At 71.0% G+C, this 55,669-nt stretch carries 53 protein-coding genes and 1 tRNA gene (2 of these 54 cut by a window edge); 22 read left to right on the top strand and 32 right to left on the bottom strand.

Annotated features, from left to right (window positions below):
- Positions 1–4 carry the 3' end of a LacI family DNA-binding transcriptional regulator gene (locus ACIPVB_RS10605; protein WP_400368769.1) on the top strand. 1,010 nt of this gene lie to the left of the window's left edge, so 4 of the gene's 1,014 nt are visible here — the last part of the coding sequence; the start codon falls outside the window, past its left edge; its stop codon occupies positions 2–4.
- A gap of 61 nt (positions 5–65) precedes the next feature.
- Here the strand turns inward: ACIPVB_RS10605 and ACIPVB_RS10610 are convergent, their stop codons facing one another.
- From ACIPVB_RS10610 to ACIPVB_RS10625, 4 genes are all read right to left on the bottom strand, one after another.
- The gene (locus ACIPVB_RS10610; protein ID WP_400368770.1) at positions 66–4,787 is read right to left on the bottom strand and encodes an ExeM/NucH family extracellular endonuclease; all 4,722 of its coding nucleotides are present in this window, start codon (positions 4,785–4,787) and stop codon (positions 66–68) included.
- A 267-nt stretch (positions 4,788–5,054) separates the two neighbouring features.
- The gene (gene rplL / locus ACIPVB_RS10615) at positions 5,055–5,441 is read right to left on the bottom strand and encodes a 50S ribosomal protein L7/L12 (protein ID WP_108317207.1); all 387 of its coding nucleotides are present in this window, start codon (positions 5,439–5,441) and stop codon (positions 5,055–5,057) included.
- Between the two features lie 38 nt (positions 5,442–5,479).
- On the bottom strand, positions 5,480–5,995 hold the full coding sequence (rplJ, locus tag ACIPVB_RS10620) for a 50S ribosomal protein L10 (protein WP_400368773.1): 516 nt from the start codon (positions 5,993–5,995) through the stop codon (positions 5,480–5,482).
- A 488-nt stretch (positions 5,996–6,483) separates the two neighbouring features.
- Positions 6,484–6,885, bottom strand: a complete 402-nt coding sequence (locus ACIPVB_RS10625) for an SIP domain-containing protein (RefSeq protein ID WP_400368774.1) — start codon at positions 6,883–6,885, stop codon at positions 6,484–6,486.
- Between the two features lie 103 nt (positions 6,886–6,988).
- Here ACIPVB_RS10625 and ACIPVB_RS10630 point away from each other — a divergent pair, with 103 nt between their 5' ends.
- The 4 genes from ACIPVB_RS10630 (at position 6,989) to ACIPVB_RS10645 (ending at position 11,186) form a co-directional block, all read left to right on the top strand.
- Positions 6,989–7,663 carry a YqaJ viral recombinase family protein gene (locus ACIPVB_RS10630; protein ID WP_400368775.1) on the top strand — a complete coding sequence of 225 codons (675 nt, stop codon included), beginning with the start codon at positions 6,989–6,991 and terminating at the stop codon, positions 7,661–7,663.
- A 96-nt stretch (positions 7,664–7,759) separates the two neighbouring features.
- Positions 7,760–9,454 carry an MDR family MFS transporter gene (locus ACIPVB_RS10635; RefSeq protein WP_400368777.1) on the top strand — a complete coding sequence of 565 codons (1,695 nt, stop codon included), beginning with the start codon at positions 7,760–7,762 and terminating at the stop codon, positions 9,452–9,454.
- 1 nt (position 9,455) lies between these two features.
- On the top strand, positions 9,456–9,920 hold the full coding sequence (locus ACIPVB_RS10640) for a MarR family winged helix-turn-helix transcriptional regulator (protein WP_400368779.1): 465 nt from the start codon (positions 9,456–9,458) through the stop codon (positions 9,918–9,920).
- A 246-nt stretch (positions 9,921–10,166) separates the two neighbouring features.
- On the top strand, positions 10,167–11,186 hold the full coding sequence (locus ACIPVB_RS10645) for an NADP-dependent oxidoreductase (protein WP_400368780.1): 1,020 nt from the start codon (positions 10,167–10,169) through the stop codon (positions 11,184–11,186).
- Between the two features lie 2 nt (positions 11,187–11,188).
- On the opposite strand, the gene ACIPVB_RS10650 is transcribed toward ACIPVB_RS10645, so the two are convergent.
- Entirely contained in the window at positions 11,189–12,076 is an 888-nt protein-coding gene (locus ACIPVB_RS10650; RefSeq protein ID WP_400368782.1) for a LysR family transcriptional regulator ArgP, read from the bottom strand.
- A gap of 70 nt (positions 12,077–12,146) precedes the next feature.
- Here ACIPVB_RS10650 and ACIPVB_RS10655 point away from each other — a divergent pair, with 70 nt between their 5' ends.
- Both ACIPVB_RS10655 and ACIPVB_RS10660 read left to right on the top strand, forming a co-directional pair.
- Positions 12,147–12,788, top strand: coding sequence for a LysE/ArgO family amino acid transporter (locus tag ACIPVB_RS10655; RefSeq protein WP_400368783.1), 642 nt, complete (start codon positions 12,147–12,149; stop codon positions 12,786–12,788).
- 84 nt (positions 12,789–12,872) lie between these two features.
- A complete protein-coding gene (locus ACIPVB_RS10660; protein ID WP_400368785.1) occupies positions 12,873–13,148 on the top strand; it encodes an acylphosphatase in 276 nt (91 codons plus the stop codon).
- Here the strand turns inward: ACIPVB_RS10660 and ACIPVB_RS10665 are convergent.
- The 6 genes from ACIPVB_RS10665 to rplK all read right to left on the bottom strand — a co-directional run bounded on the left by ACIPVB_RS10665 (position 13,145) and on the right by rplK (position 17,896).
- Entirely contained in the window at positions 13,145–14,191 is a 1,047-nt protein-coding gene (locus ACIPVB_RS10665; RefSeq protein ID WP_400368979.1) for an NAD(P)H-dependent flavin oxidoreductase, read from the bottom strand. The two genes, ACIPVB_RS10660 and ACIPVB_RS10665, sit on opposite strands and share 4 nt — an antisense overlap.
- A gap of 2 nt (positions 14,192–14,193) precedes the next feature.
- On the bottom strand, positions 14,194–14,985 hold the full coding sequence (locus ACIPVB_RS10670; protein ID WP_400368786.1) for an amino acid ABC transporter ATP-binding protein: 792 nt from the start codon (positions 14,983–14,985) through the stop codon (positions 14,194–14,196).
- Positions 14,972–15,637, bottom strand: coding sequence for an amino acid ABC transporter permease (locus ACIPVB_RS10675; protein ID WP_400368788.1), 666 nt, complete (start codon positions 15,635–15,637; stop codon positions 14,972–14,974). The genes ACIPVB_RS10670 and ACIPVB_RS10675 overlap by 14 nt, the downstream gene beginning before the upstream one ends.
- 110 nt (positions 15,638–15,747) lie before the next feature.
- A complete protein-coding gene (locus ACIPVB_RS10680; RefSeq protein ID WP_400368790.1) occupies positions 15,748–16,554 on the bottom strand; it encodes an amino acid ABC transporter substrate-binding protein in 807 nt (268 codons plus the stop codon).
- 206 nt (positions 16,555–16,760) lie between these two features.
- Complete coding sequence (gene rplA, locus ACIPVB_RS10685) at positions 16,761–17,453, bottom strand: 50S ribosomal protein L1 (RefSeq protein WP_400368792.1); 693 nt, start codon at positions 17,451–17,453, stop codon at positions 16,761–16,763.
- An 11-nt stretch (positions 17,454–17,464) separates the two neighbouring features.
- A complete protein-coding gene (gene rplK / locus ACIPVB_RS10690) occupies positions 17,465–17,896 on the bottom strand; it encodes a 50S ribosomal protein L11 (RefSeq protein ID WP_058232721.1) in 432 nt (143 codons plus the stop codon).
- A 405-nt stretch (positions 17,897–18,301) separates the two neighbouring features.
- Between rplK and ACIPVB_RS10695 the strand changes: the two genes are divergently transcribed.
- A complete protein-coding gene (locus ACIPVB_RS10695) occupies positions 18,302–19,261 on the top strand; it encodes a hypothetical protein (protein WP_400368795.1) in 960 nt (319 codons plus the stop codon).
- Between the two features lie 565 nt (positions 19,262–19,826).
- On the opposite strand, the gene nusG is transcribed toward ACIPVB_RS10695, so the two are convergent.
- The 8 genes from nusG to gabT all read right to left on the bottom strand — a co-directional run bounded on the left by nusG (position 19,827) and on the right by gabT (position 28,270).
- Positions 19,827–20,939, bottom strand: coding sequence for a transcription termination/antitermination protein NusG (gene nusG / locus ACIPVB_RS10700; protein ID WP_400368797.1), 1,113 nt, complete (start codon positions 20,937–20,939; stop codon positions 19,827–19,829).
- Positions 20,940–20,998: 59 nt separating this feature from the next.
- Positions 20,999–21,274 carry a preprotein translocase subunit SecE gene (gene secE, locus ACIPVB_RS10705; RefSeq protein WP_108319121.1) on the bottom strand — a complete coding sequence of 92 codons (276 nt, stop codon included), beginning with the start codon at positions 21,272–21,274 and terminating at the stop codon, positions 20,999–21,001.
- Positions 21,275–21,316: 42 nt separating this feature from the next.
- Positions 21,317–21,389, bottom strand: a tRNA-Trp gene (locus ACIPVB_RS10710).
- A gap of 171 nt (positions 21,390–21,560) precedes the next feature.
- A complete protein-coding gene (locus tag ACIPVB_RS10715; RefSeq protein ID WP_400368799.1) occupies positions 21,561–22,922 on the bottom strand; it encodes an NAD-dependent succinate-semialdehyde dehydrogenase in 1,362 nt (453 codons plus the stop codon).
- A gap of 22 nt (positions 22,923–22,944) precedes the next feature.
- A complete protein-coding gene (locus ACIPVB_RS10720; RefSeq protein WP_400368802.1) occupies positions 22,945–24,504 on the bottom strand; it encodes an APC family permease in 1,560 nt (519 codons plus the stop codon).
- Complete coding sequence (locus ACIPVB_RS10725) at positions 24,501–25,373, bottom strand: universal stress protein (protein ID WP_400368804.1); 873 nt, start codon at positions 25,371–25,373, stop codon at positions 24,501–24,503. The genes ACIPVB_RS10720 and ACIPVB_RS10725 overlap by 4 nt, the downstream gene beginning before the upstream one ends.
- Positions 25,370–26,830: a flavin monoamine oxidase family protein gene (locus ACIPVB_RS10730; protein ID WP_400368806.1), complete on the bottom strand. Its 1,461-nt coding sequence runs from the start codon at positions 26,828–26,830 to the stop codon at positions 25,370–25,372. Before ACIPVB_RS10730 ends, ACIPVB_RS10725 begins: the two co-directional genes overlap by 4 nt.
- A gap of 90 nt (positions 26,831–26,920) precedes the next feature.
- Positions 26,921–28,270 carry a 4-aminobutyrate--2-oxoglutarate transaminase gene (gene gabT, locus ACIPVB_RS10735; protein ID WP_400368807.1) on the bottom strand — a complete coding sequence of 450 codons (1,350 nt, stop codon included), beginning with the start codon at positions 28,268–28,270 and terminating at the stop codon, positions 26,921–26,923.
- 92 nt (positions 28,271–28,362) lie between these two features.
- Here gabT and ACIPVB_RS10740 point away from each other — a divergent pair, with 92 nt between their 5' ends.
- Both ACIPVB_RS10740 and ACIPVB_RS10745 read left to right on the top strand, forming a co-directional pair.
- Positions 28,363–29,892 (top strand): PucR family transcriptional regulator, encoded by a 1,530-nt coding sequence (locus tag ACIPVB_RS10740; RefSeq protein ID WP_400368809.1) that lies wholly within the window; start codon positions 28,363–28,365, stop codon positions 29,890–29,892.
- A gap of 753 nt (positions 29,893–30,645) precedes the next feature.
- Entirely contained in the window at positions 30,646–31,287 is a 642-nt protein-coding gene (locus ACIPVB_RS10745) for an endonuclease domain-containing protein (RefSeq protein ID WP_400368812.1), read from the top strand.
- 664 nt (positions 31,288–31,951) lie between these two features.
- Here the strand turns inward: ACIPVB_RS10745 and ACIPVB_RS10750 are convergent.
- Positions 31,952–33,430 (bottom strand): helix-turn-helix domain-containing protein, encoded by a 1,479-nt coding sequence (locus ACIPVB_RS10750; protein WP_400368814.1) that lies wholly within the window; start codon positions 33,428–33,430, stop codon positions 31,952–31,954.
- 129 nt (positions 33,431–33,559) lie between these two features.
- Between ACIPVB_RS10750 and aceA the strand changes: the two genes are divergently transcribed.
- Positions 33,560–34,876 carry an isocitrate lyase gene (aceA, locus tag ACIPVB_RS10755; RefSeq protein ID WP_400368817.1) on the top strand — a complete coding sequence of 439 codons (1,317 nt, stop codon included), beginning with the start codon at positions 33,560–33,562 and terminating at the stop codon, positions 34,874–34,876.
- 200 nt (positions 34,877–35,076) lie between these two features.
- Positions 35,077–36,690: a malate synthase A gene (gene aceB, locus ACIPVB_RS10760; RefSeq protein WP_400368980.1), complete on the top strand. Its 1,614-nt coding sequence runs from the start codon at positions 35,077–35,079 to the stop codon at positions 36,688–36,690.
- Positions 36,691–36,859: 169 nt separating this feature from the next.
- Here aceB and ACIPVB_RS10765 read toward each other — a convergent pair whose 3' ends face one another.
- Complete coding sequence (locus tag ACIPVB_RS10765; protein WP_400368819.1) at positions 36,860–38,155, bottom strand: chloride channel protein; 1,296 nt, start codon at positions 38,153–38,155, stop codon at positions 36,860–36,862.
- Positions 38,156–38,211: 56 nt separating this feature from the next.
- On the opposite strand from ACIPVB_RS10765, the gene ACIPVB_RS10770 reads away from it, so the two are divergent.
- Together ACIPVB_RS10770 and ACIPVB_RS10775 are read left to right on the top strand one after the other, a co-directional pair.
- Positions 38,212–38,526, top strand: a complete 315-nt coding sequence (locus tag ACIPVB_RS10770; protein WP_400368820.1) for a hypothetical protein — start codon at positions 38,212–38,214, stop codon at positions 38,524–38,526.
- Positions 38,527–38,567: 41 nt separating this feature from the next.
- On the top strand, positions 38,568–39,767 hold the full coding sequence (locus tag ACIPVB_RS10775) for a pyridoxal phosphate-dependent aminotransferase (protein WP_400368821.1): 1,200 nt from the start codon (positions 38,568–38,570) through the stop codon (positions 39,765–39,767).
- Between the two features lie 428 nt (positions 39,768–40,195).
- Here ACIPVB_RS10775 and ACIPVB_RS10780 read toward each other — a convergent pair whose 3' ends face one another.
- The 4 genes from ACIPVB_RS10780 to ACIPVB_RS10795 all read right to left on the bottom strand — a co-directional run bounded on the left by ACIPVB_RS10780 (position 40,196) and on the right by ACIPVB_RS10795 (position 43,096).
- Entirely contained in the window at positions 40,196–41,332 is a 1,137-nt protein-coding gene (locus ACIPVB_RS10780) for a UDP-N-acetylmuramate dehydrogenase (protein ID WP_400368823.1), read from the bottom strand.
- Positions 41,332–41,736, bottom strand: coding sequence for a MaoC/PaaZ C-terminal domain-containing protein (locus ACIPVB_RS10785; RefSeq protein WP_400368824.1), 405 nt, complete (start codon positions 41,734–41,736; stop codon positions 41,332–41,334). The genes ACIPVB_RS10780 and ACIPVB_RS10785 overlap by 1 nt, the downstream gene beginning before the upstream one ends.
- The gene (locus ACIPVB_RS10790; RefSeq protein WP_400368825.1) at positions 41,733–42,182 is read right to left on the bottom strand and encodes a MaoC family dehydratase N-terminal domain-containing protein; all 450 of its coding nucleotides are present in this window, start codon (positions 42,180–42,182) and stop codon (positions 41,733–41,735) included. The genes ACIPVB_RS10785 and ACIPVB_RS10790 overlap by 4 nt, the downstream gene beginning before the upstream one ends.
- Positions 42,183–42,298: 116 nt before the next feature.
- On the bottom strand, positions 42,299–43,096 hold the full coding sequence (locus ACIPVB_RS10795; RefSeq protein WP_400368826.1) for a sulfite exporter TauE/SafE family protein: 798 nt from the start codon (positions 43,094–43,096) through the stop codon (positions 42,299–42,301).
- 348 nt (positions 43,097–43,444) lie between these two features.
- Here ACIPVB_RS10795 and ACIPVB_RS10800 point away from each other — a divergent pair, with 348 nt between their 5' ends.
- Positions 43,445–44,080, top strand: a complete 636-nt coding sequence (locus ACIPVB_RS10800) for an NADPH-dependent F420 reductase (RefSeq protein WP_400368828.1) — start codon at positions 43,445–43,447, stop codon at positions 44,078–44,080.
- 280 nt (positions 44,081–44,360) lie between these two features.
- Here ACIPVB_RS10800 and ACIPVB_RS10805 read toward each other — a convergent pair whose 3' ends face one another.
- From ACIPVB_RS10805 to ACIPVB_RS10830, 6 genes are all read right to left on the bottom strand, one after another.
- A complete protein-coding gene (locus ACIPVB_RS10805) occupies positions 44,361–45,521 on the bottom strand; it encodes a cystathionine gamma-synthase (RefSeq protein ID WP_400368829.1) in 1,161 nt (386 codons plus the stop codon).
- Positions 45,518–46,522, bottom strand: a complete 1,005-nt coding sequence (locus tag ACIPVB_RS10810) for a pyridoxal-phosphate dependent enzyme (protein WP_400368830.1) — start codon at positions 46,520–46,522, stop codon at positions 45,518–45,520. The genes ACIPVB_RS10805 and ACIPVB_RS10810 overlap by 4 nt, the downstream gene beginning before the upstream one ends.
- A 148-nt stretch (positions 46,523–46,670) precedes the next feature.
- Complete coding sequence (locus ACIPVB_RS10815) at positions 46,671–47,519, bottom strand: SDR family oxidoreductase (protein WP_400368831.1); 849 nt, start codon at positions 47,517–47,519, stop codon at positions 46,671–46,673.
- A 70-nt stretch (positions 47,520–47,589) separates the two neighbouring features.
- The gene (locus ACIPVB_RS10820) at positions 47,590–47,910 is read right to left on the bottom strand and encodes a hypothetical protein (RefSeq protein WP_400368832.1); all 321 of its coding nucleotides are present in this window, start codon (positions 47,908–47,910) and stop codon (positions 47,590–47,592) included.
- The gene (locus ACIPVB_RS10825) at positions 47,907–48,482 is read right to left on the bottom strand and encodes an Asp23/Gls24 family envelope stress response protein (RefSeq protein WP_400368982.1); all 576 of its coding nucleotides are present in this window, start codon (positions 48,480–48,482) and stop codon (positions 47,907–47,909) included. The genes ACIPVB_RS10820 and ACIPVB_RS10825 overlap by 4 nt, the downstream gene beginning before the upstream one ends.
- Positions 48,483–48,484: 2 nt before the next feature.
- Positions 48,485–49,027 (bottom strand): RNA polymerase sigma factor, encoded by a 543-nt coding sequence (locus ACIPVB_RS10830; protein ID WP_400368833.1) that lies wholly within the window; start codon positions 49,025–49,027, stop codon positions 48,485–48,487.
- Between the two features lie 121 nt (positions 49,028–49,148).
- Here ACIPVB_RS10830 and ACIPVB_RS10835 point away from each other — a divergent pair, with 121 nt between their 5' ends.
- The 5 genes from ACIPVB_RS10835 to ACIPVB_RS10855 all read left to right on the top strand — a co-directional run bounded on the left by ACIPVB_RS10835 (position 49,149) and on the right by ACIPVB_RS10855 (position 52,989).
- Positions 49,149–49,562 carry an Asp23/Gls24 family envelope stress response protein gene (locus ACIPVB_RS10835; protein WP_400368835.1) on the top strand — a complete coding sequence of 138 codons (414 nt, stop codon included), beginning with the start codon at positions 49,149–49,151 and terminating at the stop codon, positions 49,560–49,562.
- A gap of 132 nt (positions 49,563–49,694) precedes the next feature.
- Positions 49,695–50,537 carry an NAD-dependent epimerase/dehydratase family protein gene (locus ACIPVB_RS10840; RefSeq protein ID WP_400368837.1) on the top strand — a complete coding sequence of 281 codons (843 nt, stop codon included), beginning with the start codon at positions 49,695–49,697 and terminating at the stop codon, positions 50,535–50,537.
- Positions 50,538–50,571: 34 nt separating this feature from the next.
- A complete protein-coding gene (locus ACIPVB_RS10845; protein WP_400368839.1) occupies positions 50,572–50,862 on the top strand; it encodes a hypothetical protein in 291 nt (96 codons plus the stop codon).
- A gap of 75 nt (positions 50,863–50,937) precedes the next feature.
- On the top strand, positions 50,938–52,347 hold the full coding sequence (locus ACIPVB_RS10850; RefSeq protein WP_400368840.1) for a dihydrolipoyl dehydrogenase family protein: 1,410 nt from the start codon (positions 50,938–50,940) through the stop codon (positions 52,345–52,347).
- 12 nt (positions 52,348–52,359) lie between these two features.
- A complete protein-coding gene (locus ACIPVB_RS10855) occupies positions 52,360–52,989 on the top strand; it encodes a TetR/AcrR family transcriptional regulator (protein WP_400368841.1) in 630 nt (209 codons plus the stop codon).
- A gap of 201 nt (positions 52,990–53,190) precedes the next feature.
- Here ACIPVB_RS10855 and ACIPVB_RS10860 read toward each other — a convergent pair whose 3' ends face one another.
- Complete coding sequence (locus tag ACIPVB_RS10860; RefSeq protein ID WP_400368843.1) at positions 53,191–54,516, bottom strand: MFS transporter; 1,326 nt, start codon at positions 54,514–54,516, stop codon at positions 53,191–53,193.
- 119 nt (positions 54,517–54,635) lie between these two features.
- Here ACIPVB_RS10860 and ACIPVB_RS10865 point away from each other — a divergent pair, with 119 nt between their 5' ends.
- Complete coding sequence (locus tag ACIPVB_RS10865) at positions 54,636–55,028, top strand: PaaI family thioesterase (protein ID WP_400368845.1); 393 nt, start codon at positions 54,636–54,638, stop codon at positions 55,026–55,028.
- 306 nt (positions 55,029–55,334) lie between these two features.
- Positions 55,335–55,669: the 5' portion of an RNA polymerase sigma factor gene (locus ACIPVB_RS10870; protein ID WP_400368846.1), read on the top strand. Its footprint extends 178 nt past the window's final position; 335 of the gene's 513 nt are visible here — the first part of the coding sequence; its start codon is at positions 55,335–55,337; its stop codon lies off the right edge, out of view.

A 55,669-nucleotide genomic window follows, 5' to 3' on the forward strand; every position in this document is an offset into this window, starting at 1 on the left:
CTGAACCGCGCCGAAAAGGACACGACCCCGGATGCCATGGCATCCGGGGTCGTGTCATCGCGCGATCAGTCGACCTGGCGGGTGGCCCGTCGGCGAGCGACGAGACCGAGTCCTAGCAGGGCGAGGGCGGCGAGCACGCCCGCGCCCATCCACGCCGCGTCGGTGCCGGTGACGGCGAGCGCTCCGGAGCCCTGGGCGCTTCCACCCTGGCCGGTTCCCGCCTGGCCGGTTCCACCCTGGCCGGCGCCACCCTGGCCCGCTCCTGCGCCGGGCGTACCCGCGCCGTCGCCGGCGACCGCCACCTGGACGGGCACGGTCACGGTGGTTCCCGTGGGCTGAGCCGTCAGACGCAGCTGCACCGTCCCGACGGCGTCCGCGGGGACGCCTACGGTCAGGGTCGCCGATCCGTCGACGACGGGGACGCTGACGGCCGCCGCGGCGGCGAGCGCCGAGACGTTCGCGTCGGGAGCGGCCAGGTCGGCGACGCGGGTCGCGGCCACCGCCGCGCCGAACGACGCGTCGAGGGTGGTGTTCGCCGGTGCGCCGAGCGACGTGAGGTCGAGGTTCGACACCGTGACCGTCACGTCCGTGCCCGCCACGACGGGCTGCGCGACGCTCGACACCTGCACGCCCCGCGCCGTGAAGTCGGGGCTCAGCCCCGGCTCGGTGTTGGCGTCGAGGTAGGCGATCCACGCGTCCCGGTCGATGAGGCCGGAGTCACGCGTGTCGGTGCCCTGCGCGAAGACCGAGAAGCTGTCTCCGCCGCCGAGCAGGAAGTTGAACGAGCCGACGCGATACCCCTTGGCCGGGTCGACGGCGACACCGTCGATCCAGATGCCGGTGATGCGCTCTCCGGCCGCGCGCGACGCGTCGTACGTGAAGCGCACGTTCTCCGACACGCCGAGCGCGAGGTTCGCGGCATCCTTGCGCTGGGCGAAGTCGCCCCACTGCTGCTCGAGCACCTGACGAAGCTGATCCCCGGTGAGCGTCGTGGTCCACAGGTTGTTCAGGAACGGCAGCACCGCGTTCGCCTCGGCGAGCGTGATGACACCGTCGGCGCCGTAGAGCAGCTCCTCGCGCAGCCCGCCCGGGTTGACGAACGAGATCTCGGCGCCGCCGCGATCGGGATCGGCGAGAGCGTCGAGCAGCGCGTCGGCGACGAGGCCGCCGAGTGCGGACTGCTTGGTGCGGTCACCGCGGGTTCCGCCGGTGTAGACACCGTCGACGTAGGCGCCGCCGCTGAAGGCCGTCGTGATGTCGGCCGTCACCGCACCCACCGGCTGCTGACCGACGACGTCGGCCTGCTCACGGGCTTCCGCGACGATCTCCGAGACGTCTTTCACCCGCGGGTAGGTGTCGATGAGCTGGGTATCGAGCTGAGCGGCCGTCTGGTCGCCCGTCGGCGCGAGACGCGCCACGTTGCGAGCGGTGTAGTCCACGACGTCGCCGTCACGGTCGACGTCGAGCACGATCTGCCCCACGTTCTCGCCGTAGCTGCCGGTCTGCACGATCGGGCGGGTGCCCTCTCCTCCGGGGATCGGTGCATCCCACGCGTAGAGCTGATGCGTGTGGCCGGTGAAGATGGCATCCACCGCGGGCGACGTCTCGTTGACGATCTTCGCGAAGGGTCCTCCCGCTGCGATCGCCTGCTCGATGGTCGTGGTCTGCTGACCGGTGCCCGAGCCCTCGTGGTACTGCGCGACGATGACGTCGACCTGGCCGTCGATCTCGGCGACCACGCGGTTGACCTCGGCGACGGGCTCGCGGAACTCGATGCCCTCGATGCCGGAGGGTGTCACCAGCGTCGGGGTCGCGTCCGTGACGGCGCCGATGACGCCCACCCGCACGCCGTCCACCTCGAAGATCGCGTACTCCGGCAGCAGGGGCTCGCCGTCCCGGAAGACGTTCGCGGCGAGGTACGGGAAGTCGGCGAGCTCCGGGACGCGGTCGGTGAGATCGACCGCGCCCTGGTCGAACTCGTGGTTGCCGGCGGCCGAGGCGGCCAGCTCGAGCGCATTGAGCACGTCGATGGTCGGCTCGTCCTTGAAGTACGACGAGGCGAACACCGAGGCACCGATGTTGTCTCCATTGGAGAGGAAGAGCGAGTTGGCGTCGCCGTACTCGGCGCGCAGCTGCTCGACCGTGCCGGCGAACTTCACCGTGTTGGCGTCGATGCGACCGTGGAAGTCGTTGATGCCGACCAGGTTGACCGGCGTGACGGTGTCTCCCAGGTCGAGACCGACGATGACCGGGTCGTGGTCGCTCGAGCGGTAGGGCGTGGCCTCGTAGAAATTCGTCGCGTTGTAGTTGTAGCGGCTGTACTCCAGGGCGAGCGCCTCGACGGCGTTGATGTTCCAGATGTCGGTGCCGGTGACGAGCTCACGCGCCGAGGCGGAGGCGAGCACGTGATCGAGGGAGCCCGACTGACCGCTGAACGAGTACGAGTACTTGCCGGTCTCGGCCTCGAGCGTCTCGAAACCGTAGTCGCGCAGCTTCTCGATGGGGTCTTCCTGCGCGTACGCGTTGAAGTCGCCGAGCAGGAACACGTCCTCGGTGCCGACGGCCGCGGCGCGGTCCCTCGCGAACGTACCGAGGGCATCGGCCTGACGCACCCGGTCGCCGTTGAACGCACCCTGGATGCCGTTGGCGTTGTCGCCCGTGGCCTTGGGGGTGCTGTCGCCCTTGGACTTGAAGTGGTTCACGATCGCGAGGATCTTGGCATCCGGAGAATCGACCGGGGCGAAGGCCTGGGCGAGCGGCTGACGGGCGTTGCGGAACGCCGCGTCATCGAGGATCACGCTGTCACCGACGGGGGCGACCACGGCCTTCTTGTAGATGAACGCGGTGCGGATGACGTCCTCGCTGGCCGGGAGCACCGCCGGAGAGGGCACGAACGCCCACTGCTCGGAGCCGAGGGCGGCGTTCAGCGCGCCGACCAAGGTCGACAGCGCCTCGTCGCGGTCCTTTCCGAACCTCGCGGAGTTCTCGATCTCTTCGAGCGACACGACGTCGGCACCGAGACCGTTGACCGCGGCGACGATCTTGTCCTGCTGACGCTGCAGGTTGGCCGCATCGGCGGCGCCGCGCGGGCCCGGGGCGGGGCAGCTGTCGGCGGTGACGGGGTTTCCCGCACGATCCTTGTACGTCGACGTGCAGCCGACGCTCTCGGCGGTGGTGGTGAAGTAGTTCAGCACGTTGAAGCTCGAGATCTTCACGGATCCGCCCACGGGCTCGGGGGCCGCGGTGCGGGTGTTCTCGAAGGTCGCGGGCTGAACGCCCGCAGCGTTGTCGACGGTGAGCTGCTGGGTCGGCTGGAACTTCCACGCGTTGTTGCGGTAGTCCAGGACGACCGGCCGCGTGAAGGTGACCGGCGCACCGACGCGGACGGGGGCGGTCACCGACAGGTAGGGCAGCGGGATGCCCTGGTTCGCCTTGCTGAGGAAGTTGATCGACGCGCCGTCGTCGAGCACCACCGCGCGCGCGGTGTTGTCGGCGACCGCGGCGACGTACTGCGGCGAGTCGGGGCGCGCCACGTCGGTGGGCGTGCGCAGCGGCGTGGTGCCGGCGGCGAGACCGACCTCGGCGTACTGGTTGGTGGAGTAGCTGTTGGTGACGGTGAAGTCGCCCTGCGGCGCGAGGAGCATGCCCTCGAAGCGCTCGCGCTCGACGTCCGTCTTGGGCCACGACACCTGCGCGGGGGTCACGGCCGTCGCCTGCTCGGTCAGAATGCCGACACCGGCGGCATCCGCGGTGATCTGCGTCTGACCGGCGAACTCGCCGGCGGTGCCGGTCACTTCGACGTGCTGGCCGATCGCGACCTTCGCGGTCGCGGCGGAGCCGTACACGAAGACGGCGTCGGAGGCGAGGTGCGTCGCCGCGTCGAGCGCGCCGCCGGTGCCGGGGGTCTGAATGAAGAAGCCGTTGTACCCGCCCGTCGGGTAGGCCGCCGTCACGACGCCGCGCGTCGTGACGGTCTGACCCGCGAGGGGTGTCGTGGCGCCGGTGCCCTGGATGTCGCGAATCGGCGTGACGACGCCCGGGGTGGGAGCGGTCGTGGGCGAGGGGCTGGCGCTCTGCGTCGGCGACGGCGAGGCGCTGGGGCTCTGGGTCGGCGCGGGGGTGGATCCGCCGGAGCCCTGGGGGGTCACCGTGGTGGTGTTGGTGAAGTCGGCGGCGTTGTCGTTCGTGTCGGCGAACCCGGTCCGCACGAGCGCGTTCGGGTCGAAGTTCCCGCCGGTCACGCTGGCGGCCTTGGTCTCGAAGCTGGCGGCGGTGCCGTAGCCCAGGAAGTCGACGACACGACCGTCGGTGACGTTGCCGGCCGGCAGGGCGACGGGCTCGGCGACATTGGCGAGCAGGAGCTGCCCGTTGGTGCCGGACGGGTTCAGTCCGGCGCTGGTGACGTCGGCGGTCGGCAGCGTCGCACCGTTGCCCCCGTTGCTCGGCAGGGCGATCAGGTAGTAGTCACCGGGTGCGATCGATCCGGCGAGCTTCTGCGTGTTGCCCGCGGACGGCGCATCGAGTGTTCCGGCCGCACGGTACTGCAGCGACCATCCGCTCAGGTCCTGGGCGGTGTCGCCGGCGTTGTAGAGCTCGACGAACTTGTTCGTGAAGAACGCGTTCGCGCTTCCTCCCTTGAGGTAGGCCTCGTTGATCACCACCTGGGGGCCGGTCGCGGCCATGGCCGGGAGGGGGACGAGGGCGGAACCGAGCAGGGCGGCGCCGAGGGCGGCACTGAGCACGGTCGTGAGGCGGCGCGCGGGCACGCCGGACGTGGCGATGAGCATGAGTCTCCAGGTGCCGACGCACGAGAAATCGACGTCGGGTGGGGGGATCGACGGGGGTTCCCACCGAGAGTAAACGACTCCCATACCGTTTTCCCAGGCTCGGAAGTTTCGATCTGATGAACATCGATCCCCCATCGGGTGAGACCCGGTCCCACCCCTTCGCGGCCGGTACGCGCCCGGTGCCGCGAAACTCCGGAGAAAGACGAAGACCCGGATGCCGATGGCATCCGGGTCTCCGGTATCGCGAAAGCGACGGTGTGTCTGAAATTACTTCAGGGTCACCGAGGCGCCGGCCTCCTCGAGGGCAGCCTTGGCCTTCTCGGCGGTCTCCTTGTTCGCGCCCTCGAGCACGGCCTTGGGGGCACCGTCGACGACGGCCTTGGCCTCGCCGAGGCCGAGCGAGGTGAGCTCGCGGACGACCTTGATGACCTGGATCTTCTTGTCGCCGGCGGCCTCGAGGACGACGTCGAACGAGTCCTTCTCCTCGACCTCTTCGGCGGGGGCGCCACCGGCAGCGCCGGCTGCGGCCACGGCCACGGGGGCGGCGGCGGTGACGTCGAAGGTCTCCTCGAACGCCTTGACGAACTCGGACAGCTCGATGAGCGTGAGCTCCTTGAACGCGTCGAGCAGCTCTTCGGTGCTGAGCTTAGCCATGTTGTATCTCCTTGATCGGGTTAATCAGCCGGGCCGGGTCAGGCCGCGGTGTCCTGCTTCTCGCGCAGCGCGTCGACCGTGCGAACGGCCTTCGACGGAAGCGCCTGGAAGACGTATGCCGCCTTGGTCATCGTCGCCTTCATCGCACCGGCGAGCTTCGCCAGCAGGACTTCACGGCTCTCGAGATCGGCGAGCTTGTTGACCTCATCCGCGGTCAGGGGGGCGCCATCGAAGTAGCCACCCTTCACCACGAGCTGAGGGTTAGCCTTGGCGAAGGCACGCAGGCTCTTCGCGACGGCGACGGGGTCGCCGTGCACGAACGCGATGGCAGACGGGCCCTTGAGCTCGTCGTCCAGTCCCGTGACCCCCGCGTTTGCCGCGGCGATCTTGGTCAGCGTGTTCTTCACCACGGCGTAATCCGCGTCCTGACGGATGTCGTTGCGCAGCTGCTTGAGCTGGGCAACCGTCAGACCGCGGTACTCGGTCAGCAGAACGGCGGTCGAGCTCTCGAAGTTCTTCGTGAGCTCGGCGACCGATGCATCCTTCTGCGCCATGGCCACTCCTTGTGTGAACGAGGCGCTCCGCGGAGGCGGGGCGCCGGCCGAAGACACCGGGGTCCGGACAAAAAGAAGAGCTCCGGCGCAGGCGCACGGAGCTCGAGAGGAGTTTCGTTACCTGCGTAGGTCCTCTGCTTTTCAGCAGACGCTTCGATCGAAGTGCGAGCACTCCGATGACCGACGGTCTTTGGCTTGGCTCCCACTGTACCCGATCCCCCACCCCCCGCCAAACCGGCCGGCACGCCCGTCGCCGCCCCGCCGCCCCACGCCGCCGCCACGCCGCCGCCCCGCCGCCCCACGCCGCCGCCCCACGCCGCCCGCGCCGACCGGCCCGTCGCGCGGATCCCACGCCTGCCGGCGCCGCCCGCGCCGACCGGCCCGTCGTGCGGATCCCACGCTCACCGCGCCGCGTCACCGGCCTCTGCGGCGGCGTGCCCCGTCCAACTCCGCACGACGGCTCGCCCCGGACGCGCCGAACCCGGCCGTCAGGACACGCGTGGGTCCGGAAGCAGTGCACGGGTCATCCGCACGATGCGCGCCGGCGTCCGGGCCCCCAACCACACCGTGCAGGCGGGATCTTCGCCGCACGCCCACTCGGCGCACCAGGCGTGGATCGCCCTCGCCAGCCGTTCGCCACGGGGTCGCAGCCCACCGTCGACGGTGCGGTCCAGCCAGCTCACCCGACCCTCGCCCGCGTCGATGACGCCGATCCGGGCGGGCCCGCTGACCTCGACGACCACGGTCAGGTGCACCGTCGGCGGCAGCGCCGCCGCAATGCGCCGCATCTCGGGCACGTTGCGCTCGTCCCCACCCAGCAGAACGGCACCCTCGAGGTCGCGCCACCGGCCGCCGTCGGGCCGACGCCGTGCACCATCGTTCGAGGACATGCGACCCAACTTAGGTCGCCCTTACCTCGACGACAAGACCCCGGATGCCGACGCGCCGCGCCTCGCAGGAGCTCCACGGCGTCGCGGGGTTAGGGTCGTTCGCATGTCCCCCGAGCTCGTCGCGTCGCGCAGCGCCGACCTCGACGCCCGGATCGTCGCCGACTCGCGCGATCGCGTCGCCTGGATCCGCGCGCGTTCTCGCGGCATCACCGCGACCGACGTCGCCGCGCTGACCAGCGCGAATGCCATCTCCCGCGCCGCGGACGCCAAGCTCATGGGCTCGAGCTTCTCGGGCAACGCCTACACCGCGCACGGTCGGCGCCGCGAGCCCGAGATCGCCGCCTGGGTGGCGGCGACGCACGGCATCCGCCCCTCCTCCGCGCTGTACCACGCGGTCGTGGAGAAGAGGCACCTGGCCACCCCCGACGGCGTGGTCGTCGACGGCGAAGGGCGCATCGTCCTGGCCGAGATCAAGACCACGAACAAGGCCTGGCGCTCGATCCCCAAGACGTACATGCGCCAGATCTGGTGGCAGCAGCACGTCCTGGGCGCGGAGCGCACCCTCGTCGCCTGGGAGCAGCACGACGGGTTCGTGCCGATGCACGACGAGCCGCGCTGCCAGTGGATCGATCGGGACGAGCGCGAGATCGCCAAGCTCGTGAGTCTGGCCACGTCGCTGATCGACGAGCTGTATCGCCGCACGATGGCCGCGCGTGCGCCCGCACCGACCCGGCAGGACCCCTCGGAGAGGTATCGCGCCCTGGCGCTCCTCGACTGATGATTGACGCAAGTCAACCAATAGGCGTATCGTTGATGTCAGTCAACTAATCGCGCCATCGTCGTCGCGGCATCCGTCCCCTCCGTGGAGTTCCGCATGACAACCCCTTCTCCTGAGACCGCCGCCCCGCGGCGCGTCCTCCCCGCCCTCATCGGGCTGCTGCTCGGCACCTTCGTGTCGATGCTGGCCTCGACCGTCGTCTCGACGTCGCTCCCGGTCATCGTCCACGACCTCTCCGGTGACCAGAACGCCTACACCTGGGTCATCACCGCGACCCTGCTCACCACCGCGATCTCCACCCCTGTCTGGGGCAAGCTCGCCGACCTGTTCGACCGCAAAGTGCTCATCCAGATCGCCATCGCGATCTTCGTCCTGGCCACCGCGGCCGCGGGCTTCTCGCAGAACACCGAGATGCTCATCGCCTTCCGCGCCGTGCAGGGCCTGGGCGCGGGCGGTCTCGCCGCCCTCAGCCAGGTCATCATGGCCGACATCATCAGCCCCCGCGAGCGCGGGCGGTACATGGGTCTCTTCGGCGCGGTGATGGCCGTCGCCACCGTGGGCGGCCCCCTGCTCGGCGGCGTCATCACCGATGCGTTCGGGTGGCGGTGGAACTTCTTCGTCGCCCTCCCCTTCGCCGTCGCGGCCCTGTTCATCCAGCAGCGCACCCTGCACCTGCCGGCCCGGGTCGAGCGCGCGGTCAAGATCGACTACCTCGGGATCGTCCTGCTGTCCGCCGCCGTCTCGCTGCTGCTGATCTGGGTCACCAACGCCGGCAAGACCTTCGACTGGGCCGGCGTGGAGACCCTCCTCATGGTCGGCGGGGCCGTGATCTCGGCCATCCTGTTCGTCGTGGTCGAGCTGCGCTCGTCCGAGCCGCTCGTGCCGCTCACCCTCTTCCGCGACGCCACGTTCACCCTCGCCACCATCGCCTCGATCGCCACGGGCCTGGCGATGTTCGGCACCTCGGTGTTCCTCAGCCAGTACATGCAGATGGCCCGGGGCGCCACGCCCACCGAGGCCGGCGTGATGACCATCCCGATGATCGGCGGACTGCTGGTGTCGTCGATCGTCGTCGGAGCCCTCATCTCGCGCTTCGGGAGGTGGAAGCCGTTCCTCATCGTCGGCGGCGTGCTGCTGATCGCCGGCTCGTTCCTGCTGTCGACCATCCACTACGACACCGACTTCACCCTCGTGTCGATCTACATGGCCCTCCTGGGCGCGGGTGTCGGCATGACCATGCAGAACCTCGTCCTCGTCGTGCAGAACACCGCGAACCCCGCGCAGATGGGTGCGGCCAGCTCGGGGGTGACGTTCTTCCGCAGCCTCGGCGGCACGATCGGCGTCTCAGTCATGGGCGCGGCGCTGGCGAGCACGGCCACCGGCCTCTTCACCGACCGCGCCGACGATCTGCGCACCGCCATCGTGGGCCTCGGCGCCAATGGGTCCGCGGTCGCCGAGAGCCTGCAATCCGGGACGATCCCGCAGGTGTCGCTGCTGCCCGAGAGCGTGCGGGTCATCGTGGAGGACATCTACGCCCAGTCCATCGCGCATTCGTTCCTGATCGCCGTACCCGTCGCCGTGGTGAGCCTCATCGCGATCCTGTTCCTGCCGAACCGCCCGCTCACCCGCATGACGACGAGCGAGCGGGTCGCGGCCAGCGAGGCCGACCTCGCCACGGTGTCGGTGCCCGAGGCCATGGCCACCCTCGCGGCCACCGGTGCGGTGCCGACCCAGGATGCCGGATCCCCGCGCCGTGCACATCGCGACGCCGGGATGGGAGAGGATGTCTGACGTGAAGAGCGACGTGGACGAGGATCGCCGTGAGGCCGTGCAGGCCCTGGAGTCGTCGTTCTCGGAGCTCATGACCGTGTTCCGCCGCTTCGTCGCCGAGGCGGCGGAACGGGTCAGCCCGGGGATGCTGCCGGCGACCTTCAAGGCCCTGTCGGTGGTGAGCCGTTTCGGCCCCCTGACGTTGTCGGGGCTGGCCGAACGCCTCGCCGCCGACAAGGGCTTCCTCAGCCGCGGCATCAGCGAGCTCGAAGACCTCGGCCTGGTCACGCGCACCCCCGACCCGAACGACCGCCGGTCCCGCCTGATCGCGGTGACCGAACTCGGACACTCGCGCCTCGCCGAGGCCCGTGCCCCGCACGAGAGCCGCCTGTACGACGCCATCGCGGACTGGTCGATCGACGATATCCGCCACCTCTCGACGCTGCTGCACGCGCTGGCCGTCGGCGAGGTACCGGTGCGCGACTGACCGCGACGCACCGACGGCCCGGAGTCGCACGCTCCCGGATGGCGGGAGCGCAGGGCTTTCGGCCGGCATCCGCGATGCGGAAGCGCTCGGCGTCCCACCCCGCAGCCCCCGCGCTCGTCGGACGGGGGCGACGGGTTTCGCGACACGGTGACGGAGCCGAAACACCGTCGAGACAATGGCGCGCTTAGCTGGGAGCACGCGCGGCGCAGTCGCCGTGCGGCGGACCCCGGCGAGAGAGAGCGCACGATGAGATTCCGATCGACGCGTCCCGAGACCGTCCTCCTCCCCGCCCCGGCGGTGCCCGAGACGATGAGAGCCGTGGTCTTCGACCAGCCCGGCTCCGCCGAGGTCCTGCGCTCGGTCGAGATCCCCGTCCCCACTCCGGTCCTGAGCGAGGTGTTGGTGCGCGTCGTCGCCGCCGGGGTCAACCCCATCGATGCCAAGACCCGGGCCGGACGGGGCCTGTCGGCGGCGATCGACGATCGCCCGTGCGTCCTCGGCCTCGACGTGAGCGGCGTCGTCGTGCGCACGCCCTTCGAGGCGCACCCCTTTCCCGTCGGGACCGAGGTGTACGGCATGGCCGCCGTCCCCCGCACACCGGGCGCGTACGCCGAGTACGCCCTCGTGCCCACCCTGTCGCTCGCGCGCAAACCCGCGTCGCTCTCGCACGTCGAGGCCGCGGGTGTCCCCGTCGCCGCCCTGACCGCGTGGGGCGTGATCGTCGAGACCGCCCTGGCCCACCAGGGGCAGCGGATCCTCATCCACGCCGGCGGGGGTGGCGTGGGCCACTTCGCGGTGCAGTTCGCGGCCTACTTCGGCGCGCACGTCATCGCCACCGGCTCCGGGCGCACCCTGGAGTGGTTATCCGAGCTGGGGGCGGCGCAGGTCGTCGACTACACCACCACCCGCTTCGAGGACGCCGTCGAGCCCGTCGATGTCGTCGTCGATCTGATCGGCAACGTCGCCGCCGACACCGGCACGCGCTCCCTCGAGGTGCTCAAGCCGGGCGGGCTGCTCATCGAGGTGCCCACCGGGGCCTGGCCGGGATTCCGCGAGGCCGCCGCGGCGCGCGGCATCCGCTCCACCGACTACAAGACGATCCCCGACGGCGGAGCCCTCGCGACGATCGCACGTCTGCTGGACTCGGGCGCGGTGCGCGTGTACGTGGACCGCGTGTTCGACCTGGCCGACGCCGCCGCGGCGCACACCGAGCTGGAGCGAGGTCACACCCGCGGCAAGATCGTGCTGCACGTCGGCGACGATTGAGGTCAGGCCGCGAGTCGTCGGCGCCCCTCGTCGACGATCTCGTCCGCCACCTCGTCCAGCAGCGGTGAGGTCAGGTTCCACCGCTGCCAGAACAGCGGCACGTCGACGGGATCCGCGGCGAGCCGGACGAGGGAGCCGTCGGCCAGCCCCCGTGCGGATTGGAAGCCGGGCAGCAGCCCCCAGCCGAGCCCGAGCTCGATCGCCGCAGCGAAATCCTGCGAGGCGGGCACGCGATGGCGCGGAGGGGCCGCCGCCGAGACCCCTCGACGCTGAAGCCAGCGCGTCTGCAGGTCGTCGCGCCGGTCGAAGTCGACCAGCGGCGCCTCGGCGAGCGTCGCGTCGCCCGCCCCACCGGGAAACCACCGCGCGGCGAAGGCGGACGTGGCCACGGCCTCGTATCGCAGGATGCCGAGCCGGCTCACCCGGCATCCCGCCACCGGGGTCTCGCGTGAGGTGACCGCCGCCATCACGGTGCCCGACTCGAGCAGGCCCGCCGTGAAGTCCTGATCGTCGCGGTGCAGGTCGAACACCACCGCGCGACGGGCCGCGACCCGGGCGAGCGGCGGGAGGAACCAGGTCGCGAGCGAGTCGGCGTTCACGGCGAGGGGAACGGATGCCACGGTCCCGCCCTCCGCACCGATCGCGGCGAGGGCGTCGTGCTCGAGCAACGCGAGCTGGCGGGCGAGGCGCACCACCGCGTCGCCCGCCTCCGTGGCCCGCACGGGCTTGGAGCGGACGAGCAGGACGCGCCCGAGCTGGTCCTCGAGCGCGCGCACCCGCTGGCTCACGGCCGAGGGGGTGACGTGCAGGCGACGGGCGGCGGCATCCAGAGTCCCCTCCTCCACCACGGCGGCGAGGGTGCGGGCCAGATCGAGCGGAATGGCGGACATGAAGCGATGCTAATGCCGGTGCAGAATCCTGAGCTTTCCTTCGGTCGTTGCGGCGCCTACCGTCGACCTCGTGCTCCCCTCCGTGCTCGCCGGCCTCGGCCTCGGCCTCTCGCTCATCATCGCCATCGGCGCGCAGAACCTGTTCGTCCTGCGCCAAGGCATCCGACGCGAACACGTTCTCGCGGTCGTCACGGTGTGCGCGGTGTCGGACGCCGCCCTGATCCTTCTCGGGGTGTCGGGCGTCGGCCTGCTCCTGCAGGCGGTGCCGTGGCTGATCGTCGCCGTGCGGTGGGCGGGCGCGGCGTTCCTGCTCGGGTACGCGATCCTCGCCGGACGCCGCGCCCTGCGTCCGGACGGCCGCACCCTGCACGTGGACGCCGCCCCCGCATCCGCCACGGGAGCCGTCGCGGTGCGCACGCGCACGGGCCTGGCGGCGACCGTCCTCACCTGCCTCGCGCTGACATGGCTCAACCCGCACGTCTACCTCGACACGGTGTTCCTGCTCGGATCGGTCGCCTCCACCCACGGTGACGGGCGGTGGGCCTTCGCACTGGGCGCGTGCACGGCGAGCCTGGTGTGGTTCAGCGCCCTCGGCTACGGCGCGCGTCTGCTCGGACGCTGGCTCGACACCCCGCGCGCCTGGCGGATCGTGGACGGCGTGATCGCCGTCGTCATGCTCGCCCTCGCGGTGTCGCTGGTGCTCCCGCACTGACCGGGGACCGCATCGGGCGCAGCCCCCGCCCCCGGGCCCTCACCGCGCGGAGCCCCCGGCATCCGTATCGGTCACAATGGAGCGATGCGAACGGTGACGATCACGCTGAGCGGCCGGGTGCAGGGCGTCGGCTTCCGCTACGCGCTGCAGGACGAAGCCTCGCGGCGGGGCGTCGCGGGCTGGGTGCGCAATCGTCGTGACGGCAGCGTCGAGGCGCGCCTCACGGGCGATCCCGACGCGGTCGAGGACGTGATCGCGTGGGCGCACGAGGGGCCCACCGCGGCACGGGTGGACGACGTCGACGTCCTCGACGGGGTCGCCGAGGCCCTCGAGGGTTTCGAGATCCGTCCGACCGCTTAGAACGGCACGCCTGCGCGCAGCTCCGCGAGCACGTCCGCGGCGTCGTCGAGGCGGCTCAACCCGGCGGCCTGGCCCGCCCACAGCGACAGCAGCTCGGCGTCCCCCGCGGCCGACGCCGCCTGACGGAAGACCCCGGTGAGCCAATTCTGTGCGGGGAACGGCGCGATCGCCCCCGCCGCCTCGATCTCACGGACGGCGGAGTTGGGGATGCCGCGCGCCAGCCGTCCGCTCATCGCCCGCGTCAGCACGGTGTAGGTGTCGGCCGCCCCGGCGATCGCGGAGCGATGGGCCGCGGTCGCCGCCGACTGCGTCGTGCGCAGGAACGCCGTTCCCACCTGCACGCCCGAGGCGCCCAGGGAGAAGGCGGCCGCGACGCCGCGACGATCGGCGATCCCGCCCGCCGCGATCACGGGGACGCCCACGGCGTCGACGACCTGCGGCACGAGCGCGAATGTCCCCACCAGCGACGCGGCCGGGTCGCGCAGGAACGACACGCGATGCCCTCCGGCCTCCATCCCCGTCGCGACGATCGCGTCGACCCCCGCCGCATCGAGCGCCACGGCCTCGGCGACCGACGTGGCGGTGCCGATCACGCGGATGCCGCGATCTCGCGCGGCGGCGAGGGTGCCGGCATCCGGGACCCCGAACACCACGCTCAGCACGTCGGGGGCCGCCGCCCACACCGCGGCGAGCTGGTCGGCGACGGCCGGCAGGAACGCCGGAGGAAGCGTGGGCCGGGGCACGCCGGCCCGCCGGAACAGCGGGGCGAGGGCGTCCAGGACCGGGCCCACCTCGACCGTGTCGGGGGTCACCTCGTCCCCGCGCGGCATCCACAGGTTGACGGCGATCGGGCGCGTCGTGGCCCCGCGCAGGTCGGCGATCGTGTCGTGGATGCGCTGCGGCGCGTACCCGTAGAGGCCGAACGAGCCGAGCCCTCCCCCGTCGCTGACGGCCGCGGCGAGGGCCACCGACGACAGCCCCCCGAACGGGCCGAGCACGATCGGGGTGTCGATGCCGAGCAGCTCGGTGAGGCGGTCCACGATCGTCAGGCGGGGTCGGGGCCGTCGAGAGGGCGCAGGAGGCGGTCGAGGAACCGACGGGTGCGCTCCTTCTGCGGCTGCGTGAACAGCTGCGCGGGGACGCCGCGCTCGACGATCACGCCCTCGTCGAAGAAGAGCACCTCGTCGGCGACCTGCCGGGCGAAGCCCAGCTCGTGCGTGACGATGACCATCGTCCACCCCTCGTCGGCGAGTTCGCGCAGCACCGTCAGCACCTCGCCGACCAGTTCGGGGTCGAGGGCGCTCGTGGGCTCGTCGAAGAGCAGCAGTTGCGGCTCGAGGGCCAGTGCGCGGACGATGCCCACGCGCTGCTGCTGTCCGCCGGACAGCTCCGACGGGTAGGCGTCGCGTTTCTCGGCGAGACCGACGCGCGCCAGCAGACGCTCGGCGCGCGCGATCGCCTCGGCCTTGGGCACGCCGTGCGCCTGGACCGGACCCTCGATGACGTTCTGGACGACCGTGAGGTGGGGGAAGAGGTTGTGGTGCTGGAACACCATCGCGGACCGGTCGCGCAGGGCCGTGCGATCGGTCTTGGACACCTTCTGCGCGAAGTCCACGCGCGGACCGCCGTCGAAGGCCACCGTGCCCGCGTCGGGGGTCTCGAGACCGTTCAGGCAGCGCAGTACCGTCGTCTTTCCCGACCCCGAGGGCCCGATCAGCACCAGGACGTCGCCGCGTCGGACCTCGAGGTCGACGCCGTCGAGGACGCGATTGCTGCCGAAACTCTTCTCGAGCCCGGTGGCCGCGAGCAGCGGTGCGGGGGCGTCAGTGGGCGACATGGCGGTCCAACCTCTTCTCCAGGGCGTTCTGTGCAAAGGACAGCACGAGGCAGAACAACCAGTAGATCAGCGCCGCCTCGAGGTACACGGCCATGAACTCGTACGAGAAGGCCGCGATGTTCTGCGCCTGCCGGAACAGCTCCGACACCAGGATGAGGGATGCCAGAGAGCTGTCCTTCACGAGCGAGATGAACGTGTTCGACAGCGGCGGCACCGACACCCGCGCGGCCTGCGGGAGGATGATGCGGCTCAGCGTCTTGCTGCGCGACAGCCCCACGGTGTGCGCGGCCTCCCATTGCCCCCTCGGCACCGACAGGATCGCCGCGCGGATGACCTCGGCCGCGTACCCGCCCACGTTCAGCGAGAAGGCGATGATCGCCGCCGGGAACGGATCGATCGTCAGCCCGACGGCGGGCAGGCCGTAGAAGATCACGAACAGCTGCACCAGCAGGGGCGTGCCGCGGATGATCGAGATGTAGAAGCGCGCGATCGACGAGAGCACGACGTTCGGCGACAGACGCAGCAGTGCCATGAACAGCGCGATCACCAGGCCGATGGCGAAGGATGCCAGCGACAGCGGGATCGTTCCCGTGATACCGGCCAGGACCATCGGCCAGAACGAATCCAGCAGCAGCGTCCACAGGTCGTTCATGGGCCTCCTCTTGCCTTTCGGACGAACGCGCGCACAAGGGAGCGGATCATCCGCCTCTCACGCTAGGGGGTGGGAGGCGGATGATCCGCGGGGTTTACAGCGCCGGGCGCTTACTGCGTGACGTCCGCGCCGAAGTACTTCTCGCTGATCCGGGTGAGCGTCCCGTCGGCGCGGAGCTCCTCGAGGGCGCCGTCGACGGCCTCGGCCAGCTCGTCCTGGCCCTTCTTGAATGCGAAGGCGCTCTCGGAGGTGTCCTCGGTCTCGGCGGCGATCTTCAGACCCGTGGGGCTGTTCGTCTTCTCGTAGTCGAGGTAGGTGAGCTGGTCGTTGACGGTGGCATCCACGCGACCCTGCTCGAGCAGAGCGACGGCCTGGGCCCATCCCTCGACGGCCTCGACCTGCGCGCCGCTGGAGGTGGCCAGCTCGTACCAGTTGCTCGTGAGCGACTGGGCGGTGGTCTTGCCCGAGAGGTCGGCGAAGCTCGAGATGGAGTCGTCGTCCTCGGGGGTGACGATCACGCCGCGCGAGACGGTGTACGGGGAGCTGAAGGTGTACTTCTCTTCGCGCTCCGGGTTGATCGAGACCTGATTGGCGATGACGTCGAAACGACCGGCATCCAGGCCGGCGAAGATCGCATCCCACTGGGTCTCCTGGAACTTCACCTCGAGGCCGAGCTTGTCGGCGACGGCCGTGGCGATCTCGACGTCGAAGCCGGTGAGCTCTCCCGCGCCCTCGTGATACGAGAACGGGCGGTACGTTCCCTCGGTGGCGACGGTGAGGGTGCCGCCCGAGACCAGGCCGTACTCGGCTCCGGCCGCGGGGTCCGCGGACGAGGTCGCACCGCCGCTGCAGGCGGTCAGCGCGAGGGCGCTCAGGCCCAGGGTGGCGGCGAGGACGGTCAGACGACGACGGGGCATAGCTGTTCCAGACATGTGTGATTCGGGGGTTCGTGCAGGGGGGGGCGCGGAGCGCGACCCCCCAGCACAACACGCGCGGGCGCGAACGTCTTCCCGGATGACGCCGTGTTGCACGTCCGTGCAGCCGAGCGGCCGGGCACACCGCGTCCCGGGGACGCGGAAGCCCCGCCGGCACGGGGCGCGGCGGGGCTTCCGGATGACGGACGTCAGGCGATGACGTTGACGTCCAGCGGGATGCCGGGACCGAAGGTGGTCGACACGGCGCCCTTCTGGATGTAACGGCCCTTCGAGCTCGACGGCTTGAGGCGGACGATCTCCTCGAGCGCGGCCTTCAGGTTCTCGTCGAGCTGCTCGGCCGAGAACGACGCCTTGCCGACGACGAAGTGCACGTTGGCGTGCTTGTCGACGCGGAACTCGATCTTGCCGCCCTTGATCTCCTCGACGGCCTTGGCCGGGTTGGGGGTCACGGTGCCGGTCTTGGGGTTCGGCATGAGGCCGCGGGGTCCGAGGACCTTACCGAGGCGACCGACCTGGCCCATGAGCTCGGGCGTCGAGACGGCGGCGTCGAACGAGGTGTACCCGCCGGCGACCTTCTCGATGAGCTCGGCGCCGCCGACCTCGTCGGCACCGGCGGCGAGGGCCGCCTCGGCCGCGGGACCGTTGGCGAAGACGATGACGCGCGCGGTCTTACCCGTGCCGTGGGGCAGGATGACCGTGCCGCGGACCATCTGGTCGGCCTTGCGGGGGTCGACCGAGAGCTTCAGCGCGACCTCGACGGTCGAGTCGAACTTCTTCGAACCGGTCTCCTTCGCGAGGGCGACGGCCTCGGTCGGGGTGTAGAACGTGTCGGCCGCGATCTTCTCAGCTGCGGCGCGGAATGCCTTGGACTTGGTAGCCATTGTTATCTCCCTCAGTCCTCGACCGTGATGCCCATGGAACGGGCGGTGCCGGCGATGATCTTCGAGGCGGCCTCGATGTCGTTCGCGTTCAGGTCGGGCTGCTTCGTGGTGGCGATCTCGCGAACCTGCTCCTTGGTCAGCTTGCCGACCTTGGTGGTGTGCGGGGTGGGCGAACCCTTCGCCAGGCCGGCGGCCTTCTTGATGAGTTCAGCGGCGGGGGGCGTCTTCAGGATGAACGTGAAGCTGCGGTCCTCGTAGACGGTGATCTCGACGGGGATGACGTTGCCGCGCTGGGCCTCGGTCGCCGCGTTGTACGCCTTGCAGAACTCCATGATGTTGACGCCGTGCTGACCGAGCGCCGGACCGATCGGGGGCGCGGGGTTGGCCGCACCCGCCTTGATCTGGAGCTTGATCAGGCCGGTCACCTTCTTCTTGGGTGCCATATCCTTTTCCTCTCTCGAGCGGGGGCCTCGCGGCTCCCCCTCTCCCGCGACCCGGCGGTTCCGGACAGCGGTCGTCACGCGCGCGGGCGCACGCAACCTTGCCATCATACGCGACATCCGGGATCTCGGCATCCCGCGCCTGCCGCCCCTCTCTCCCCTCTCGCCCCCCTCGCCCCTCTCTCCCCTCTCTCCCCTCTCGCCCCTCTCTCCCCTCTCTCCCCTCTCTCCCCTCTCGCCCCCCTCGCCCCTCTCGCCCCTCTCTCCCCTCTCGCCGATAAACGCCGTTCGTATCGAGACACGGTGCGGCGCCGAGAGTCTCGACACGAACGGCGTTTGTCGGCGAAGCACGCCCGGGTTTTGCACACGCGGTCACCGCGGGTGGGCCGTTTGAGCCACCCTCGACGGATGGATGCCGATCCCCCCGCGTTCCGCGGCGCGCCCCTCCCGCTGTTCGCCGCGGCCGAGACCCCCTCCCCCGGGTCGCACCCGGCCCGCGACCCTCACCTGCACCGCATCCGGCCGGGGGTGTACACCGAACAGGCCGGGTGGGCGGCGTTACCGCCGTGGGACCGATACCTTCTGCGTGTGCACGCGTTCCGGCTCGTGAACGCCGATGCGGTCTTCTCTCACGAGTCGGCAGCTGCTCTGCACGGCCTGCCCACCTTCGGCCACCCCCGGCACATCCACCTTTTCGACGGACGACGTGCCCGCTCGCTGGCCTACGGCGACGTGCGCGTGCACACGAGCGCCGACCGTCGCCGCACCGTCGAGCGCGACGGCATCCGATGCTCTCCTCTCGACGATGTCGTGGTGGACCTCGCGCGCGTGCTGCCGCCCGCGTTCGGACTGGCGATCGTGGATGCCGCCCTCCGAACCGGGGCGATCACCTCGACCGCGTTGCACGACCTCGCTGCGGCCCAGCGAAATCCGCGCGGTCGCCGAAAGCTCGACTGGGTCCTGGACCGGGGCGATCAGCGACCGGAATCCGTGGGCGAGTCCGTGAGCCGGGCGGTCATGGAGTGGTGCGGGTTCCCCGCCGTCGATCTGCAGACCGAGCATCGAGTCGGCGGCCGCGCCTATCGCTCCGACTTCTGCTGGCCGGAGCATCGCGTCATCGGCGAGTTCGACGGCTGGACGAAGTACGACCGACGCGACCCGGACGCTGCCGCCGAGGCCGTCCGGGCGGAGAAGAGGCGCGAGGACGCACTGCGTCGGGCGGGGTGGCGCATCGCGCGCTGGGATTACGGCGGTGTACTGAGCGTCGACGGCCTCCGCGATGCGTTGAGAGCGGCGGGCCTACCCGCGGTGTCGCGGGTCGACGGGCGCAACCTCCGCGTCGTCGGCCTCAACCCGCGTTCCGAGTAGCCGCGGCGCGCGGGCGCGCGGCGCGGCAAGGCGCGGCGCGCGGACGGGCGGCGCGGCGCGGCGCGGCGCGGCGAGCGGCGCGGCGCGGCGCGGCGAGCGGCGCGGCGCGGCGCGGCGAGCGGCGCGGCGAGCGGCGCGGCGCGGCGAGCGGCGATAAACGCCATTCGCGCCGAGACACGGTCCGGCACCGCATGTCCCGGCATAAAGGGCGTTTATCGAGCGGTGTCGGGCCCGGGACGCAGCACACCGCGAGCAGGCAAGCAGGCAAGCAGGCGAGCAGACGGGCAGGCGGGCAGGCGGGCAGGCGGGCAGGCGGGCAGGCGGGCAGCAGGAGCGCGCGGCGATAAACGCCATTCGCGCCGAGACACGGTCTGACACCGCGTGTTCCAGCACAAACGGCGTTTATCGGCGAGGAGGCGGAGGCACGAACGGCGCTCAGCGGCGGGGGCGGGGCGGCGGGGGCGGGGGGGGCGGGAGGCGGGGGGCGGGGGCGGGGGCGGCGGCACCAACGACGAACGCCCCGCCGGCGGAAGCCGGGCGGGGCGTTCGTGCGACGCGGGGTGCGTCAGACCATCTTGGTGACCTGGTCGAACGACAGCTCGACCGGGGTCTCGCGCTCGAAGAGCGACACCAGCACAGTGAGCTTGCCGCTCTCGGGCTTGATCTCGCTGATCGTGCCGGGAAGACCCGCGAACGAGCCCTCCTTGATCGTGATCGTCTCGCCGGCCTCGAAGTCGACCTCGGCGGGGATGACGCGCTGCGCGGTCGGGGCGCCCTTGGCGGCACCGGCCTTGGCGGGAGCGGACTCCTTGATCTCGACGAGGCTCTTCAGCATGTTGAAGGCCTCCTCGAAGCGCAGGGGCGTGGGGTTGTGGGCGTTGCCCACGAAGCCGGTGACACCGGGGGTGTGACGCACGACCGACCAGGTGTCCTCGTTCAGGTCCATGCGCACCAGCACGTAACCGGGGATGCGCACGCGGTTGACCATCTTGCGCTGGCCGTTCTTGATCTCGACGACGTCCTCCATGGGGACCTCGACCTGGTAGATGTCGTCCTCGACCTCGAGCGTCGACTTGCGCTGCTCGATATTGGCCTTCACCTTGCGCTCGAAACCCGCGTACGAGTGGATGACGTACCACTTGCCGGGGAGCGAGCGGAGCTCGGCGCGGAAGGCGTCGTACGGATCGACGTCCTCGTCGTCGACGTCGCTCGCCGCATCGGCGGGCGACTCGTCGGCCTCGACCTCGTCGACGACGGATGCCGCGGCCGAGACCTCGTCGACGAAGTCCTCGTCGAGCACGGGCTCATCGGGCTCTCCGTTGACGTCGGGTCCGTCGTAGGGGGTGACCTCGTCGGCGGCTTCTGCGGCCTCTTCGGCCTGCTCCTCGGCGAGGGAGTCGTTCAGGACCTCGGCGGCGGCCTCGGCCTCGCTGGTCTCGTCGATCTCGAGAGCGTCGTTCACGATCGCGTCCGCCTCCGGGTCGGTGATGTCGATGTCGCCGAGACCGGCGTCGTCGGTGTCGGTCTCGTCCTCGACGATGTGGACCGCGGAGTGCTCCGCCGAATCGGAGGCGCGCTCCTGCGACTGCAGCACGTTGCCCTCTTGGGCTTCGTCGTCCTCGCTGGACTGCTCGGCTGCCGTCGCCCAATCGGCGTCGTCGACATATCTTTCAGACACTGTGATCTCTTCCGTTCAGAGGCGGCCGCTCTTGGCGCCGCGCGTCCGCGAGACGCCGGTCAGGCGCCGGCGGTACCGGGGACGCCGAAGACGGCGGTGGTGATCCACACGAACAGCACGTCGAGGCCGTAGACGATCGCCATCATGACGACGACGAAACCGAGCACGACGGCGGTGAACTTGAACAGCTCTTGCCGCGTCGGGGTGACGACCTTGCGGAGCTCCGCGAAGACCTGACGAATGAAGAGGGCGATCCGCGCGAAGAAGTTGAGCTTCTTCTCGCGGGGCGCGCCGCGCTCGGCGACGATCTCGCCCTGCGCCTCGTCCTGCGTCATCGAACCACCTAGGTCTGTGTCTGTGCCAGCGTGCGCTGTGCGCAGGGCGGACAGGAATCGAACCTGCAACCTGCGGTTTTGGAGACCGCTGCTCTGCCAATTGAGCTACCGCCCTAAGATCCCGAGGGATCCGGGAAGCGAGACCCGCACGCTGACGCCTGGAATCTCTCGGAAGAAACGCCGCGTACCCGGGGGGCACAGCGAAAGAGTGCAGATTTCGACTGCATGTCCCAGTCTATGTCATGTCCCCCGGCGAGGCGAACCGAGCCGAGGGACACGACACGGATCAGGCCGAGCGGATGAGCTTCTTGTTGACGAACTCGTCCGCCGCCAGAAGGCCCATCTCGCGCGAGGTGCCGCTGCGCTTGACGCCGCCGAACGGCAGCTCGGGCGAGTCCGCGAGCACCACGTTGACGTAGACCATTCCGGCCTCGATGCGATCGGCGATGCGCTGGGCCTGGTCGGCATCCGTGGTGAAGACGTAGGAGCCGAGACCGTAGCCGGTGCCGTTCGCGATCTCGATCGCCTCCTGCTCACTCGAGACGCGGTAGACGGTACCGACGGGGCCGAAGAACTCCTCGCCGTAGGCGTCCATGTCTTTCGTCACGCCCGTGAGCACGGTGCCCGGGTAGAACGCGCCGTCGCGGGTCCCGCCGACCTCGATCTTCGCTCCCTGCGCGACGGCGCGCTGGACCTGCTCGTCCAGGCGCTCCGCGGCGGCCAGCGACGACAGGGGGCCGAGCACGGTGTCCTCGGCGAAGGGGTCGCCCACCTTGGCCTCGCCCAGCGCGGCCGAGAACTTCGACAGGAAGGCGTCGTACAGGTCGTCGGCGACGATGAAGCGCTTGGCCGCGTTGCACGACTGTCCGTTGTTGTCCAGGCGCGCGTCGACCGCGGCCTGCACCGCGGCATCCAGGTCGTCCGTGGAGAGCAGGATGAAGGGGTCGGAGCCGCCGAGTTCGAGCGCGACCTTCTTCAGGTGCTGGCCGGCGAGGGCGGCGACCGCAGAACCCGCCCGCTCGGAACCGGTGACCGAGACGCCCTGGACGCGCGGGTCGGCGATGATCGTCGCCGCCTGGTCGTTCGTCGCGCGGATGTTGACGTAGGCACCCTCGGGGAGTCCGGCGTCGCGGTAGATCGCCTGCAGCGCCTCGGCCGACTCGGGGCACTGGGGCGCGTGCTTGAGCAGGATGGTGTTGCCGACCGCGAGGTTCGGCGCCGCGAACCGGGCCACCTGGTAGTACGGGAAGTTCCACGGCATGATGCCCAGCAGCACCCCCAGCGGGGAGCGGCGGATGACGGCGGACCCCTCGGCGAGGATGTCGAGCGGGGTGTCGCCGGTGATCTTGTCGATGTTGTCGGCGTAGTACTCGGTGATGTCGGCGGCGAAGTCGACTTCTCCCTCGGCCGCGGCGAGCGGCTTGCCCATCTCGCGCACGATGATGGCGGCGAGTTCGTCGCGGCGCTCGCGGTGCAGCTCGGCCACCCGGCGCAGGGCGGCGGCACGATCCGCGGGAGACGTGCGCGACCACTGCCGGTAGGCGTCGTGGGCGGAGGCGATCGCGTCCTGCACTCCGGCATCGGTGAGCGTGTCGTACTCGGCGAGGGTCTCACCGGTGGCGGGGTTGACGACGGCGTAGTCGCTCATGGTGCTCCTTTTCGTTTCGTTGTCAGGACGTGCGGCGGCGGCGGGTGCTCGCGGGAGCCTCGCGTCCCAGGGTCTCACCGCGGAAGAAGGCGGGGCTCTTCACACGCTGCGCGAGCATCAGGACGAGCCCGACCACGATGATGACGACGGTGATGACGAACACCAGGCCGACACCGCCGATCTCGGAGCCCGAGCCGTACGAGGGGTCGGCGCTGTCGATCAGCGTGGTCACGAACAGCACGGCGAGGATCACCCCGCCGATCAGGGGTGCCAGCAGCGTCAGGAGGACGTTGCGCACCGAGTCGAACCATTGCCTGCGGAAGTACCAGACGCACGCGAAGGCGGTCAGACCGTAGTAGAAGCAGATCATCGCACCGAGGGCGGTGATGGTGTCCGTCAGCACGTTCTCGCTCAGCACCCGCATGATCGCGTAGAACCCCGAGGCGACGATCGCGGACACGATCGTGGCGTATCCCGGGGTGAAGAACCGCGGGCTGACCTTCGCGAACTTCCGCGGCAGGGCGTCGTAGTGCGCCATCGCCAGCAGTGTGCGGGCGGGGCCGACGAAGGTCGCCTGGAGGGAGGATGCCGAGCTCGTCAGCACCGCGAGCGAGACGAGGAACGCAAGGGGGCCGAGGATCGGGCCGGACAGGTGGAAGAACACGTTCTCCTGGATGTCCTCGTTGCCCAGGCCCAGCTCGCCCGTGCCGTTGCCGGCGAACATCAGCAGGGCGACCGCGATCAGCAGGTACAGCGCAACGATGAGGAACACGGTGACGGTGGCCGCGCGTCCGGGCGTCTTGTCGGGGTCCTTCGTCTCTTCGTTCATGGTGAGGATGACGTCCCACCCCCAGAAGATGAAGATCGACAGCGACAGCCCGGCCGCAAACGCGCTGAAGGAGTCGACCTCGAAGGGGTTGAACCACGACGCCTGCACCGGGCTCGGATCGAAGGCGTTGCCGTTCATCGTCTCGACCACGGCGGCGCCCGCGAACACCAGCAGGACGAGGATCTGGAAGCCGACGAGGCCGTACTGCAGACGCTGCGTGGTCTGCAGGTCGCGGTAGGACACGATCGTGGCGAGCAGCATGAATAGCAGGCACACCGCGATGTTGACGGGGACGACGCGCGTGAGTTCCGCGATCTCGGCGTTTCCGCTGATCTGCGCGATCAGCAGGAAGAGGAAGTCCACCGCGATCCCGGCGAGGTTCGACAGCACGATCACGGTCGCCGCCACCAGGCCCCAGCCGGCCATCCAGCCGACCCACGGACCGAACGCGCGAGCGGCCCACGTGAACGAGGTGCCGGCGTCCGGCATCCGGGAATTCAGCTCCCGGTAGCCCAGGGCCACCAGCAGCATCGGGACGAAGCCGACGAGGATGATCGCCGGCACCTGGAAACCGACCGCCGAGACGGTCGGTCCGAGGGCTCCGGTGAGGGTATAGGCCGGGGCGATGGTCGAGATGCCGATGACGACGGCGCCGACCATCCCGATCGTGCCGACGCGCAGACCCTTGTTCGAGATCCCGGTGGTGACGGCACTGTCCGGGGCGGGGCTCGCGTCGTTGCGAGATGAGGTCATGAGGAAGCCTCCGAGGTGCGGGGAACCACGATCATGGGGACGGGCAGGGCGCGGAGGATGCGCCCCGCGGTGGAGCCGAGGAACAAGCGCCGCGGCTGCGCGAGTCGGCTCGAGCCGACGAGTGCGACCTCGCCGGGGAGCCAATCGATGCGCGACACGGCATCCTCGATGTCGCTGCCGGCACCCACCAGAGCCTCGGCGTCGATCTCGGCGGGAAGGGTCCCGCGCACGGTGTCGAGCACCTCTCGCGCGTGGGTCCGGCCGGTCAGGCGGGTCAGACCCGCATCGACGCGGCCCGGGAGGTCGACGCCCGCCAGCGACAGCAGCCGCAGCGGCGCGTGCGTCCGGCGGGCCAGCGCCACCGCGGTGTCGCGCAGGACGTCGGCGCCGGGGCGCGTGCCGATCGCGGCGGTGATGCGCGGGAGGCCGACCGATACGTCGACGTCGCGCGCGCCCTCGGGAGCGAGAGCGACGGGCACCGGAGCGGAGTGCACGAGCTCTTCGGCGGTCGTGCCGAGGCGGTGACGACCGCGCGGCCCTTCCCCGCCGGTGCCGACGACGAGCACGCCGGCTCCGAACTCCTCGGCGGCGGCGACGAGACCGTCGGACACGTCGCCGGCGTACCGGACGTGTCCCCGGATGCCGGGGAACGACGCGAGGGCGTCGCGGAGCCACCCGCGGGCGGTGTCCTCGACGAGCCGGTCGTACGCGGCGTCACTGGGGATCGAGACGTTGCCGTCGACCGAGGGCAGGACGACCACGGCGTGGACCGAGGTGTCGAGGGCCGCGCCGAGGCGGGCGCCCAACGCCAGGGCGTCGGCGCCCGCGTCGGTCGCCGTGTAGCCGACGACGACGCGGTCGCCGCTCATCGGCGTGTCCGCTCGAGGATCTCGTCGGCGGCGCGGTGACCCTGGAGGATCGCACCGTCGACGTGCTGGTATCCGGCGCCGGCCATGTCGCTGCACGCGAGGTGGATCGCGCCGACGGGCTGGCGCTGGTCCGCGCCGTAGCGGTGCAGACCGCCGAGGTCGAAGCTCGCGGCGTACGCACCCCGGGTCCACTCCTCGGTCCCCCAGTCGCTCTCGTAGTAGACGACCGGTTCCTTCGCCTGCGGACCGTAGTAGCGCGACAGCGACTCGAGGATGCGCTCCTTTCGCTCCTCGGCGCTCAGGCGGAACAGGTCATCGGCGTTCTGGTCCGAGACGAAGCCGACCAGCGTGCCCCGCTCGTCGCCGTGGTTGGTGTTGTCGTACGCCTCGTGGCACAGCTCGTAGGGGCTGAAGGCGGTGCCCGACAGGCCCTGCTCCCGCCAGAAGGGCGTGTCGTAGACGGCGTGCACCTTGATGACGAAGCCCATCGAGATGTGCTGGTGCATCTGGTGCTGCAGGCGCGGCAGCGGCGGCTCGAACGAGATGCGCGAGTAGAGGACCGGAGCGAGGGCCAGGATGGCGAAACGGGCGCGGACGGTCACACCCTCGGCGATCACGGTGACGCCGGCGGAGGCGGACTTCGCCGCGTCGACCCGGGCGGTCAGGGCGCGCAGCTCCTCGACCCGCCGACCCGTGGCCGCATCCGCCGGCTGCTCGGGCGCGGCCGATTCGTCGCCCCAGATGATGCGGCGCACGGGCTGGTTGAGCAGGACGTCGTCGCCGAGACGCTCGGCGAGCAGCTCGGGCACCTGCTGCAGCCCGCCGGTGACGCGCTTGTCGAGGATGAAGTCGGCATCCACCAGGTGCGAGTACGAACCCGCGGATGCCGCCATGAGCAGCGACTGCAGGAGCGAGAACGTGTGCGTCGGCTTGGTGAGCATCGCCGATCCGGTCGCGAAGGCCAGGTTGCGCACGGCCTCGTCGTCGTCGGTCTGCTGACGCAGCCATGCGTCCCACGAGATCTTGTCCCACTCGGCGGCGCGGGGGTGCTCCCACGGCTTGTCGGGGTCGATCTCGGCGACCATGGCATCCAGCTTCGCCGTGATCTCGTCGATGACCTTCTCGGTCTCGGGCGCGACGGGGAACATCTCGCCCGTGAAGCGCTTGGCCTCGCCGTCGGCGCCGACGTACACGCTGTCGCCCTCGCGGTAACGGCTGTAGGTCGACAACCCGAGGTCGGCGACGGTGTCGATCAGCGCGGTCTGATCCGGCGAGACCCACTGCCCGCCGAGCTCGAGCATCGCGCCGTCGACGACGTCGGTCCACAGGCGGCCTCCGACGCGGTCGCGCGCCTCGAGCACGACGACAGAGAGGCCGGCCTTTCGCAGGTCGTTCGCGGCGGTGAGACCGGCGGCGCCGGCACCGATCACGACGACGTCGCGGGTGATCTCGTCCATGGGATCTGCTCTCTTTTCTCGTTCGCGTTCAGGGGTGTGGCCCCGACGGCGGCGGGTTCTTCGGGTCTGCCGCCGCCGTCGGGACGCCGATCAGCTGCGGGCGAGGGCGGCCGCGACGACGTCGAGGCCCTCGGTGAGTAGCTCGTCGCCGATCGACAGCGGCGGCAGGAACCGGATGACGTTGCCGTACGTGCCGCAGGTCAGCACGATCACGCCCTCGGCGATCGCGGCCTTGGCCACGGCCGAGGTGAGGGCCGCGTCGGGGGCACCCGTGGTGGGGTCGACGAACTCGACGGCGATCATGGCGCCGTGTCCGCGGACGTCTCCGATGCGCGGGTCGCTCTGCTGCAGCTCGTGCAGGCGTCCCTTCAGCAGATCGCCGATCGCGCGGGCACGCTCGACGAAGCCCTCGTTCTCGAACGCGTCGATGGATGCCAGAGCGGCGGCGCACGCGATCGGGTTGCCGCCGTAGGTGCCGCCCAGACCGCCGGTGTGGGTGGCATCCATGATCTCGGCACGACCCGTGACGGCCGCGAGCGGGAGACCGCCGGCGATGCCCTTGGCGGTGGTGACGAGGTCGGGGACGATGCCGAAGTGCTCGCTGGCGAACATCGCGCCGGTGCGGGCGAAGCCGGACTGCACCTCGTCCGCGATGAAAACGACGCCGTTGTCGCGGCACCAGTCCACGATCGCGTTGAGGAAGCCGTCGGCGGGGACGATGAAGCCGCCCTCGCCCTGGATGGGCTCGATGATGACGGCGGCGAGGTTCTCGGCCCCGACCTGCTTCTCGATGACCGAGATCGCCTTCGCGGCGGCCTCGGGACCGGTCAGCCCGTCGCGAAAGGGGTACGACAGCGGCGCGCGGTACACCTCGGCGGCGAAGGGCCCGAAGCCGCTCTTGTACGGCATGTTCTTCGCCGTGAGCGCCATGGTCAGATTCGTCCGGCCGTGGTAGCCGTGGTCGAAGGCGACGACGGCCTGGCGCTTGGTGAACTTGCGGGCGATCTTGACGGCGTTCTCGACGGCCTCGGCGCCGGAGTTGAACAGCGCGCTCTTCTTGGCGTGGTCACCGGGGGTCAGGCGGTTCAGCGCCTCGGCGACGGCGACGTACGACTCGTAGGGCGAGACCATGAAGCACGTGTGGGTGAACGCGGCGACCTGATCCTGCACGGCCTTGACGACGGCCGGGTGGGCGTTGCCGACGCTGGTCACGGCGATGCCGGAGCCGAGGTCGATGAGCGAATTGCCGTCGGCGTCGACGACCACTCCCCCGCCGGCGGCGACGGCCTGGATGGGGACGGTGTGACCGACGCCGGATGCCACGGCGGCGGCCTTGCGCTCCAGCAGCTCCTGCGAGCGCGGACCGGGGATGGCGGTGACGAGGCGGCGCTCCTGGGCGAGGGACGGACCGCCGACGAGAGGGAGGGTGTCGAGGCTCATGGCGGTGATGCTACGGACGCCGCGCCGCGGCCCGCACTCTCCTGCGTGTACAGTCACAGGCGCCGTCGTATACGAGTCGTACAGGAGTCCCCATGGCCGACACCGCCGTCGCCCCGCCCAGCCTGCGCGCGCTGCTCGGGCGTCCAGACCTGCACCTGCGCCCCGTCGTCGACGAGGACGCCCTCCCCGCCGGCATCCTCGACCGCCCGGTGAGATGGGTGCACTCCAGTGACCTCGTCGACCCGACTCCGTTCCTCAGCGAGGGACTGGTGCTTCTGACGACCGGCACGCAGTTCACCGAGGAGGCGGACTACACCGCCTACGTCGGGCGTCTGCTCGCCCGCGGCGTCCGGGCCCTCGGATTCGGCACCGAGGTCGTGCGCGACGGCATCCCCTCCGGCTTGACGGCGGCGTGCCTTTCGGGCGGGATGCCGTTGTTCGAGGTGCCGTACCGGACACCGTTCATCGCGGTGGCGCGCGCCGGAGCGGAAGCGATCGCCGCCGAGTCCTACGCGCGGCGCAGCTGGTCGCTCGCCGCCCAGCGCGCGGTATCGCTGGCCGCGCTGCGGCCCGACGGACTGTCGGCGACACTCGCCGAGCTGTCCCGGCAGCTCGGCTGCTGGGTGGGACTGTTCGACGCCGCGGGCGCCCTGCGCACGGAATACCCCGACGGCGGCCTGGCCCGCCCCGCCGCCGAAGCCGTGACCGCCGAGGTCACCGCGATGCTCCGGCGCGGGACGCGCGCGGCATCCCCCCTCCGCTCCGACGGCGTCTCGGTCAACCTGCAGACCCTCGGCCGCGGCGGACACCTGCGCGGGGCCCTCGCGATCGCCTCGGACGACCTCGACCACGAGGCGCGCAGCGTCGTCACCGCGGTCGTCGCGATGGCCGCCCTCGCCCTCGAACAGCAGGAGGGCCTGGGACGCGCGATCGGAACGTTCCGGGCGGGACTGGTGCAATCGCTGACCACCGACGACCCCGCACTCGCCCGGCGGGCGGGCCGCGACGTGTTCGGCCCCCTTCCCGCGGCCCCCGTCGTGGTGGCGCTGACACCCGCGGCATCCGCCCGCTCGACGGCGCTGGCCGAATGGCTCGAAGTCCGTGCACAGGAGCGGCGGGGCGAGATGTTCTTCGGACGCGGCGACGACGGGATCGTACTGGTAGTCCCCGCGGGCGCTCGAGGACCCCTCGGCGAGATCGCCGAGCGCTTCGAACTCGTGATCGGGTGCTCCGCCCCCACCGGCTACGACGGGTTCTCGACCGCCCTCACCCAGGCCCGCACCGCCCGCGACCGCCTGTCCACACCCGGGATCGCCGACTTCACCGACACCGCGCGAGCGGGACTGCTCGCCGCGCTCGGCTCGGAGGCCGCCCGGACGGTCGCCGCGGGCGCCCTCGAACCGTTGCGCGCCTATGACGTCGCACAGGGGTCCGCCCTTCTGGACACCCTCGACGCCTGGCTCGCCCACGACTGCTCGCACGAGGCGACGGCGCAAGCCCTCGGCATCCACCGGCATACCGTGCGCGCGCGCGTCGCGCAGGCCGAGCGGGTTCTCGGGCGCGACCTGTCGTCGTTCGGCGCACGCGCCGAGGTGTGGGCGGCGCTGCGGCTGGCGAGGTAGTAGGGGCCCGGCGGGGCGGGCGCGGGGCGGGGCGGGCGGGCCGGGAGGAGCCGGGCGGGCCGGGAGGGGCCGGGCGGGCCGGGAGGGGCCGGGAGGGGCCGGGCGGGGCCGGGCGGGCCGGGCCGGCGCAGCACGACGGGCGCGCGGAGCGCCGGGCTTCGGACGAGCACAACGGCTGGCGAAATCGGGGACACGCCGCCGCAGGTCGGCGACGCACGGCGTGTCGATGGCACCGCCCGCTGTTGTGCACGCCGGGGCGAGGACGGAGCATGCGTGGGCGAGCGCGCCGCGAGCAGGACGCGAGCCTGCGCGGCGGGGTGGCTGCGGGGCGCGAGGGGCCGGAAACCTGCGCGTGCGACCCCCCGGCGTCAGGTCGACCCGGACACGACGGCGGGCAGTATCCCGGACACGCCGTCCGACACCGCTCACACGCGGCGTGCCGGCGGAACGACCTGCCGTCGTGCACGGGGAGACCGTAGGGACAGACGTGTCCTCCACAGGGACGAACACTTCACAATCGGCGCCCCGGGCCGGGCGGACGACGTTCGGGGACGGGATCGTGAAGGTGTGTGCATGACGCGGGCCGACGTTCAGACATACGCCGAACTGCGCGGCGCCGGACTTTCGCGACGCGCGGTCGCCGCCGCTGTGGCCACGGGCACTCTCCTCCATCTACGTCGCGGCGTTTACGCGACGGCCGGCGTCTGTCCGACGGTCATCGCGGCGGCCCGGCATGGCGGGGCGCTTGCGTGCGTGACGGCGGCGCAGCACCTCGGACTCTGGGTCCTGGACGTGACCGAGGACGTCCATGTGTGGATGCACGGCGCGGGACACGTGCGCGCTCATGACAGCTGCGCCTGCCGCCCGCACTGGGATGACGTCCCGGCCGCCCGGGTGTTCGATGCCCCCGCTGTCGCCGTCATCCTCCGTCAGATCCTGCGGTGCCGTGGCGTCGAGGAGTTCTTCGTCGTGCTCGAATCGGCATTGCGCCAGCGGCTCCTGACTGCAGCGGCCAGAACGTGGCTCCACGACCACGTCAACGATCTCGGGCGTGCGGCGCTGGCATTCGCCCGATCGGATGCCGACAGCGGCCTCGAGTCGCTCGTGAGATGGCGGCTGCGCGGACACGCGCTCACCGTGCGCACGCAGGTGCGCGTGATCTCGGGCGGTCGCGTCGACATCCTCATCGGCGATCGACTCATCGTCGAAGCCGACGGGGCTCCTTTCCATGAGGGCGAGACCCAGCGGCACCGTGACCTGCGCCGCGATGCGCAGGCGGCGGCGTGGGGGTTCGTGACCCTGCGATTCGACTACGCACTCATCGTGCACGATTGGCCGACGGTCGAGCTGGCCATCCTCGCCTACGTCGATCTCGGCCTGCACCGCGGTCGTTGAGGAGCCGGCCGACCGCCGGAGTGCGAGGCCTCCGTGCACGACGGCTGGGCTCTCGCGCGACACGCCGCCGCACGGCATCCCATCCCGGCGTGTCCGCCCGATCTCCCGCCGTTGTGCACGGCGCATCCCGGCCCTCCGCCGACAGTGGCCGCCTGCCCCGCCCTCGGGCGGCCCAGCCCGCGCCACCCTCGGCCGGCCCAGCCCGCCCCGGCAGGGCGAGCGACGGGCGCGCACAACGGCGGGAGGATGCCACGACACGCCGCCGCACGGCATCCCACCCCGGCGTGTCCGCCCGATCTCCCGCCGTACGGCACGGCGCACCCCACCCCACCCACCACGCACTCGACGCCCTCCCACCCCGCCTCCGCACGACGGCGCGGGGTGTACCCGCATGACCGCTCACCCGGGTACCGCCAACCCCTCACCCGGGTATGCCCGCATGACCCCCCCAACCCAGTGCCCGCACGACCCATCACCCGGGCATCGCCAACCCCTCACCCGGGCATGCCCGCATGCCCCCCCCCAACCCAGTGCCCGCATGACCGCTCACCCGGGCATCGCCAACCCCTCACCCGGGTATGCCCGCATGACGCCCCCCACCCCAGTGCCCGCACGAACCATCACCCGGGCATCGCCGGCCCCTCAGCCGGGCGTCGCCCGCCCCTCACCCGCGCGGGGCGTGCGCCTCCAAGAATTCGTACATCTCCGTCGTGTCGACCCCGGGGAACGCCCCCGTCGGCAGGGTCGCGAGCAGCGTCCGCGGTGTCCGCACGTTCGGCCACGCCTGTCCGCGCCAGGCGTTCTCGAGCGAGGCGGGGGCCCGACGGCAGCACGTCTCGACGGAGTGCCGCGACAAAGCCCGATTGGTCGTGTCGCGCCCGCGGAACCATCGCGTGTCGTCGAAGCGCACACCCACGCTCACCGAGTGCGCCCCCTCGCTCGACTGCTCGACGCGCGCGGTGCACCAGTACGTCCCGTTCCCGGTGTCGGTGTACTGGTAGTAGGGGTTGAACCGGTCGTCCTCGTCGAAGACCACGCGGCTCGTCCACCGGCGACAGCACATCTGCCCCTCGATCGAGCCCAGGCGGTCGGTGGGGAAGTTCACGTCGTCGTTCTCGTACGCCTTCGTGATCGTCCCCGACTCGTGCACCTTTAGAAAGTGCACCGGGATGCCGAGGTGCACCGTCGCGAGATTCGTGAAGCGGTGCGCGGCGGTCTCGTACGACACCGAGTAGGCGTCTCGCAGGTCTTCGATGCTCAACGCCCGCCGCTCCTTGGCCTCGCGCAGCGCCGGCACGACGTGCACCTCGGGCATCAGCAGCGCACCGGTGAGGTAGTTCGTCTCGACGCGCTGGCGGAGGAACTCGTCGTAGCTCGTCGGCTCGCCGTGGCCGAGCATGCGACTCGACAGCGCCTGCAGCACCGCCGCGCGCGGGTCGCCCTTCGCGATCTTCGTCGACAGGTAGAGCCGCCCGTTCTTGACGTCGGCGATGCTGCGGGTCGACGAGGGCAGATCGGGCACGTAATGCAGCGTGAAGCCCAGGTGCGCGGCGATGTCGCTCGCCCCGCGCTGCGTGAGGGGCCCGCCCGGGTGCGCGATCGCCTGCAGCATTTCGGATGCCACGCGCTCGAGCTCCGGAAAATGATTGTCCTGCGTGCGCATCAGACGACGCAGGGCGACATTGGCACGGCGCGCCTCCTCGGGGGTGGCCGAGCGCTCCTCGCGCAGGCGCTCGATCTCGCCCTGCAACGCGAGCATCGCCGTCAGCACCTCGTCGGGGACCGCCCGTCCCACGCGGAACGGTTCGATGCCGAGCGCCTGGAACGTCTGGCCGCGCATCGCCCGCTCCACCGAGATCTCCAGGGCCGCCCGGGCGTCGAGGGGCTCGGCATCCAGGATCTGATCGAGCTTGCAGTCGAGCACGCGGGCGATCGCCTGCAGCAGCGTGAGCTTGGCCTCGCGGCGGCCGTTCTCGATCATCGACATCTGGCTCGGTGCGCGGCCGACGGCGGCGGCGAGGTCGTCGAGGGTCAGGCCGCGTGCCGTGCGCAATTGCCGGATGCGTCGACCGATCGTGAGGGTGTCCACCTCTTCATGGTCGAGCGGCAGCGCTGCTGCGGGGATCGAGACGCCGGTGTCCATACCGGCAGGTTCTCACAGAAACGGAAGATTGCGCGATCTTCACACCCGCGATCGTGTTCGAGGCCGATGTTCTTCGCAGACAGTGGTCTCCACGGGGCATCGACGCCCCGCCATCCGAAGGAGGACGACATGACGATCCAGGCCACCCCCGCCTCGCAGGCCCTGCGCCCCGGCGACCAGACCGAGACCGCCGATGAGATCCGTGCCTCGTGGCAGAACGACCCGCGGTGGGACGGCATCGAGCGGACGTACTCGGCCGAGGACGTCGTGCGCCTGCGCGGCACCGTCCGCGAGGAGTCCACCCTCGCCCGCCGGGGTGCGGAGAACCTGTGGAACCTGATCCACACCGAGGAGTACGTCCGCGCTCTGGGCGCCTACACCGGCGGCCAGGCCGTGCAGCAGGTGCGGGCGGGGCTGAAGGCCATCTACCTCTCCGGATGGCAGGTCGCCGCCGACGGCAACCTCGCCGGACAGACCTACCCCGACCAGAGCCTGTACCCCGCGAACAGCGTGCCCGCCGTCGTCCGCCGCATCAACAACGCCCTGCTGCGCCAGGACCAGATCGAGCGCGCCGAGGACCGGATCACGCAGGACTGGCTCGCCCCCATCGTCGCGGATGCCGAGGCCGGTTTCGGCGGTCCGCTCAACGCCTACGAGCTCGCGCAGTCATTGATCGCGGCGGGGGCCGCCGGCATCCACTGGGAAGACCAGCTCGCCAGCGAGAAGAAGTGCGGTCACCTCGGCGGCAAGGTGCTCGTGCCGATCCAGCAGCACATCCGCACCCTGAACGCCGCGCGCCTGGCCGCCGACGTCGCGGGCGTGCCCACGGTGATCATCGCGCGCACCGATGCGCTCGCGGCCGACCTGCTCACCAGCGACGTCGACCCGCGCGATGCGGAGTTCCTCACCGGCGAGCGCACGAGCGAGGGCTTCTACCGCGTGCGTCCCGGCCTGGATGCCGTCATCGCCCGCGGCCTCGCGTTCGCCCCCTACGCCGACCTCATCTGGGTCGAGACCGGCGAGCCCGACATCGAGCTCGCCCGTCGCTTCGCCGAGGCGATCCACGCCCGCTACCCGGGCAAGAAGCTCGCCTACAACTGCTCGCCGAGCTTCAACTGGAAGCGTCACCTCGACGACGAGCAGATCGCCACGTTCCAGGCCGACCTGGCCGCTCTGGGTTACGCCTTCCAGTTCATCACGCTGGCGGGTTTCCACGCCGTGAACCACTCGATGTTCGACCTCGCCCGCGGCTACGCCGAACGCGCCATGAGCGCGTACGTCGAGCTGCAGGAGGCCGAGTTCGCCGCCGAGGCGAACGGGTACACCGCCACGCGTCACCAGCGCGAAGCGGGCACCGGATACTTCGACGTCGTCTCGACCGCGCTCAACCCCGACAGCGCGACCCTCGCCCTGGCGGGCTCGACCGAGACCGCCCAGTTCCACTGACCCCCTCCGTTCGCCCCACCCCCTTCGTCGTCCCACCCCGTCGAGCGTCCAAGACACGCCGCGATCACCGCTTCCTTCGCGGCGTGTTCTGGACACTCGACACTCGCGGCCGCGGGCCGCCCTCGGACGCCACGACACAGAAAGCCACGACCATGACCCTCATCGACACCCCTCCCCCGCCCACCATCGAGGAATCACGGATGCCGGCACCCGCGGCATCCGTGCCCCATCTGCGTCTCGAGAGGCCCGTCGACGGGCGCGACGGCGAGATCCTGACCCCCGCGGCCCTCGCCTTCGTCACCGAGCTGCACGATCGCTTCGCCCGCCGCCGCCACGACCGGCTCGCCGCGCGACTGCGTCGACGCTTCGAGATCGGCACGGGCGACGACCCGCACTTTCGCGCCGACACCGCCCACATCCGCGACGATCCGTCCTGGCGGGTGGCCGGAGCCGGTCCGGGGCTCGAGGACCGCCGCGTCGAGATCACCGGCCCCACCGACCCCAAGATGACCATCAACGCGCTCAACTCCGGCGCGCGGGTGTGGCTCGCCGACCAGGAGGACGCCACCAGTCCCACCTGGCGCAACGTCATCGGCGGCCAGCTGTCGCTGTTCGATGCGATCCGCGGACAGCTGTCGTTCACCAGCGCCGAGGGCAAGCGCTACGAGGTCACCGCCGAGCGCACCCCCACGATCGTGATGCGCCCGCGCGGCTGGCACCTGCCCGAGAAGCACGTCACCTTCATCGACCGCGCCGGCCGCGCGCTGCCGGCATCCGGGTCCCTCATCGACTACGGGCTGTACGTCTTCCACAACGCGCACGCCCTGATCGCGGCGGGGCGGGGACCGTACTTCTACCTGCCGAAGATCGAGTCCGCCGAGGAGGCGCGGCTCTGGGACGACGTGTTCTCGTTCAGCGAGGAGCGCCTGGGTCTGACCCACGGCACCATCCGCGCGACCGTGCTGATCGAGACGCTCCCCGCGGCGTTCGAGATGGAGGAGATCCTGTTCGCCCTGCGCGAGCACTGCGCGGGCCTGAACGCCGGACGGTGGGACTACATCTTCTCGATCATCAAGACCTACCGCGGCCGCGGCGCCCGGTTCGTCCTGCCCGACCGGAGCGAGGTGACGATGACGGTGCCGTTCATGCGGGCGTACACCGAGCTGCTCGTGCAGACGTGCCACCGGCGCGGCGCTTACGCGATCGGCGGGATGAGCGCCTTCATCCCCAACCGCCGCAAGCCCGAGGTCACCGAGGCCGCGTTCGAGAAGGTCGCCGCCGACAAGCGGCGCGAGGCCGGCGACGGCTTCGACGGCACCTGGGTGGCCCACCCCGACCTCATCCCCGTGGCCCGCGCGGAGTTCGACCGGGTGCTCGGCGACGAGCCGAATCAGCTCGGGCGCACCCGCGACGAGGTGTCGGTCGACCCCGCCGACCTGCTCGACGTGCGCATCGGCCGGCCGGTGACCGCGGCGGGCGTGCGCGGCAACGTCTCGGTCGCGATCCGCTACATCGAGGCGTGGCTGCGAGGCCTGGGCGCCGTCGCGATCGACGACCTGATGGAGGATGCCGCGACCGCTGAGATCTCGCGCTCGCAGATCTGGCAGTGGATACACCAGGACCACCGCACCGCCGAGGGCGACGCGATCACCCGCGGCTTCGTCGAAGAGATCGTGTCCGAGATGCTCGCCGGAACACCCCGCTTCGACGGCGACCGTTTCGACGACGCGGCCGCGGTGTTCCGAGAGGTGGCGCTGCGCGAGGAGTTCCCGGCGTTCCTGACCCTGCCGGCCTACGCGAAGTACCTGGACTGACGGATGTCGAGGGGGCCCGGGCGCGAGCCCGGGCCCCCTTCGGCGTGGGTGTGCGCCGCGTCTCGTCACGCGTGGGCATGAACCGCGTCGGCTCGCGCGGGGGCGAACCGCGTTGGCTCGCGCGGGGGCCGCGAGCCGCGTCTGCTCGCGCGCGGGGGCCGCGACGTCTCTACTCGCGCGCGGGGTCGATCGGCGCGAAGCCGCGCAGACTCTCGCGCGAGGTCAATCGTGACGCGGCCAGCGACCCCGCCACGGCCAGGAAGATCGGCAGCAGCAGCTCGAAGCCCGTGTTCGTGAACTCGATGATGAGCGCGATCGCGGTGAACGGTGCACGCATATTGGATGCCAGGAACGCCGCCGCCGCGACGATCGCCAGGGCCGTCCCGTCGGCGCCGGGCCAGATGAACGCCCAGCCCGCCGCCGCCGCGGCGCCGAGTGCGGCGCCGATCGCGACCGAGGGCTGCAGCGTCCCGCCGATCGCCCCCGAACCGAGCGAGACCGTGGTCGCGATGTACTTCATGACGGCGAGCGCGACCAGCAGCAGGGCCGGTTGCGACAGGTCGAAGCCCGCGGTGGCCAGCGCGCGTCCGTTGCCCAGGATGAGGGGGAATGCCGTGCCCAGCGCCCCGACCGCGGTGAAGGTGACGGGCAGGACCACCAGCAGCTTCCAGCCCTCGGGCCGAAACCGCGACAGCTTCTTGGTCACCGCGGCGAAGCTCGTGGCCCCCCACCCCATGAGCGGGCCGATCAGCAACGCCGCCACGATGAGCGACGCGTTGACCTCGAGCGAACCGACCGAGTACAGCGATCCGTCACCCACCAGCGGGCGCGCCACGAGCGTCGCGACGGTGCTGACCGTCAGCGCGACCACCGCCGCGCCCACGCTGAAGCGCGCGAGCAGGATCTCGACGGCGAACAGGGCACCCGCCAGCGGCACGTTGTAGACGGCGGCGAGGCCGGCTCCCGCCGCCGAGGCGATGAGGATGCGGCTCCACCGCGCGTCGAGGCCGAGCCACCGCACGATCTTCGAGCCGGCCATCGCCGAGAGCTCCCGCGGCGCGACCTCTTTGCCGATCGAGGCGCCCATCGCCACCGATCCGACCTGGATCACCGTGTCGGCGAGCGTCTCCCACCACGGCATCCGCGCGCCGTCCACGCCCTGCTCGACGGTGGCGAGACGTCGCCCGAACCGCCGGAGCAGATACCATCCGACCGCCGCGACGACGCCGGCTCCGCCGACGGTGAGGATCGGCATCCACCACCGCTGCGGGTACGCCAGGCCATCGAGGAACGGCCCCTGCTCGTGACCCCAGACCAGGTGCTCCAGGCTGTGCACGATCCACACCAGCAACAGCACGGCGAGCCCCGTCGCGACACCCGTGATCAGCGTCGCGACGCCGAGCCGGAGAAGGGTCGCCGCACCGCGTCGCCGGGAACGTGCGGGGGCGGCGAGAGACGCGGTCACCCGGCCACGCTAACGGAGTCGTGTTTCGACCGCGTTCCCGGCACTACTGTGACCGCATGACGTCTGCGCTCCCGCGCCCGCCCCGCGATCTGCTGGGGATCATCGGCGTCGCCGTGGCGGCGCTGGTGATCCTGCCCACGGGCGCGGTGTTCGTGGTCGGCCTCATCCCCGAGATAAACGCCATCTGGTGGCTGGGCATCGTCATCCTCCCGCTCCTGCTCCTCGTCGGCGCGGTCGTCGTGGTGCTCGCGATCGTGGGCATCGTGCTCGGAAGGCGCCGCCGGGGACGAACCGCGTTCTCGATCGCCGCGCTGAGGCTCGGCATCCTGATGCTGCTGCCGATGGTGCTGCTGTGGAGCGGATCGCTCTGACACCCTCGGCGCGAAACGGGGGAAACACTAGGCTCGGTCCCGTGACTTCCCGTGCTCCGCTCTCCCGCAAGCTGTCCGCCATCGCCGAGTCCGCGACGCTCAAGGTCGACGCCAAGGCCAAGGCCCTCCAGGCCGCCGGTCGGCCCGTGATCTCGTACGCCGCCGGCGAGCCCGATTTCGCGACGCCCTCCTTCATCGTGGATGCCGCGGCGAAGGCGCTGCAGGACCCCAAGAACTACCGCTACACCCCCGCGGCGGGCCTGCCCGTGCTGCGAGAAGCGATCGCCGCCAAGACGCTGCGCGATTCGGGGCTCGAGGTCGCCCCCGCGCAGGTCATCGTCACCAACGGCGGAAAGCAGAGCGTCTACCAGGCGTTCCAGACGGTGGTGAACCCCGGCGACGAGGTGCTGCTGCCCGCGCCCTACTGGACGACCTACCCCGAGGCCATCGCCCTCGCCGACGGGACGCCCGTCGAGGTGTTCGCCGGCGCCGACCAGGACTACAAGGTCACGGTCGCCCAGCTCGAGGCGGCGCGCACCGACAAGACCACCGTGCTCGTCTTCGTCTCGCCGTCCAACCCCACCGGCTCGGTCTACACCCCCGACGAGACCGCCGAGATCGGGCGCTGGGCGCTCGAGCACGGCATCTGGGTCATCACCGACGAGATCTATCAGAACCTCACCTACGAAGGCGTGCGGGCCGTGTCGATCGTCGAGGCCGTGCCCGAGCTCGCCGCGCAGACCATCCTCGTCAACGGCGTCGCGAAGACCTACGCCATGACCGGGTGGCGCGTGGGCTGGATGGTGGGCCCTGCGGATGCCATGAAGCTCGCCGGCAACCTGCAGTCGCACCTGTCGAGCAACGTCAACAACGTCGCGCAGCTCGCCGCCGCCGCAGCGCTGAACGGGCCGCAGGACGAGGCCGAGCAGTTCCGCCTGGCCTTCGATCGTCGGCGGCAGCTGATCGTGTCGGAGCTGTCGAAGATCGACGGCGTCGAGGTGCCCAACCCGCTCGGCGCGTTCTACGCGTACCCCGACGTGCGGGGGCTGCTGAACCGCGAGTGGGGCGGCGTCATCCCGACCACGTCGCTCGAGCTGGCCGACCTCATCCTCGATCAGGCCGAGGTCGCGGTGGTCCCCGGCGAGGCGTTCGGCCCCAGCGGCTACCTGCGCCTGTCGTACGCCCTCGGCGACGACCAGCTGCTCGAGGGCATCCAGCGCCTCCAGCGCCTGTTCGCCTGACCCCCGCGCCGCGCGCCGCGCGCGCCGCGCGCGAGTCGCCCGGATCTGTCGCCGAAACGATCCGAGCTGAGCGTCGTGCTCGTCATGGCGGGACTGCCCGCGCCCGAGACCAACGTCGAGATCTCCGACGGTCCGCGCTTCGTCGCCCGGGTGGACATGCTCTACCGGTCGCAGCGGTCGATCATCGAGGGCGACGGCGACCACCATCGCGATCCCGACCAGTGGAGCCGCGACCAGGTGCGGCGCGCCGAGTGGGAATCCCTGGGCTACCGCATGACGGTCGTGACGCGGCGCGATTTCGACGACCCGGCCGCCCTCGTCGCGCGCGTCCGCCGCCTGCTCGCGACTCCCGCGTGGAATGCCGGGATTCGTCGCCGCGCGGGCTGCCCGAGCGACAGATCCCGGCGACTCGCGCGAGGGAGGGGGCCTCAGAGCTCGACGTTCACCAGGACCGGCTCGGGCTGCAGCAGCAGGCCGAATTCGGACTGCACGCGCTGCTGCACGAAGCGGGCGAGCTGGGCGATCTCGGCGGCGGTCGCCTCGCCGCGATTGGTCAGCGCGAGCGTGTGCTTGGTCGACAGCCCGGCGCGCGAACGCGGAAAGCGGAACCCGCGCGACAGGCCGGCGTTCTCGATGAGCCACGCCGCGCTCACCTTGACCTCGCGACGCTCGACCGGGGGCGGGGGCAGGATGCCGTCGAACGCGGCGAGCGGGATCACGGTCACCGGATCCAGCTCCGGCGCCATCGGCCAGCGCGGGCACGCCGCCGGCAGGGTCCGCGCGAACGATTCCGACACGATCGCGTTCTGGAAGAAGGACCCGGCGCTCCAGGTGTCGGGGTCTTCGGCGTCGAGCACCATGCCCTTGCTCGCGCGGGTGGCCAGCACGTGATCGCGGATCCATCGCAGCGACACCGCGGCGTCGGCATCCAATCCGAGAGCCCCGCGCAGCTGCGCCCCGGCGATCGGTCGCGCGTCGTCGCCGACGCGTTCCAGCTCGAACGTGGCCGAAAGGATCACCGCCGGACGTTCGGGCACCGAGCCGTAGTGCTGCTTGAAGACCGAGGTGCGGAAGCCGAGTCCCAGTTCGGACGCGGGGACCGTCGACACCTCGCCGGAGGACTCGTCGATGAGCTCGACCTCGACGAGGGTCTGCACGACCTCCTGCCCGTAGGCACCGATGTTCTGCACCGGAGCGGCGCCCACGGTACCGGGGATGCCGGACATCGCCTCGACGCCGGCCCAGCCACGCGCGACGGTCTCGGCGACGAAGGCGTCCCAGTCGTGTCCCGCCTGCACGCGCAGCCGGACGGTATCGGGTCGCGAGCCGGGGCGCTCGTCGATCCCGGTGGTGCGCACGCGCACGACGGTGCCCTCGAACGGCTCGTCACCGACGAAGAGGTTCGACCCCCCGCCGAGCACGAGCCACTCCGCCCCCTCGGCCCACACCGCGCGCAGGACGGCGACCAGCTCGTCGGCCGACGTCGCCTCGACGAGCCGCGCGGGCAGTCCGCCGGTGCGCAGCGTCGTCAGTCGCGCGAGCGGGACGGGTTCGACCTCGGGCATCAGCGCACTCGCACGCGCACCTGCGCCTTACCGAGCACGGTGGTCTCGGCGAACGTCACGGTGAGGTCGATGCGGGCGGTGTCGTCGTCGACGGCGCCGACCTTGGCGCTCACGTGCAGATCGGCCCCGGCCTCGGGATCGACCACGACGGGTCGCGTGAAGCGCACGCCGTACTCGACGATGCGCCCGGGGTCGCCGAGGACCTCGGCGAGCACACCCACCGCGATGCCCATGGTGAGCATGCCGTGCGCGAGGACCCCCGGCAGACCGACGGCCTCGGCGACGTCGTCGCGGTAGTGGATGGGGTTGAAGTCGCCCGACGCCCCGGCGTAGCGCACGAGGGACTCGCGGGTGACATGGACGGAGCGCTCGGCGACGACCTCGCCGACGGTGAACCCGCTCATGCGCCGGCCTCCCCGGCCAGCAGGACGCTCGTCGTGGTCACGACGTGGGCGCCGTCGGCATCCACGATCTCGGCCTCGCTGGTGATCATGGCGTTGCCGCCCATCGAACGGATGCCCGTGACCGACAGCGTCGCGATCAGCTCGTCGCCCGCGACGATGGGACGGCTGTAGCGGAAGCGCTGCTCGGCGTGGACGAGGCGCGAGAGTTCGATGCCGGAGTCGGGGTCGCCCAGCAGCTGCTGGAGGGTGAGGTCCTGGACCACCATCGCGAACGTCGGCGGGGCGACGACGTCGGCGTACCCCAGCGCGCGGGCAGCCTCGGGGTCGGAGTGCGGGGCGGCGTCGGCGAAGACGGCGCGGGCGAACTCGCGCACCTTCTCTCGTCCGACCAGATACGGCGCGGTCGGCGCGAAGGTTCGACCGACGAGTTCGGGGTTCACGGGCACCGCCTCAGTCTATCGAGAGGGCTCGGGGACCTCTCGTCGGCCCCGCTCTCGCGTGGCCGCCCGGACGGGCGGGGACGCGGGACCCGCTGGTGGGAGCGGACGGTCCACGACGCTCGTCAGCGCTGGTGCCGCCCGCGGACGGCCTTGACCGCGATCTGCGAGGCGATGAAGACGAGGAAGACCGAGAACAGCACGTTGGCCACGAAAGGGTCGACGGCCTTGGCGATCTGCGCCCCCAGGGCGGTCGTGGCGCACGCGGCGACACCGACGCAAACGGCGGCCCGCAGGTCGACGTTGGAGCGGCGCAGGTTTCCGATGGTCCCCGACACGGCGGTGGGGATCATCATGAGCAGCGACGTGCCCTTGGCGACGAGATCGCTGGTGCCGAACAGCAGCAGCAGCGCGGGGACGACGATGATGCCGCCGCCCACGCCGAGCAGTCCCGCCAGGATGCCGGTGACGACGCCGAGCAGGGCGAGTCCCGGACCGGTGATCCAGGTGAGCTCGAGTGCGGCGTCGCGAGAGGGGATGACGAAGTACAGGCTGACGATCACGGCGACCAGGAACGTCACGAAGGCCCAGCGCAGCGCCGTCTGCGACAGCTTGGGCAGGAGCCAGGTGCCGATCTGGGCGCCCCCGACCGCTCCGGCCGCGAGGATGAGGGCGGGGATCCACGCCACGTGGCCGTCGACGGCATAGGTGATGACACCGACGGATGCCGTGGGCACGATCGCGGCGAGCGAGGTTCCGGCCGCAAGGCGCTGATCGAATCCGAGCAGCAGCACCAGGAGCGGGACGATCACCGTGCCGCCGCCGACGCCGAACAGCCCCGACATCAGGCCGGCGAGGAGGCCGACGCCGGCGCAGATCAGGTAGAGGCGGGCGGTGCGGGGCGGGCGTGTGTCGGTCGTCACGGGAATCCTCGAGTCGCGGTTCGGGCGGGGGATGCCGCCGACGGAACAGTCTCGCACCCGCACCGCGGCACTCGGCGCACCGCACACCGGCCGCAGACGAAAGCGGCCCCCGGTGGTCCGAAGCCGCGTCCACCGGGGGCCGTCGCCCTCACAGGTCAAGCAGGACGGTGACCCGAACACCGGACTGCGACCACTCGCGTGAGGGTGCGACAGGAATAACGATAAACATCTCGCTCACTCGCGCGTGACCGGTTGACACTGATATCTAGAGCTGCTAACTATTTAGGCGAATGAACTCTTGGTAGCGCTCCCGGGAATAGTGCCCGTGCACCCCCGGTTCCCCCGGTCATGACAACCGTAGGAATCATCGGAGCAGGCAACATCGGTTCGGCCCTCGCGAAGGGCTTCGCACGCAACGGCTACGACGTCGTGATCGCGAACTCGCGCGGACCGGAAACGCTCGCCGACCTCGTGGCCGAGGTCGGTTCCCGAGCCCGCGCCGCGACCGCCCAGGAAGCGGCCGAGGCCGGTGACATCGCGGTCGTGACCGTGCCGCTGAAGGCGATCGACGACCTGCCCGCCGCGTCGCTGGCCGGCAAGACCGTCCTCGACACGAACAACTACTACTTCGAGCGCGACGGCCACATCGCCGATCTCGACGAGAAGCGGACCACGACCTCCGAGATGCTGCAGAAGCGCCTGCCGGAGTCGGTCGTGGTCAAGGCGTTCAATCACATTCCAGCAGCCGACATCCTCACCGACGGTGCCCCCGCCGGCGGCGAGGACCGTCGCGCCCTCGCCACCTCCGGCGACTCCGACGAGGCCGTCGCCCTCGTCACGCGCATCTACGACGAGTTCGGCTTCGACACCGTCAACGTCGGACCGCTCAGCGAGAGCTGGCGCGTCGAGCGCGACCAGCCCGCCTACGTCGTGCGCCAGAACGCCGACGAACTGACGCAGAACCTGGCGCGAGCCGAGCGCTGACGCGCGTCGACAAACAACATTCGTGCCGGGAAACGCTGCGACACCGCGTTTCCCGGCACGAATCGCGTTTATGGGCGCCGGGGGGGCCGACGATGCACCCGGCGCGACGCCCGGCGGCGCACCCGGCACGACGCCTGACGGCGCACCCGGCAGGACGCCTGACGGCGCACCCGGCACGACGCCTTGCTGCTGCATCCGGCGCGACGCCCGCCGGCGCGCCCTGCGCCGGCGCCTGCTGGCGCGCCCGGCGCCGGCGCACCCGGCGCGGGCGCCCCGCGCGTCAGAGAGCGGCCAGGGCCTGATCGACGTCGGCGACGAGATCGTCGACCGACTCGATACCGACCGACAGGCGCACGATCGTGTCGGGCACCGCGAGCTCGGTCCCGCGCACCGAGGCGTGGGTCATGGCATCCGGGTAGTTCACCAGCGACTCCACACCGCCGAGCGACTCCGCGAGGGTGAACAGGCGGGTCGACTCCGCGAAACGACGAGCGGCGGCCCCGTCGGCGAGCGCGAGCGAGACGATCCCGCCGAACCCGCTCATCTGCCGTGCGGCGAGCTCGTGCCCGGGGTGCGAGGGCAGGCCCGGGTAGTACACCGTCGCGACGCGATCGTGGGCGAGCAGGTGCTCGGCCACCGACTGCGCGTTGGAGCTGTGCCGCTGCATGCGCACGGCGAGGGTCTTGATGCCGCGCGTGGTGAGGTAGGCGTCGAAGGGTCCGGACACCGCCCCGGCGGCGAACTGCAGGAACTGCACCTTCTCGGCCAGCCCCGCGTCGGCGAAGGCGAGGGCCCCGCCCACGACGTCGCTGTGCCCGCCGAGGTACTTCGTCGCGGAGTGCACCACGACGTCGGCCCCCAGCGAGAGCGGACGCTGCAGAGCCGGCGACGCGAAGGTGTTGTCGACCACCACGAGCGCCCCCGCCGCGTGGCCGAGGCGGGCCAGGCCCGCGATGTCGGTGATGCGCAGCATGGGGTTGCTGGGCGTCTCGACCCAGACCATCTTCGGCGCGCGCTCCTGGATAGCGGATGCCACGGCATCCAGATCGCTCATGTCGACCACGCGCAGCTTCACGCCCCACGGCCCCAGCACGCGCGCGAGCAGCCGGTAGGTGCCGCCGTAGACGTCGTTGCCGAGCAGGACCTCGTCACCGGGGACCAGCGCCGCGCGCAGCAGGGCGTCCTCACCGGCGAGGCCCGAGGCGAACGACAGGGCCCGCGCCCCGCCCTCGAGCGCCGCGATCTGGGTCTCGAGCGCCGTGCGCGTGGGGTTTCCGCTGCGTCCGTACTCGTAGCCCCCGCGCAGACCCCCGATGCCGTCCTGCGCGTACGTCGTCGAGACGTGGATCGGCGGGATCACCGCCCCCGTGGCCTCGTCCGGTGCCTGACCGGCGTGGACGGCGAGGCTGTCGAAGCCGCGGGCGGCGTCGTGGGTGCTCATGCGGAGTGCTCCTTGAAGTCGAGGGGAAGAACGGATGCCACCGGTTCGACGTCGTAGCCGCGCGCGGTCATCCATCGGTCGTCGAAGATCTTGCTCAGGTACCCGCGGCCGTGGTCGGGCAGGACCACCACGACCACGGCGTCGGCGGGAAGAGTCCGTGCCAGGCGCAACGCACCGACGACCGCCATGCCGCTGGATCCGCCGACGAGCAGTCCCTCTTCGCGCGCGAGGCGGCGGGTCATCGCGAAGGACTCGGCGTCGGACACCCGCTCGTAGGCGTCGACGAGGGTCGGGTCGAAGGCGGGCGGCCAGAAGTCCTCGCCGACGCCCTCGACGTCGTAGCCGTGGATGTCGTCACCCGAGTAGATCGACCCCTCGGGGTCGACTCCGACGATGCGCACCGACGACCCGGCGACCTCACGCAGGTACCGACCGGTGCCCGTGATCGTGCCCCCCGTGCCCACTCCGGCGACGAAGTGGGTGAGCCGGCCCTCGGTGTCGCGCCAGATCTCGGGACCGGTGGTCTCGTAGTGGCTGCGGGGGCCGTTCGGGTTGGCGTACTGGTTGGGCTTGAAGGCGCCGGGGATCTCACGCACCAGGCGGTCCGAGACGCTGTAGTACGACCGGGGGTCGTCGGGCTCGACGTTCGTGGGGGTGACGACGACCTCGGCGCCGTAGGCGCGCAGCACCGCGCGCTTGTCCTCGGCGACCTTGTCGGGCACGACGAAGACGCACCGGTATCCGCGCTGCTGGGCGACGAGGGCCAGGCCCACCCCGGTGTTGCCGCTGGTGGGCTCGACGATCACCCCGCCGGGCTGCAGCAGGCCGTCGCGCTCGGCGGCATCCACGATGTTGGCGGCGATCCGGTCCTTCGCCGAACCACCGGGGTTGAAGTACTCGATCTTCGCGAGCACCGTGGCGGCGATGCCGTCGGTGACGCGTGACAGGCGGACGAGGGGGGTGTCACCGACGAGGTCGGCGACGCTCTGGGCGTAGCGCACGGTGGGATCCTGTGGGGTCGATGCGCCGGAGAGGCGCGGCTGACGGGGTCGTCGAGAAAGGGAACGCGGCAGCGTTCAGCGACAACAGCGACAGGTCAGCACGCGGACAGCATACCCGAGAGGAGGGATGCCGCGCCCCCGCGGCCGGTCACGAGACCGCACCCAGGAACTCCTCGAAGCTCTGCGCCGGACGACCGGTCACCCGCTCGACGTCGGACGAGACCCCCGCGAGGTCGCCGCTCGCGATCGCGGTGTACGTGCTGACCCAGGCATCGACCTGCCACCGCGGGGCCCCGAAAGCGGCACGCGAGGCGTAGGCCTCGCCGACCGACTCGTCGTGGAAACGCACCGGGTGACCCCGGACGGCCGAGATCTTGTCGGCGACCTCGGCCATGCTGAGCGCCTCGGGTCCGGTCAGGTCGTACGTCGTGTCGGCGTGCGCGGCCGGATCCCGCAGCACCGCCACCGCGGTCGCGGCGACGTCGGAACGCGAGACCAGCGAGCAGCGCCCCTCACCGGCGGGCCCGCGGATCACGCCGGCATCCCCCGCGAAGAGCTCCATCATGTCCATGTAGAAGTTGTCGCGCAGGAACGTCCACGACATGCCCGAGGCGCGGATGATCTGCTCGGTCGCGGCGTGATCGCGACCGAGCGTGAAGACCGCGTCGGGGGCCGCCGCGAGGAACGAGGTGTACACGATCGAGCGCACGCCCGCGTCGGCCGCGGCCTCGACGAACGTGCGGTGGTGATCGACGCGATCGGCGGTCTCGGACGCCGAGACCATGAACAGGGTGGTCACCCCTCGCAGGGCCGCGCGGGCGGCATCCGCATCGGAGTACCGCGCCGTGCGCACGTCGGCCCCGTCCAGGCGGGGCGCGCGAGAGGCATCGCGCACCAGCAGACGCTGCGTCACGCCGCGCGCAGCGAGGTCACGGGCGACGCGGCCGCCGACGGCGCCGGTGGAGCCGGTGACGGCGAGGACGGGCGGCTGGGACATGCGGCCTCCGAGGGCGAGTGGGCGGTCATCCCAGCGTAGGACCCGCCCGACCCCGGGGGCCGGGAAGTGCCTAGGAAGCCGGGACGACCAGGCGCGAGACCCGGACGCGCACGCTCGCGGGCGTCTCGTCGTCGCCCGCTCCGCGCGCCGCCGCCGCCGCGGAGGCCGCGACGGCCGCCGCATCGTCCTCGCGGGACACGCCGATGCACACGGTGATGGCGCGGGCGCCGGCGGCCTCGTCGACCGCGGTCAGCGACCCGTCGGCGTCGGTGACGTGCTCGAAGGCCCGCGCCACGACCGGTCGCGCCGAATACATCTCGCGGACGCCCTCGACGGCCGTGACGGCGAGGTCGATGCGCGGGGCGAGTTCTGCTGCGGTGATGGCGGTCACTGATCTTCCCCCTCTTCGGTGTGGACGTCGCCGACCGTCACGTCGACGCGCCCCACCTTAAGATCGCCGTGCTGTTCGATCGCGGAACGGATGCCGTCGCGCATCTGCGCCACGACGGCGGCCATCGGTCGGCCGAAGCGTACGCTCACCGTCACGCGGACGTCGAGGGCGTTGTCGGGATCGACCTGGTCGATTCGCACCCGCCCGACGATCAACCCGTCGATGCCGTCGCCCACGGTGCGGATGAGTTCGTACAGCGCCCCCTCGGTGACCACGAGTTCGGTCCCGTCCGAGGTACGGGCGAGCGGGATGTCGCGCCCGGCCCGGAACTCGCGCATGACTTCGCGCATGATGTCGTCGTACCAGGACTCGGCCAGGGGTTCGGCCGCCTGTTCCTCGACGATCTCGCGAGAGAGGCGCCCCATCCGCTCCATGGACGCCAGAATGGCCTGGCACTCGGCATTGCGCTCGATCGCCGGAACGCGGGGGGTGCGTCCGCGGTCGAGATAGGCCGAGAGGTCTTCGAGGGAGTAGCCGGAGCCTCCGATGTCGTCGCCGTTCTCGCTCATCATGGTCACCTCCACTCCTGCATGCGTTCCAACACTGTCTTTCGTGCGCGGGCGAGACGACCGCGCACGGTCGCCGCCGATTCGCCCACCTCGACGGCGATCTCGTCGTAGCTGTGACCGCCGACCTCACGCAGCACCCACACCACGCGCAGGTCTTCGGGCAGATCGCGGAGCACCTTCTTCAGCGCGTCCATCTGCGACGACGCCACCACGGCCCGCTCGGGGTCGTCTTTCGCGGAGACCATCTCTTCGTCGATCTGATCCGAGATCTTCCGCGATCGCATCCGGTCGGTGACCTTGCGCGAAACGATCGTCGTCAACCAGCTTCGCACCTTCTCGGGATCGGTGAGATCCGGCAGACGGCGCCACGCCGTGATGAGCGCCTCCTGGACGCAATCATCGGCGTCGGCGCGGGACCCGGTCAGGCGCGTGGCGAAGGCGACGAGGAAGGGAGCGTGCCGGCGCACGAGCACGCCGAACGCGAGTTGGTCGCCGTCGGCCGCGCGCGACGCGAGGAAGGCGTCGGTGGCGGAAGACAAAGAGGGCATCTCGGTTCCTGTCAGCAATCTCTCAGAGACGGGTCGTGACGTTTCGCGAATCCGCCCCGTCCACATAGCGAAACACTCCGGTACCGATTCGGTCCGGGATCTTGACGAAAGGACGCACCCCATGGCACAGAACACCTCCTCCCCCGACGCTCGCCGCAACGGCGGCACGACCGTCATCGTCGACCCCGTCGTCGCGAAAGTCGCCGGCATCGCCGCGGCCGAGGTCCCCGGCGTCCACGCCCTCGGCGGCGGAGCGGCCCGCGTCATCGGCAACATCCGCCAGGCCGTCGGCGCCAAGGACTACGCCCAGGGCGTGAGCGTCGAGGTCGGCGAGACCGAGGTCGCCGCCGACATCGCCATCCAGGTCGACTACCCCGAGCAGCTGCAGCGCGTGGCCGGCAACGTCCGCAAGGCGGTCGAGAAGGCGATCACGGAGATCGTGGGCATGAAGGTCGTCGAGGTCAACGTGACGGTCGTCGACGTCTTCATCCCCGGCGACGACGACGACGAGCAGGAGGAGGCGCGCGTCCACTGACGTCCGTCCCGGCCCGCGAGCTCCGGCTCGCGGGCCTTTCGTCGTCGTCCGGCCCCACGTCAATCCGTCGCAGCGGTGTCGGTGCCGACCGCTAACCTCAGCGGCATCCGCTCTCTCACCCCCAGGAGTCCCATGCGCATCGCCCTCACCGGTTCGTCCGGCAAACTCGGCACCGTCGTCGCGCGCGAACTGCGCGCCGCCGGCCACGACGTGATCGGCCTCGACGTCCGCGGCGAGCGCGGGCCCGGCTTCGTGCAGGTCGAACTCACCGACTACGGCCAGGTGATCGACGCCCTCGCGGGCGTGAACGACCAGCACGACGGTTTCGACGCGGTGGTGCACCTGGGCGCGATCCCGGCTCCCGGCATCCGCTCCGACGTCGCGACCTTCGACAACAACATGACGAGCACGTTCAACGTGTTCTGGGCGGCCCTGCGGCTCGGCATCCGTCGCATCGTCTACGCCTCGAGCGAGACCGTCCTGGGGCTGCCCTTCGACGTGCCGCCGCCCTACATCCCGGTCGACGAAGAGTACGCCCCCCGCCCCGAGTCGGTGTACTCGCTCGTGAAGACCCTCGAAGAACGCCTCGCGACCGAGCTGGTGCGCTGGTACCCCGACCTCTCGGTCACCGCGTTGCGGTTCTCGAACGTCATGGTGCCCGAGGACTATGCCGCCTTCCCCTTCGACGCCGACGCCCGCGCCCGCAAGTGGAACCTGTGGGGGTACATCGACGCCCGCGATGGCGCTCAGGCGATCGAGCGTGCTCTCGAGACCGCACCGGCGGGCTTCGACACCTTCATCATCGCCGCGGCCGACACCGTCACGACCCGCCCCAACGCCGAGCTGGTGGCCGAGGTGTTCCCCGACACCCCCACCCGCGGCGATCTGGGCGAGAACACCACCCTGCTGTCGATCGACAAGGCGCGGCGGCTCCTCGGCTACGACCCGCAGCACTCCTGGCGCGACGAGCACTGACCCCGGCCCGGCGGGGGCGTGACAGACTCGGCGAATGGATGCCGAGAACCCCACCACGCCCCCTCCGGCATCGAACGACGACGAGCCCGTGATCCCGCTGCCCACGGCGCACGAGAAAGAGGTCAGCTACCTCGCTCGCAGCGGCGCGGTGGTGACCCTGCGTCTCATCGACACCGGACGCTTCGAGGTGAAGCTGGACACCCGGGGGGACTACACCGCCGTGCTGCTCTTCGACGGCGAAACCTTCGCGCTGCACCCGGCGCCCGGCGTGCACGCGATCGGCGGAACGGGACTGACCGCGACCGACCTGTACGAACGCTTCTGACCCGCGGGCGCAAGCCCTGCCCCCGCCGGCGCCGCGACGGTTGACTGGGATCCTCGACCCGCCGGGAGGACCACCGTGAGCCACGACGCCGACACCTACGACATCGCCGTGATCGGAGCGGGCCCCGCGGGCACCGCCGCAGCCCTGCGCGCCGCGGAGCTCGGTGCTTCGGTCGTGGTCCTCGAGGCCGGGCGCGTGGGCGGAACATGCGTCAACACCGGCTGCGTGCCGACGCGGGTGCTCGCGAAGGCCGCGCGCCTCATGCGCGAGACCCGTTCCGCCGACGACTACGGCATCGTCGTGGACGAACCGCGCGTGGACTGGACGGCGGTCGTGGCTCGTGTGCACGAGCGTGTGGATGCCGTGCGCTCGATCAAGCGCGAGGCGGAGCGTTTCGCCGCCGCCGGCGTCGACCTCGTCCACGAGGGCCGTGCGCGCTTCGCCGACGATCACACGCTCGTCTTGGACAGCGGTCGTCGCGTGCGCGCGGAGTCGATCCTGGTGTGCGTCGGCGGCCACTCGCGCCGCTTGCCGATCCCCGGGGCGGAGCTGGCGACCGTCCCCGAGGACGTGCTGTCGTTGACCGAGCTGCCGGAACGTGTCGCGGTGATCGGCGCGGGCAACACCGGCGCACAGCTGGTGACGGTGTTCCGCTCGTTCGGTTCGCAGGTCACGCTGCTCGATGTCGCTCCGCGGGTGCTGATGGCATCCGATGCCTCGATCTCGCGCGTGATCGCGGCCGCGCTCACCGACAACGGGGTCGATGTGCGAACGGGCATCGACACGGTCGAGCGTCTCGACCGCCGGGACGACGGCGCCATCCGCCTGACCTGGCGCGAGGACGACGAGGCGCACACGGTCGACGTCGACGTCGTCGTGATGGCCACGGGCTGGCCGGCGGACGTCGAGGACCTCGGTCTCGACAACGCGGGGGTCGAGGTGCAGCGCTCGGCGATCCCGGTGGACCGGTATTTCCGCACGATCGTCCCCCACATCCTCGCGGTCGGCGACGCCAACGGACGCGACATGCTGGTGCAGGCGGCGCAGTTCGAGGGCGAGGCGGCGGCCGAGAACGCCGTCCTCGGGGCCAACCGGCGCACACCCCACCACCTGCTGCCGGCGGGCGGGTTCACCGACCCCGACTACGCGGGTGTCGGTCTCACCGAGGAGCAGGCGCGCGACCGCGACCCCTCGTGCGTCGTGGCGACGGTGGGGTTCGACACCCTCGACCGGGCCGTGATCGATGACCGTGAGAACGGCTTCTTGATGCTCATCGCCGACCGGCGGCGCGAGCTCGTGCTCGGCGCCCACGCGGTGGGCGAGAACGCGGTCGAGGTGATCCAGTCCGTCACCACGGCCATGGCGGCCGGGATCGACGTGTCGACCCTGGCGGGCGTGCGCTTCGCGTACCCGACCTACAGCGCCGTGATCGGCAACGCCGCCCGCGCACTGCTGCACACCGACGCCCCGGCGCTGCTGGAGTGACACACTGAGACGGTGACCGCCGCCGATCCCGTCCCGACGACCGCGCCCGTCGGCTCCCCCGCGAAGCGGGGACGCCCCGGTTACGATCGCGACGGCATCCTCGACGTGGCGGTCCGGGTCTTCAACGAGCAGGGCTACGACGCCACCAGCGTCTCGGACCTGGCCCGTCGCCTCGGGCTGACGAAGTCGGCGCTGTATCACCACTTCTCCTCGAAGGAGGAGCTGCTGTCGGTGGCGCTCGAGACGGCCCTGGGTGGACTCGAAGCCGTGTTGGACCAGCCCGCGGCGCGGACCGGGGCGGCATCCGATCGTCTGCGATTCGTGCTCACCGGGGCGACGGACGTGCTGGTCGCGCAGCTGCCGGCGGTGACGCTCCTGCTGCGGGTGCGGGGCAACAGCGCGGTCGAGCAGGCCGCTCTGGAGCGTCGCCGCGTCTTCGATCACCGGGTCACGGCCCTGGTCGCCGCCGCGCAGGCCGAGGGCGAGGTCCGCGACGACGTGGACGCCGCGGTCGCGGCGCGTCTGCTGTTCGGGATGATCAACTCGGTCGTGGAGTGGTATCGCCCGGGCGGGGGCGTCGACGGCGATCGCCTCGGCGCCGACATCGTGCGCATCGCCCTGGACGGCCTGCGCACGTCGTAGCCCCTTCCTCGGCCCGGCCCCGCCGCGCCGACCCCACCCCGCCGTCCTGCGGAACGACCCGCGACACGCCGCACCACACGGTCCGACGCACCGGCACCCGCCCACCTCATCCGCACGACGGCGCACCACCGCCGGCAGAACGGCCCGCACGACGCCCAAGGGGCCCCGCGCGCCGGCGTGGAGCCCCTCGGGGAGGGCGGGTCAGGCGCGCAGGTCGACGCCCTTCGGCTCCCGGATGAGCGAGACCGCGACCAGCGACACCACAGCGGCGACCGCGATGTAGGCGCCGATCGTCCAGGACGCGCCGGTCGAGCGCAACAGGGCCTCGGCGACCATCGGGGCGAAAGCGCCACCCATGATGGCGCCCAGCGCGTACCCGATCGAGACGCCCGAGTAGCGGACGTCGGCGGGGAACATCTCGGCGTAGAGCGCGGCCTGCGGCCCGTACGACAGTCCCAGGCCGAGGGTCATGACGAAGAGGGCGACGAAGTACCAGACGATGTTCCCGGTGTCGATGAGGAACCACATCGGCACGGCCCAGATCGCCAGCAGCAGGTAGCCGAGCTGGAACGTGCGCACGCGTCCGAGGGTGTCCGAGAGTCGGCCGCCCCACAAGGTGAACCCGAGCCAGCCGAACGATGCCAGCGTCGTCGCGAGCAGCACGGTGGGCCGCTCCAGCCCCAGCGCGGTGACCGCGTAGGTGGCGAAGAAGGCGATGAGCAGGTAGCCCGCGGCGTTGTTGCCGATGAACACCAGCGCGGTCAGCGCGACCTGACGCCAGTTCTTGCGGAACAGCTGGCGAAGGGGCGCGGCGGACTCCTTGCGGCGACGGACGAGGTCTTCGAAGACAGGGCTCTCCTCGACGGCGCGGCGGATGACGTAGCCGACCACGATCAGCACGATCGAGAACAGGAACGGCACGCGCCATCCCCACGCCAGGAACGCTTCGGCCGACATCGACGAGGTGAGGATCCACAGCGTCGCGGTGGCGAGGATCATGCCGATGGGCACACCGATCTGGGGGTAGGCCCCGAAGGCGCCGCGGCGGTGGACGGGGGCGTGCTCGACCGAGAGCAGAGCGGCTCCTCCCCACTCGCCACCGGCCGAGAAGCCCTGCAGAACCCGCAGGAGGATGAGCAGGATCGGGGCGGCGATGCCGATCGCGGCGTACGTGGGCAGGACGCCGATGAGCGCGGTGGACACCCCCATCATCACCAGGGTGAGCACGAGCATCTTCTTGCGGCCGATACGGTCGCCGAGGTAGCCGGCGACGACGGCGCCGAGCGGGCGGAAGAGGAAGGAGATGCCGATCGTCGCCCACGACAGCACCTGCGCGATGCCGGGGTCGGATTGGGCGAGCGGGGCGAGGAAGAGGGGCGCGAGCACGAGGCCGGCCGCCTGGGCGTAGATGAAGAAGTCGTACCACTCGATCGAGGTGCCGACGAGGGTACCGGCGAGCACGCGCCGTTCCTCTCGCGTGGTACCGGTCGTGGTGGCGCGCGTGGATGCCGCGGTCTGCGAGGCCATGAGAACTCCGTCGTTCTGTGGGCAGGGATCGAACTCAGCGGCATCTGTTACCGACCGAGCGTTCAGTAATAGTGTCAGAGGTGCGGCCGTCCGACAAGAGGACGGCGGAAGGAGCCGCCATGACCCTCTGGACCATCGTCCCCGGAGCCCTCGACGAGCGTCTCGGCATCGTCGTCACCGCGCAGTCGGCCGACGAGGTGTCGGCGTCGATGCCCGTCGAAGGCAACACGCAGTCGCTGGGACGCCTGCACGGCGGGGCGACGGCGGCGCTCGCCGAGGCCGTGGGGTCGTGGGCGGCGATGATCCACGCATCGACCCTCGGCAGGGTCTGCGTCGGCGTCGACCTGAACATCACCCACCACCGCGGCGCGCATACGGGACGCATCCACGCCGTCGCCACCGCCGCGCACCGCGGGCGTCGCGTGGCGACCTACGACGTCCGCGTGGTCGACGACGAGGGGCGCCCGGTCGCCACCGCGCGCATCACGAATCTGATCGTCGATGCACCGTGACGCCCCGTCTCGGCGCGGTCCGGGCGCGGCGCCGCCCTCTGGCATCCTGGATGCCATGACGAAGATCCGAGGGAGTGCACCGCCCCCATGCGGTGCACTCCCTCGCCCGTCGAGGTCAGTCCCGAACATCTCCCGACGGGCGTATGGGTGCCATCTCGAAGCCGGAGACGACACCCACCCCCACCAGTGCGGTGTCACCCGGGTGCGGATCCTTACATCCCGTCCGAAAACTTTCTCTCCGCCCCCCGCGGTAAGGATGCGGCGACGCCCGACACAGCCCCTTCGATCGAGCGGAGTCGTCCGCCCGTGACCGACGAGCACTTCGTGGCCTTCTTCCGCGAGCATCACAACGCCGTCCTCCGCTTCATCGAGCGTCGGGTGTCGGACCGTGAGGCCGCGGCGGATCTCGCCATGGACTGCTTCGAGATCGCGTGGCGCAAACGCGATCCCCGCGATCCGTTCGGGTTGCCGTGGGTGTACCGCACCGCTCGCAACCTCATCGCGAACGAATATCGACGACGAGATCGGGAAGGGGCACTGTGGACGCACATCGAGGACCAGGTGCGCACACTCTCGACCGAATCGGAGTCGGCGATGGTGCGCGACCTGCTCGACGCCATGCGCGCGCTGCCCGAGGCCGA

The organism is Microbacterium sp. NPDC090007 (assembly GCF_044748345.1).
In the GTDB taxonomy this organism is placed as follows: domain Bacteria; phylum Actinomycetota; class Actinomycetes; order Actinomycetales; family Microbacteriaceae; genus Microbacterium.

Bases quoted from the DNA above. Each gene is read 5' to 3' on its own strand.
- ACIPVB_RS10780 (WP_400368823.1), bottom strand. From the start codon at position 41,332: ATGCCCGAGGTCGAACCCGTCCCGCTCGCGCGACTGACGACGCTGCGC.
- ACIPVB_RS10770 (WP_400368820.1), top strand. From the start codon at position 38,212: ATGACGTCTGCGCTCCCGCGCCCGCCCCGCGATCTGCTGGGGATCATC.
- ACIPVB_RS10660 (WP_400368785.1), top strand. From the start codon at position 12,873: ATGCGAACGGTGACGATCACGCTGAGCGGCCGGGTGCAGGGCGTCGGC.
- ACIPVB_RS10630 (WP_400368775.1), top strand. From the start codon at position 6,989: ATGTCCCCCGAGCTCGTCGCGTCGCGCAGCGCCGACCTCGACGCCCGG.
- ACIPVB_RS10865 (WP_400368845.1), top strand. From the start codon at position 54,636: ATGACCCTCTGGACCATCGTCCCCGGAGCCCTCGACGAGCGTCTCGGC.
- ACIPVB_RS10720 (WP_400368802.1), bottom strand. From the start codon at position 24,504: ATGACCTCATCTCGCAACGACGCGAGCCCCGCCCCGGACAGTGCCGTC.
- ACIPVB_RS10835 (WP_400368835.1), top strand. From the start codon at position 49,149: ATGGCACAGAACACCTCCTCCCCCGACGCTCGCCGCAACGGCGGCACG.
- ACIPVB_RS10610 (WP_400368770.1), bottom strand. From the start codon at position 4,787: ATGCTCATCGCCACGTCCGGCGTGCCCGCGCGCCGCCTCACGACCGTG.
- ACIPVB_RS10800 (WP_400368828.1), top strand. From the start codon at position 43,445: ATGACAACCGTAGGAATCATCGGAGCAGGCAACATCGGTTCGGCCCTC.
- ACIPVB_RS10635 (WP_400368777.1), top strand. From the start codon at position 7,760: ATGACAACCCCTTCTCCTGAGACCGCCGCCCCGCGGCGCGTCCTCCCC.
- ACIPVB_RS10680 (WP_400368790.1), bottom strand. From the start codon at position 16,554: ATGCCCCGTCGTCGTCTGACCGTCCTCGCCGCCACCCTGGGCCTGAGC.
- ACIPVB_RS10750 (WP_400368814.1), bottom strand. From the start codon at position 33,430: ATGGACACCGGCGTCTCGATCCCCGCAGCAGCGCTGCCGCTCGACCAT.
- secE (WP_108319121.1), bottom strand. From the start codon at position 21,274: ATGACGCAGGACGAGGCGCAGGGCGAGATCGTCGCCGAGCGCGGCGCG.
- ACIPVB_RS10860 (WP_400368843.1), bottom strand. From the start codon at position 54,516: ATGGCCTCGCAGACCGCGGCATCCACGCGCGCCACCACGACCGGTACC.
- ACIPVB_RS10730 (WP_400368806.1), bottom strand. From the start codon at position 26,830: ATGGACGAGATCACCCGCGACGTCGTCGTGATCGGTGCCGGCGCCGCC.
- ACIPVB_RS10805 (WP_400368829.1), bottom strand. From the start codon at position 45,521: ATGAGCACCCACGACGCCGCCCGCGGCTTCGACAGCCTCGCCGTCCAC.
- ACIPVB_RS10740 (WP_400368809.1), top strand. From the start codon at position 28,363: ATGGCCGACACCGCCGTCGCCCCGCCCAGCCTGCGCGCGCTGCTCGGG.
- ACIPVB_RS10675 (WP_400368788.1), bottom strand. From the start codon at position 15,637: ATGAACGACCTGTGGACGCTGCTGCTGGATTCGTTCTGGCCGATGGTC.
- ACIPVB_RS10670 (WP_400368786.1), bottom strand. From the start codon at position 14,985: ATGTCGCCCACTGACGCCCCCGCACCGCTGCTCGCGGCCACCGGGCTC.
- ACIPVB_RS10725 (WP_400368804.1), bottom strand. From the start codon at position 25,373: ATGAGCGGCGACCGCGTCGTCGTCGGCTACACGGCGACCGACGCGGGC.
- ACIPVB_RS10830 (WP_400368833.1), bottom strand. From the start codon at position 49,027: ATGCCCTCTTTGTCTTCCGCCACCGACGCCTTCCTCGCGTCGCGCGCG.
- ACIPVB_RS10695 (WP_400368795.1), top strand. From the start codon at position 18,302: ATGGATGCCGATCCCCCCGCGTTCCGCGGCGCGCCCCTCCCGCTGTTC.
- ACIPVB_RS10645 (WP_400368780.1), top strand. From the start codon at position 10,167: ATGAGATTCCGATCGACGCGTCCCGAGACCGTCCTCCTCCCCGCCCCG.
- aceB (WP_400368980.1), top strand. From the start codon at position 35,077: ATGCCGGCACCCGCGGCATCCGTGCCCCATCTGCGTCTCGAGAGGCCC.
- rplL (WP_108317207.1), bottom strand. From the start codon at position 5,441: ATGGCTAAGCTCAGCACCGAAGAGCTGCTCGACGCGTTCAAGGAGCTC.
- rplA (WP_400368792.1), bottom strand. From the start codon at position 17,453: ATGGCTACCAAGTCCAAGGCATTCCGCGCCGCAGCTGAGAAGATCGCG.
- ACIPVB_RS10715 (WP_400368799.1), bottom strand. From the start codon at position 22,922: ATGAGCGACTACGCCGTCGTCAACCCCGCCACCGGTGAGACCCTCGCC.
- aceA (WP_400368817.1), top strand. From the start codon at position 33,560: ATGACGATCCAGGCCACCCCCGCCTCGCAGGCCCTGCGCCCCGGCGAC.
- gabT (WP_400368807.1), bottom strand. From the start codon at position 28,270: ATGAGCCTCGACACCCTCCCTCTCGTCGGCGGTCCGTCCCTCGCCCAG.
- rplJ (WP_400368773.1), bottom strand. From the start codon at position 5,995: ATGGCGCAGAAGGATGCATCGGTCGCCGAGCTCACGAAGAACTTCGAG.
- ACIPVB_RS10650 (WP_400368782.1), bottom strand. From the start codon at position 12,076: ATGTCCGCCATTCCGCTCGATCTGGCCCGCACCCTCGCCGCCGTGGTG.
- ACIPVB_RS10625 (WP_400368774.1), bottom strand. From the start codon at position 6,885: ATGTCCTCGAACGATGGTGCACGGCGTCGGCCCGACGGCGGCCGGTGG.
- ACIPVB_RS10845 (WP_400368839.1), top strand. From the start codon at position 50,572: ATGGATGCCGAGAACCCCACCACGCCCCCTCCGGCATCGAACGACGAC.
- ACIPVB_RS10815 (WP_400368831.1), bottom strand. From the start codon at position 47,519: ATGTCCCAGCCGCCCGTCCTCGCCGTCACCGGCTCCACCGGCGCCGTC.
- rplK (WP_058232721.1), bottom strand. From the start codon at position 17,896: ATGGCACCCAAGAAGAAGGTGACCGGCCTGATCAAGCTCCAGATCAAG.
- ACIPVB_RS10825 (WP_400368982.1), bottom strand. From the start codon at position 48,482: ATGATGAGCGAGAACGGCGACGACATCGGAGGCTCCGGCTACTCCCTC.
- ACIPVB_RS10785 (WP_400368824.1), bottom strand. From the start codon at position 41,736: ATGAGCGGGTTCACCGTCGGCGAGGTCGTCGCCGAGCGCTCCGTCCAT.
- ACIPVB_RS10840 (WP_400368837.1), top strand. From the start codon at position 49,695: ATGCGCATCGCCCTCACCGGTTCGTCCGGCAAACTCGGCACCGTCGTC.